Source organism: Microbacterium sp. NPDC055442 (assembly GCF_053644215.1).
In genome coordinates this window covers 225353-283023 of record NZ_JBSHLF010000002.1, presented here as the reverse complement: position 1 = coordinate 283023, position 57671 = coordinate 225353, and the positions used below count along the sequence as shown (strand labels likewise).

At 69.2% G+C, this 57671-nt stretch carries 50 protein-coding genes and 1 tRNA gene (2 of these 51 running past the window's edge); 46 read left to right on the top strand and 5 right to left on the bottom strand.

Annotation, left to right across the window (positions count from 1 at the left end):
- The 11 genes from aroB to ACWIBS_RS05740 form a co-directional block, all read left to right on the top strand.
- On the top strand, positions 1-968 hold the 3' portion of the coding sequence (gene aroB / locus ACWIBS_RS05790; RefSeq protein WP_376125913.1) for a 3-dehydroquinate synthase. Its footprint begins 109 nt before the window's first position; the window shows 968 of its 1077 coding nt (coding positions 110-1077); its start codon lies off the left edge, out of view; its stop codon occupies positions 966-968.
- A 39-nt stretch (positions 969-1007) separates the two neighbouring features.
- The gene (locus ACWIBS_RS05785) at positions 1008-1907 is read left to right on the top strand and encodes a VOC family protein (RefSeq protein WP_376125916.1); all 900 of its coding nucleotides are present in this window, start codon (positions 1008-1010) and stop codon (positions 1905-1907) included.
- A 32-nt stretch (positions 1908-1939) separates the two neighbouring features.
- Positions 1940-2314, top strand: coding sequence for a VOC family protein (locus ACWIBS_RS05780; protein WP_376125919.1), 375 nt, complete (start codon positions 1940-1942; stop codon positions 2312-2314).
- A gap of 64 nt (positions 2315-2378) precedes the next feature.
- A complete protein-coding gene (gene zapE, locus ACWIBS_RS05775; protein WP_376125922.1) occupies positions 2379-3017 on the top strand; it encodes an AFG1/ZapE family ATPase in 639 nt (212 codons plus the stop codon).
- Positions 3014-4531 carry an HNH endonuclease signature motif containing protein gene (locus ACWIBS_RS05770; protein ID WP_376125925.1) on the top strand — a complete coding sequence of 506 codons (1518 nt, stop codon included), beginning with the start codon at positions 3014-3016 and terminating at the stop codon, positions 4529-4531. The genes zapE and ACWIBS_RS05770 overlap by 4 nt, the downstream gene beginning before the upstream one ends.
- Before the next feature lie 252 nt (positions 4532-4783).
- The gene (gene aroQ / locus ACWIBS_RS05765) at positions 4784-5239 is read left to right on the top strand and encodes a type II 3-dehydroquinate dehydratase (RefSeq protein WP_376125928.1); all 456 of its coding nucleotides are present in this window, start codon (positions 4784-4786) and stop codon (positions 5237-5239) included.
- A 92-nt stretch (positions 5240-5331) separates the two neighbouring features.
- Positions 5332-7140: an oleate hydratase gene (locus tag ACWIBS_RS05760; RefSeq protein WP_376125931.1), complete on the top strand. Its 1809-nt coding sequence runs from the start codon at positions 5332-5334 to the stop codon at positions 7138-7140.
- A 71-nt stretch (positions 7141-7211) separates the two neighbouring features.
- Positions 7212-7772: an elongation factor P gene (efp, locus tag ACWIBS_RS05755; RefSeq protein ID WP_376125933.1), complete on the top strand. Its 561-nt coding sequence runs from the start codon at positions 7212-7214 to the stop codon at positions 7770-7772.
- A gap of 3 nt (positions 7773-7775) precedes the next feature.
- Positions 7776-8186 (top strand): transcription antitermination factor NusB, encoded by a 411-nt coding sequence (gene nusB, locus ACWIBS_RS05750; protein WP_376125935.1) that lies wholly within the window; start codon positions 7776-7778, stop codon positions 8184-8186.
- Between the two features lie 6 nt (positions 8187-8192).
- Complete coding sequence (locus tag ACWIBS_RS05745; RefSeq protein WP_376125938.1) at positions 8193-11435, top strand: DEAD/DEAH box helicase; 3243 nt, start codon at positions 8193-8195, stop codon at positions 11433-11435.
- A 48-nt stretch (positions 11436-11483) separates the two neighbouring features.
- Entirely contained in the window at positions 11484-13040 is a 1557-nt protein-coding gene (locus ACWIBS_RS05740; RefSeq protein WP_376125941.1) for a Rieske 2Fe-2S domain-containing protein, read from the top strand.
- On the opposite strand, the gene ACWIBS_RS05735 is transcribed toward ACWIBS_RS05740, so the two are convergent.
- A complete protein-coding gene (locus ACWIBS_RS05735; protein WP_376125944.1) occupies positions 13007-13690 on the bottom strand; it encodes a TMEM175 family protein in 684 nt (227 codons plus the stop codon). The two genes, ACWIBS_RS05740 and ACWIBS_RS05735, sit on opposite strands and share 34 nt — an antisense overlap.
- 96 nt (positions 13691-13786) lie before the next feature.
- Here ACWIBS_RS05735 and pyrR point away from each other — a divergent pair, with 96 nt between their 5' ends.
- The 33 genes from pyrR to pyk all read left to right on the top strand — a co-directional run bounded on the left by pyrR (position 13787) and on the right by pyk (position 51336).
- Positions 13787-14332, top strand: a complete 546-nt coding sequence (pyrR, locus tag ACWIBS_RS05730; RefSeq protein WP_376125947.1) for a bifunctional pyr operon transcriptional regulator/uracil phosphoribosyltransferase PyrR — start codon at positions 13787-13789, stop codon at positions 14330-14332.
- Positions 14329-15294, top strand: a complete 966-nt coding sequence (locus tag ACWIBS_RS05725; protein ID WP_376125950.1) for an aspartate carbamoyltransferase catalytic subunit — start codon at positions 14329-14331, stop codon at positions 15292-15294. Before pyrR ends, ACWIBS_RS05725 begins: the two co-directional genes overlap by 4 nt.
- On the top strand, positions 15291-16601 hold the full coding sequence (locus ACWIBS_RS05720) for a dihydroorotase (protein WP_376125953.1): 1311 nt from the start codon (positions 15291-15293) through the stop codon (positions 16599-16601). The genes ACWIBS_RS05725 and ACWIBS_RS05720 overlap by 4 nt, the downstream gene beginning before the upstream one ends.
- Positions 16598-17107, top strand: coding sequence for a PH-like domain-containing protein (locus ACWIBS_RS05715; RefSeq protein ID WP_376125956.1), 510 nt, complete (start codon positions 16598-16600; stop codon positions 17105-17107). Before ACWIBS_RS05720 ends, ACWIBS_RS05715 begins: the two co-directional genes overlap by 4 nt.
- A complete protein-coding gene (gene carA, locus ACWIBS_RS05710; RefSeq protein ID WP_376125958.1) occupies positions 17104-18342 on the top strand; it encodes a glutamine-hydrolyzing carbamoyl-phosphate synthase small subunit in 1239 nt (412 codons plus the stop codon). Before ACWIBS_RS05715 ends, carA begins: the two co-directional genes overlap by 4 nt.
- Entirely contained in the window at positions 18335-21622 is a 3288-nt protein-coding gene (gene carB / locus ACWIBS_RS05705) for a carbamoyl-phosphate synthase large subunit (RefSeq protein WP_376125961.1), read from the top strand. Before carA ends, carB begins: the two co-directional genes overlap by 8 nt.
- Positions 21619-22479, top strand: a complete 861-nt coding sequence (gene pyrF, locus ACWIBS_RS05700; RefSeq protein ID WP_376125964.1) for an orotidine-5'-phosphate decarboxylase — start codon at positions 21619-21621, stop codon at positions 22477-22479. Before carB ends, pyrF begins: the two co-directional genes overlap by 4 nt.
- Complete coding sequence (gmk, locus tag ACWIBS_RS05695; RefSeq protein ID WP_376125967.1) at positions 22472-23371, top strand: guanylate kinase; 900 nt, start codon at positions 22472-22474, stop codon at positions 23369-23371. Before pyrF ends, gmk begins: the two co-directional genes overlap by 8 nt.
- Positions 23372-23482: 111 nt before the next feature.
- Entirely contained in the window at positions 23483-24307 is an 825-nt protein-coding gene (locus ACWIBS_RS05690; RefSeq protein WP_376125969.1) for an ABC transporter ATP-binding protein, read from the top strand.
- Complete coding sequence (locus ACWIBS_RS05685; RefSeq protein WP_376125972.1) at positions 24304-25338, top strand: aliphatic sulfonate ABC transporter substrate-binding protein; 1035 nt, start codon at positions 24304-24306, stop codon at positions 25336-25338. The genes ACWIBS_RS05690 and ACWIBS_RS05685 overlap by 4 nt, the downstream gene beginning before the upstream one ends.
- Complete coding sequence (locus ACWIBS_RS05680) at positions 25335-26147, top strand: ABC transporter permease (protein WP_376125974.1); 813 nt, start codon at positions 25335-25337, stop codon at positions 26145-26147. The genes ACWIBS_RS05685 and ACWIBS_RS05680 overlap by 4 nt, the downstream gene beginning before the upstream one ends.
- A gap of 1 nt (position 26148) precedes the next feature.
- A complete protein-coding gene (gene acs / locus ACWIBS_RS05675; RefSeq protein ID WP_376125977.1) occupies positions 26149-28152 on the top strand; it encodes an acetate--CoA ligase in 2004 nt (667 codons plus the stop codon).
- Positions 28153-28183: 31 nt separating this feature from the next.
- Positions 28184-29521 (top strand): O-acetylhomoserine aminocarboxypropyltransferase/cysteine synthase family protein, encoded by a 1338-nt coding sequence (locus ACWIBS_RS05670; protein ID WP_376125980.1) that lies wholly within the window; start codon positions 28184-28186, stop codon positions 29519-29521.
- The gene (locus tag ACWIBS_RS05665) at positions 29518-30099 is read left to right on the top strand and encodes a CoA-binding protein (protein ID WP_376125983.1); all 582 of its coding nucleotides are present in this window, start codon (positions 29518-29520) and stop codon (positions 30097-30099) included. The genes ACWIBS_RS05670 and ACWIBS_RS05665 overlap by 4 nt, the downstream gene beginning before the upstream one ends.
- Before the next feature lie 96 nt (positions 30100-30195).
- Positions 30196-30453, top strand: a complete 258-nt coding sequence (gene rpoZ, locus ACWIBS_RS05660) for a DNA-directed RNA polymerase subunit omega (protein WP_376125986.1) — start codon at positions 30196-30198, stop codon at positions 30451-30453.
- Positions 30454-30555: 102 nt separating this feature from the next.
- Positions 30556-31749 (top strand): methionine adenosyltransferase, encoded by a 1194-nt coding sequence (gene metK / locus ACWIBS_RS05655; protein WP_376125989.1) that lies wholly within the window; start codon positions 30556-30558, stop codon positions 31747-31749.
- Position 31750: 1 nt separating this feature from the next.
- Positions 31751-33712, top strand: a complete 1962-nt coding sequence (locus ACWIBS_RS05650; protein ID WP_376125992.1) for a primosomal protein N' family DNA-binding protein — start codon at positions 31751-31753, stop codon at positions 33710-33712.
- Positions 33713-33719: 7 nt separating this feature from the next.
- Complete coding sequence (gene fmt / locus ACWIBS_RS05645) at positions 33720-34643, top strand: methionyl-tRNA formyltransferase (RefSeq protein ID WP_376125995.1); 924 nt, start codon at positions 33720-33722, stop codon at positions 34641-34643.
- Positions 34640-36010, top strand: a complete 1371-nt coding sequence (locus tag ACWIBS_RS05640; protein WP_376125998.1) for an RsmB/NOP family class I SAM-dependent RNA methyltransferase — start codon at positions 34640-34642, stop codon at positions 36008-36010. Before fmt ends, ACWIBS_RS05640 begins: the two co-directional genes overlap by 4 nt.
- A gap of 13 nt (positions 36011-36023) precedes the next feature.
- Positions 36024-36695, top strand: a complete 672-nt coding sequence (gene rpe, locus ACWIBS_RS05635) for a ribulose-phosphate 3-epimerase (RefSeq protein ID WP_376126000.1) — start codon at positions 36024-36026, stop codon at positions 36693-36695.
- Between the two features lie 16 nt (positions 36696-36711).
- On the top strand, positions 36712-36975 hold the full coding sequence (locus ACWIBS_RS05630; RefSeq protein ID WP_376126003.1) for a phosphoribosyl-ATP diphosphatase: 264 nt from the start codon (positions 36712-36714) through the stop codon (positions 36973-36975).
- 45 nt (positions 36976-37020) lie between these two features.
- The gene (hisG, locus tag ACWIBS_RS05625; RefSeq protein ID WP_376126006.1) at positions 37021-37863 is read left to right on the top strand and encodes an ATP phosphoribosyltransferase; all 843 of its coding nucleotides are present in this window, start codon (positions 37021-37023) and stop codon (positions 37861-37863) included.
- The gene (gene hisF, locus ACWIBS_RS05620) at positions 37863-38684 is read left to right on the top strand and encodes an imidazole glycerol phosphate synthase subunit HisF (protein WP_376126009.1); all 822 of its coding nucleotides are present in this window, start codon (positions 37863-37865) and stop codon (positions 38682-38684) included. The genes hisG and hisF overlap by 1 nt, the downstream gene beginning before the upstream one ends.
- Positions 38681-39046 (top strand): phosphoribosyl-AMP cyclohydrolase, encoded by a 366-nt coding sequence (hisI, locus tag ACWIBS_RS05615; RefSeq protein ID WP_376126012.1) that lies wholly within the window; start codon positions 38681-38683, stop codon positions 39044-39046. Before hisF ends, hisI begins: the two co-directional genes overlap by 4 nt.
- Positions 39043-39645 carry a Trp biosynthesis-associated membrane protein gene (locus tag ACWIBS_RS05610; protein ID WP_376126014.1) on the top strand — a complete coding sequence of 201 codons (603 nt, stop codon included), beginning with the start codon at positions 39043-39045 and terminating at the stop codon, positions 39643-39645. The genes hisI and ACWIBS_RS05610 overlap by 4 nt, the downstream gene beginning before the upstream one ends.
- Positions 39646-39687: 42 nt before the next feature.
- On the top strand, positions 39688-39918 hold the full coding sequence (locus tag ACWIBS_RS05605) for a DUF6704 family protein (RefSeq protein WP_376126017.1): 231 nt from the start codon (positions 39688-39690) through the stop codon (positions 39916-39918).
- A 1-nt stretch (position 39919) separates the two neighbouring features.
- Positions 39920-40696 carry an indole-3-glycerol phosphate synthase TrpC gene (gene trpC, locus ACWIBS_RS05600; RefSeq protein ID WP_376126020.1) on the top strand — a complete coding sequence of 259 codons (777 nt, stop codon included), beginning with the start codon at positions 39920-39922 and terminating at the stop codon, positions 40694-40696.
- Positions 40693-41949: a tryptophan synthase subunit beta gene (trpB, locus tag ACWIBS_RS05595; protein ID WP_376126023.1), complete on the top strand. Its 1257-nt coding sequence runs from the start codon at positions 40693-40695 to the stop codon at positions 41947-41949. The genes trpC and trpB overlap by 4 nt, the downstream gene beginning before the upstream one ends.
- Positions 41946-42752 carry a tryptophan synthase subunit alpha gene (trpA, locus tag ACWIBS_RS05590; protein WP_376126025.1) on the top strand — a complete coding sequence of 269 codons (807 nt, stop codon included), beginning with the start codon at positions 41946-41948 and terminating at the stop codon, positions 42750-42752. The genes trpB and trpA overlap by 4 nt, the downstream gene beginning before the upstream one ends.
- A gap of 10 nt (positions 42753-42762) precedes the next feature.
- Entirely contained in the window at positions 42763-43749 is a 987-nt protein-coding gene (gene lgt / locus ACWIBS_RS05585; protein ID WP_376126028.1) for a prolipoprotein diacylglyceryl transferase, read from the top strand.
- A gap of 65 nt (positions 43750-43814) precedes the next feature.
- On the top strand, positions 43815-48386 hold the full coding sequence (gltB, locus tag ACWIBS_RS05580; protein WP_376126031.1) for a glutamate synthase large subunit: 4572 nt from the start codon (positions 43815-43817) through the stop codon (positions 48384-48386).
- Positions 48379-49845 carry a glutamate synthase subunit beta gene (locus tag ACWIBS_RS05575; protein WP_376126034.1) on the top strand — a complete coding sequence of 489 codons (1467 nt, stop codon included), beginning with the start codon at positions 48379-48381 and terminating at the stop codon, positions 49843-49845. The genes gltB and ACWIBS_RS05575 overlap by 8 nt, the downstream gene beginning before the upstream one ends.
- A 48-nt stretch (positions 49846-49893) precedes the next feature.
- Positions 49894-51336, top strand: a complete 1443-nt coding sequence (gene pyk, locus ACWIBS_RS05570; protein WP_376126037.1) for a pyruvate kinase — start codon at positions 49894-49896, stop codon at positions 51334-51336.
- 82 nt (positions 51337-51418) lie between these two features.
- Here pyk and ACWIBS_RS05565 read toward each other — a convergent pair whose 3' ends face one another.
- The 3 genes from ACWIBS_RS05565 to ACWIBS_RS05555 form a co-directional block, all read right to left on the bottom strand.
- Complete coding sequence (locus tag ACWIBS_RS05565; RefSeq protein WP_376126039.1) at positions 51419-53593, bottom strand: YhgE/Pip family protein; 2175 nt, start codon at positions 53591-53593, stop codon at positions 51419-51421.
- Positions 53590-55752 (bottom strand): YhgE/Pip domain-containing protein, encoded by a 2163-nt coding sequence (locus ACWIBS_RS05560; protein WP_376126042.1) that lies wholly within the window; start codon positions 55750-55752, stop codon positions 53590-53592. The genes ACWIBS_RS05565 and ACWIBS_RS05560 overlap by 4 nt, the downstream gene beginning before the upstream one ends.
- A 317-nt stretch (positions 55753-56069) precedes the next feature.
- A tRNA-Leu gene (locus tag ACWIBS_RS05555) sits at positions 56070-56152 on the bottom strand.
- Between the two features lie 55 nt (positions 56153-56207).
- On the opposite strand from ACWIBS_RS05555, the gene ACWIBS_RS05550 reads away from it, so the two are divergent.
- Both ACWIBS_RS05550 and ACWIBS_RS05545 read left to right on the top strand, forming a co-directional pair.
- Entirely contained in the window at positions 56208-56828 is a 621-nt protein-coding gene (locus tag ACWIBS_RS05550) for an ANTAR domain-containing response regulator (protein WP_376126045.1), read from the top strand.
- A gap of 74 nt (positions 56829-56902) precedes the next feature.
- A complete protein-coding gene (locus ACWIBS_RS05545) occupies positions 56903-57589 on the top strand; it encodes a hypothetical protein (protein WP_376126048.1) in 687 nt (228 codons plus the stop codon).
- Here the strand turns inward: ACWIBS_RS05545 and ACWIBS_RS05540 are convergent.
- Positions 57580-57671 carry the 3' end of a hotdog fold thioesterase gene (locus tag ACWIBS_RS05540; RefSeq protein WP_376126051.1) on the bottom strand. Its footprint extends 346 nt past the window's final position, so 92 of the gene's 438 nt are visible here — the last part of the coding sequence; its start codon lies off the right edge, out of view; its stop codon occupies positions 57580-57582. The genes ACWIBS_RS05545 and ACWIBS_RS05540 overlap by 10 nt on opposite strands.

The following is a 57671-nucleotide window of genomic DNA, read 5'->3' as shown; positions in this document are numbered from 1 at the left end:
AGGTGCTCATCGTGCACCCGCCGACGCTCGCGGCGCAGGCCGAGGCACTGCGCGATTCGCTTCTCGGGGACCGCGAGGTGCTGCTCGCCGAGATCCCCGACGCCGAAGCCGGCAAGCGCATCGAGGTCGCCGCCTTCTGCTGGCAGGTCATGGGCAAGGCGGACTTCACGCGCACCGACGTCGTCGTGGGCTTCGGCGGAGGCGCCGTCACCGACCTCGCAGGCTTCGTCGCCGCCACGTGGCTGCGCGGCATCGAGGTCGTTCAGGTGCCGACCACGGTGCTCGGGATGGTCGACGCCGCGGTCGGCGGCAAGACCGGCGTCAACACCGCGGAGGGCAAGAACCTCGTCGGTGCGTTCTGGCCCCCGGCATCCGTCGTCTGCGATCTCGACCTGCTCGACTCGCTCTCGCGCAACGAGACCGTCGCGGGGTACGCCGAGGTCGTCAAGGCGGGGTTCATCTGGGCGCCCGAGATCCTCGACCTCATCGAAGCCGACCCCGACAAGGCCGTCGACCCGCACAGCGATGCGTTCCGCCGCGCGATCGAACTCGCAATCGACATGAAGGCCCGCGTCGTGAGCGAGGACTTCCGCGAGGCGGGACTGCGCGAGATCCTCAATTACGGGCACACGCTCGGCCACGCGATCGAGCATGCCGAGCGCTACCGGTGGCGGCACGGCGCCGCGATCTCGGTCGGCATGGTCTTCGCCGCCGAGCTGTCGCGTCTGGCGGGGCGGCTCTCCGATGACGCGGCGCAGCGGCACCGCAGCATCCTGGATCTTCTGGGGCTTCCGACGACCTACCGCGCGGGCGCATGGCCGCAGCTGAAGGCATCGATGCAGCGCGACAAGAAGAGCCGGGGCGGGATGCTGCGCTTCATCGTCCTCGACGAGATCGGGCGTCCGACGGTGCTGCAGGCGCCCGACGAATCGCTGCTGTTCGCCGCGTACCAGGAGGTCGCGGGCTGACCTCTTGCGCCGCGCTTCGCGGAGGCGAAGAGTGGCGACATGCAGAAGATCGTCCCCAACATCTGGTGCAATCGGACGGCCGCTGAGGCCGCGGAGTTCTACACGCGGATCTTTCCGAAGGCGACGAGCGAAGTGACGCTGCGCTATCCGGCGGAGGACCTGCCGGATTTCCAGAAGGACTTCGCCGGCGACGTCCTCACGATCGACGTCGTGATCGATGGCTATCACCTGTCACTCATCAATTCCGACGGCACCTTCCGCCCGAACGCCTCGCTGTCGTTCATGGTCAACTTCGATCCGCTCATGTTCCGCGGCGACGAAGCGGCTGCGCGTGGGGCGCTGGATGCCCTCTGGATCGAACTCTGCGTCGGCGGCCGCGTGCTCATGGAGCTGGGGGAGTACCCGTTCAGCGCGCGATACGGGTGGGTCGAAGACCGCTACGGAGTCACGTGGCAGCTCATGCTCACAGACCCCGAAGGCGATCCCCGGCCGTTCCTGATCCCGTCGCTGCTGTTCGGTGCGACGGCGCAGAACCGGGCGGCCGAAGCCGTCGAGGCGTACACCTCGATCTTCGGCGGACGGCTCGGGACGATCGTGCCGTACCCGGAGGAGACGGGCCCTGCTGCCGCGGGTGCCGTCATGTTCAGCGAGTTCCAGCTCGCGGGGGAGTGGTTCACCGCGATGGATTCCGGCGCGCCGCAGGATTCGTCGTTCACGCCGGGTGTCTCGCTCGAGGTCCGCTGCCGCGACCAGGCCGAGATCGACCGGCTGTGGGATGCCCTGAGCGCGGTACCCGAGGCCGAGGCGTGCGGCTGGCTCGTCGACCGGTTCGGTCTCAGCTGGCAGATCACGCCCGCCGACATGGGCGACCGGGCCCAGGAACCGGGCGTCTATCAGGGGATGCTCGACATGAAGAAGATCATCATCGCCGACCTGTGATCGTGTCGGCGGTCTGTGCGAGTGTGTGCGGCATGGCAACGCACACACATTCGATTCCGCTCACGATCGACTACGTCGAGATCACCGTCACCGATATGCGCGCCGCGCGGGATTTCTACGGTGCCGCGTTCGGGTGGACCTTCACCGACTACGGCGATCAGTATTCGGGCATCCGGACTCCGGCCGAGGCCGAGGGCGACGAGGCCGGCGGGCTCCTGCTCGGCGATGAGGTGCAGCGCGGAGGGCCGCTCGTCCTGCTCTACAGCGACGATCTCGACGCGACGCGCGACGCCGTCGTCGCGGCGGGCGGCACGATCGTGCAGGAACCGTACGCCTTCCCCGGCGGGCGGCGCTTTCATTTCCTCGATCCGAGCGGCAACGAGCTCGGCGTGTGGGGTCCGGCCTGAGCGCGGGCGGCTACTCCAGCAGGTGGCGGAGGTAGCGTACGGGTGATCCGAGGTATGACTTCCCGTGCCCGATCCCATCTGGCACCACATCTTCGAGCCGGGCATCGCCCTCATCAAAACGCACCTGGATGTGTGGAATCTCGCCGGTCCGCTCGACTACCGAACCGTCAACGAGCAGCACTCCCGGGGGTTCGCCGCCGGCACCTGGATGAGGACGCCGGCCGGCGTCGCGCCGTCCCCTCAGCAGATCGTCACGGTCGGTGACCGGGCCTTCAGCGTCGTGTCGGCACGGGACGGCGAGTTGGTGGCGACGTTCGACCAGCTCTGCTCGGCAGCGACGTCGACGATCGAGCATCTGCACTGGTCACGGACATTTCGGCGGTGGACGATCACGGGGATACCTCCGCTCGCAGACGCCGATCCCGAAGCTCAGCAGCGCTTCATCAGCCTCATCGACGTGCTGGTCGATGCCGACGTCCCCGTGGCGTTTTCATCGCCCGTCGATCTGCCCGGCTTCCTCACGAACGCAGCCGCACGGCCCGACGCCTTTTCGTATGGCGAGCCGCCTCCACCTCCTCGTGGCGGACCGCTGAGGGCGCCGCAACCTCACCGCAACCGTTACCGTTTCGTTACCTCCGCAGACTCGAAAACAGTCCATTCGAGCCTGTCGATGTCGGAGGCCCTTCGTATCTTTGTTCTATGACGTCGAACCCCGCACTCACCGGCCGTCTGGTCGCAGCGGTCGCGCGCGTCGCCGAACGAGTGAGCACCGGTGCTGAAAGTGCGAGTGACGGCGAGGTCGATGTGACCCCGGGCGTGGCGGCGCTCGACGACGACGCACTGCTGGCGGTGCTCGCCGATGTGAGCGAAGCACGCAATGCGCTCGATCTGGTCAGCGCGTCCGCGGCCGCCGAGATCGCACGGCGGTCCTCACGCGAGCTCGGACACGCGGGGCTCGCGCAGCGCAAGGGGCACCGCAATGTCACGTCACTCGTGCAGAACATCACGGGGCAATCCCGCACCGATGTCGGGCGCACGCTGAAGACGGGTGAGGATCTCCTCGTCACGGTCGCCGACGTCACCAGCGATGACGAGCCGCGTCCCGACCGACCCAGCGCGCCGAGCGCACCGCGGTGGCGGATGCTACTGCGCGAGGCGCTGACGGGCGGAAAAATCGGACAAGCCCAGTTCCAGGCGATCCTGATCGGCATCGGCGAGCCGCCCGTCGAGCGATATCCCGAGCTGGATCCCGAGTTCTTGCCCGAAGCCTGGGCCAACGCCGTGGAGCTGCTGCTGCATGAGGCGGCGACGCTGCCCGTCGAAGAGCTGCGCGCGACGGCACGCATCGCCCGCGATCGGCTCGACCCCGTCGGTGTGACGCTTCGGTTCGAAGAACGGTTCGCCGCTCGGTCGTTCCGGATGTGGATCGACGAGCAGGGCAGGCATCACGCGAGGATCGCGTTCGATGACGAGGCGGCCGCGTGGGTGCAGTCGATGCTCCATGCCGCGCTGCGTCCACGACGAGGGCCGAGGTTCGTCGGCTCGGATGCCGCCGAGCGGGCGAAGGAGGCCACGGCAGACGAGCGCACGAACGAGCAGCTGCAGTACGACACCGTCGTGGCGGTGCTCCGCTCGGGAGCGAACGCCGACCCCCGACAGGCATTCGGCGACAGGCAGCCCGGCGTCCGGGTCGTCGTCGAGGCCAGCGCCATCGAGAGCCCGTCCGAGCGAGGCGGGATGCGTGTCGCCGGCGTCGGACACGTCGAGCACTCGGGGGCGGCGCTTCCCGGGGGAGTGATCGAGAAGCTCCTGTGCGACGCCGGCGCGATCGCGGTCACGATCGACCCCTTCGGCAGACCCCTCGATGTGGGCCGCGAAGAACGGCTCTTCACGAGAAAGCAGAGGATCGCGATCGCGATCCGAGACGGCGGGTGCATCTGGCCCGGATGCACGGCGCCGATCGACTGGTCGGAGTTCCATCACACCGACCATTGGTACGAAGACCACGGCAGAACCGATATCGATGACGGAGTACCACTCTGCCGAAACTGCCACCTGCGTCTGCACAATCAAGGGTGGCGGATCATCCGAAAACGCGACCAGCACACTCAGCTGGACACGTACTGGCTCCAGTCGCCGCCCGACCCCGTCACCGGCGCCATCGACGAACCCATCCGCCTCGAGTCGCGCTCGCCTCGACGCTTCCAGGCTGCATGAGACCGACTCGGATGCCGCCGACCGACCACCGTCTCGCCTTCGCTGCGCCGTCGCGGCCGGTGCCACGCGCGCCGTGCCGCGCCGTGTGCCGCGCCGTGCCGTGCCGTGCCGTGTGCCGTGCCGTGCCGTGTGTCGTGCGCCTCGTCACCGGCACACCCGACCACGCGAGAGTCCGAGCGACCGCCGGCCGATCAGCGCCCGGGAGCGCCGCGAGCGGCCGGTCGCGCATCCATCGATCGGTAGGGTGATCGCGTGACCGAACGTCGACTGCTGCTCGTGAACGGGCCCAATCTCAACCTGCTCGGCACACGCGAACCCGACGTCTACGGCACGAGTACGCTCGCCGACGTCGAGCGCATCACGACGGATGCCGCGGCCGTACGCGGCTTCGACGTGCGAGCCGTGCAGAGCAACCACGAAGGCGTCCTGCTCGACGCGATCCACGACGCCCGTGAGGACTGCGCCGGCATCGTGATCAACCCCGGCGGCCTCACGCACACCTCCATCGTGCTGCGGGATGCCCTGTCGGGAGTCGCGCTCCCCGTTGCCGAGGTCCACATCTCGAACGTGCTCGAGCGCGAGCCGTTCCGGCACCGCTCCTACGTCGCCGATGTCGCCGCCGTGCACGTGATCGGCGAAGGCGTGCAGGGCTACGCGAAAGCCGTCGAACTGCTGATCGACCTCATCACGGGACAGACCGACGGGTGACATCCGGCACGAAACCGACGCCGTAACGGGTGTGATCTCGCCGGCCACGCGGTAGACACGAGAAGCGAGCAGGTTCGACGACGGGGGAGTGCATGTACTACAGCAGCGGCAACTACGAAGCCTTCGCGCGTCCGCGCAAACCCGAGGGAGTCGACGACAAGACCGCCTGGTTCGTCGGCGCGGGCCTCGCATCGATGGCGGGCGCCGCGTTCATGATCCGCGACGGCCAGATGGACGGCTCCAAGATCACGATCCTCGAAGAGCTCGACCTGCCCGGCGGAGCACTCGACGGCATCAAGAAGCCGAAGAAGGGCTTCGTCATCCGCGGCGGGCGCGAGATGGAAGACCACATGGAGTGCCTGTGGGATCTCTTCCGGTCGGTCCCGTCCATCGAGATCGACGGCGCGAGCGTGCTCGACGAGTTCTACTGGCTCAACAAGGACGACCCGAACTTCTCGCTCTGCCGCGTCACCGAGAAGCAGGGGCAGGACGCCCACACCGACAAGCTCTTCACCCTCAGCAAGAAGGCGCAGAACGAGATCGTCAAGGTCATCATGGCCACGCGCGAGCAGATGGAGGGCAAGCGCATCACCGACGTCTTCGGCGAGGAGTTCCTGCAGAGCAACTTCTGGCTGTACTGGCGCACGATGTTCGCGTTCGAGGAGTGGCATTCCGCCCTCGAGATGAAGCTCTACCTGCACCGCTTCATCCACCACATCGGCGGCCTGCCCGACCTCTCCGCCCTCAAGTTCACGAAATACAACCAGTACGAATCGCTCGTCCTGCCGCTCTACCGCTGGCTGCTCGATCAGGGCGTCACGTTCCGGTTCTCGACGACCGTCACCGACATCGACTTCGACATCACGGGCGACCGGAAGGTGGCGACCCGCATCCACTGGACCGATGCCGACGGCGACGGCGGCATCGACCTCGGTGAGAACGACCTGGTGCTCACGACGATCGGCTCGCTGACCGAGAACTCCGATGAGGGCGACCACCACACCCCCGCCACGCTCGACACCGGTCCTGCCCCCGCGTGGGACCTGTGGCGTCGGATCGCCGCGAAGGACCCGTCCTTCGGCCACCCCGACGTCTTCGCGGGCGACATCGCCGAGACGAAGTGGGAATCGGCGACCATCACGACGCTCGACGAGCGCATCCCCGCCTACATCGAGAAGATCGCCCAGCGCGACCCGTTCAGCGGCAGAGTCGTGACGGGCGGCATCGTGACGGCAAAGGACTCCTCGTGGCTGCTGAGCTGGACGGTCAACCGGCAGCCGCACTTCAAGAACCAGTCGCCCGATGAGATCGTCGTCTGGTTCTACGCCCTGTTCGCCGACGTGCCCGGTGACTACGTCACCAAGCCGATGCAGGAGTGCACGGGCGAGGAGATCACCCGGGAGTGGCTCTATCACCTGGGTGTGCCCACCGACGACATCCCCGAACTGGCAGCGACCGGCGCGAGCGCCGTGCCCGTCATGATGCCGTACGTCGACGCGTTCTTCATGCCGCGCCGAGCGGGCGATCGCCCCGACGTCGTGCCCGAGGGCGCCGTCAACTTCGCCTTCATCGGGCAGTTCGCCGAGACCACGCGAGACACGATCTTCACGACCGAGTACTCCGTGCGCACCGGAATGGAATCCGCCTACCAGCTGCTCGGCGTCGAGCGGGGAGTGCCCGAGGTCTTCAACTCGACCTACGACATCCGCTGGCTGATGAAGGCGACGACGCGACTCGCCGACGGCGAAGCCGTGCACATTCCAGGACCGAACTTCGTCGAAGGACGCATCCTCGACAAACTCGACACGTCGCAGCTGGGCGAGCTGCTGACCGACTTCGGCCTGGTCGCCCCGCACGGCGACACGCAGCCGCGGCCTCGTCTGGACGACGCCGTGGAGTGAACGGGATGCCGCTTCCCGGCATCCCGTAGACTCGAGCGTCGGCTTCCCACACGATCGGACTGAATCACCTCATGGCATCGACCGCAGACATCAAGAACGGCATCGTCCTGAACATCGACGGCCAGCTCTGGAGCGTCGTCGAGTTCCAGCACGTCAAGCCGGGCAAGGGCGGCGCGTTCGTGCGGACGAAGATGAAGAACGTCGTCACCGGAAAGACGATCGACAAGACCTACAACGCCGGCACCAAGATCGACATCGAGAACGTCGACCGCCGCGACTTCACCTACCTGTACAACGACGGCGAAGGCTTCGTCTTCATGGATGCCACCGACTACGACCAGCTGACCGTTCAGGCTGCGACCGTCGGAGACGCCAAGAACTTCCTGCTCGAGAACCAGCAGGTCACGATCGCGCTCAACAACGGCAACCCGCTGTACATCGACCTGCCGGCATCCGTCGTTCTCGAAGTCACCTACACCGAACCGGGCCTGCAGGGCGACCGCTCATCGGCGGGCACGAAGCCCGCGACCGTCGAGACCGGCTACGAGGTGCAGGTGCCGCTGTTCCTCGAGACAGGCACGAAGATCAAGGTCGACACGCGCACCGGCGAGTACCTCGGTCGCGAGAAGTAAGGCGTGAGCGCTCGTTCCAAAGCGCGCAAACGCGCGCTCGACATCCTTTTCCAGTCCGATGTCCGCGGTGACGAACTGCGGACCGTCCTCGCCGCGGAAGCGAAGCGCGCCGCAAGCGAACCCGCACGCGAAGCGTCGTGGCTGTATGCCCGCGACATCATCGACGGCGTGATCGACAATCGCGACGCGATCGACGAGCAGATCACGACCTTCGCGAAGGACTGGAGTCTCGCCCGCATGCCCGCCGTCGACCGCGCCGTGCTGCGCATCGGCGTGTGGGAGCTCCTCTACAACGATGACGTGCCGCCCGCTGTCGCAATCGACGAGGCGGTCGAACTCGCGAAGGAATTCTCGACCGACGAATCGGGATCGTTCGTGCACGGCGTTCTCGGCCGGATCGCCCGCGCCACCTGATCCCACGTGACCCCTCCGTTCATCGACGCCGTCCACATCCGGAGGCTCGCCGGGCCGGGCGCGTACGAACGGGGAGTCGCCTACTTCGCCGACGGCGCCGTGCAGCGCGTGACGTGGGACGCCGTCGGATCCCTCATCGAATCCGTCGTCGCCGGAAGCGGCGCGCAGCACTACCGCTGCCGCATCCGCGTCGATGCGGATCGGCCACATGCGCCCATCGTCGCGACGACGTGCTCGTGCCCCATGCAGATCGACTGCAAGCACACGGTCGCCACGATCCTCGCGAGCAACCGCTCGGCCGAGGTCGCATCGCGCAGCGAGTCGTCGTGGCGCACCGTCCTGGCGTCCGCCCCGCCCGCGAGCCCCCGCCCCGCGACACCGCTCGCGCTCGGCGTCGAGCTGCGCCAGCGCGTCCGTCGCGGCGCATCCTCGTGGGCGCCGGCCCGCGTCGCGACCGCGACCGCGCGAGGTCTGCACCACAGTGCGGCCGATGTGCTCGTGGGTCTGCGTCCGCTCGAGCGCAGCCCGCGAACGCGCGCCTGGATCAAGGGGACGGTGTCGTGGGACACGCTGCGCCGTCCGATCAGCGCGCACGACCCCGCACAGGCCCGCTGGTTCGCGGAGCTGCACAGCATCGGCCGCGACGTGCGGTCCTTCGGTGCGTTCTCGGACGTCTCGGAGTGGCTCACGCTCGACGACATCGAGTCGAGCCTGCTCTGGGCGCACCTCGCCTCGGGTGTCGAGCACGGCATCCCGCTCGTGCCGACCAAGACCGGTCAGAGCGTCGACCTCGCCCAGACCGCTTCCGTCGTCGTGCGCGCCGAGCGCGTCTCCGGTGCGCTCGAGATCCGGCCGCGGGTCACGATCGACGAGACCGAGGCGGATGCCGCGACCCTTCGGCCGGTCGGACGCTCGGGCCTGTACCGGTTCACGGTGCACGGCGATCGCATCGCACTCACCCTCGCCGCCCTCCCGCTGCCCGATCCGGTGCCCGCGCTCCTCGCCGCGCGGTCGGCGGTGTCGATCCCGGCGCACGAGGCGGACGAGTTCGTGAGCGAGCACCTGGGCAGGATCGCACGTCGCGTCGCCGTCGAGGCGCCCGGCATCCCGATCCCTGCGGCGGTGCGACCGACCCTCGAGGTCGCCGTGCGCTTCGCGCCGTCGGACCGCCTGGACTACGACCTGACGTGGCGGTACGGCCGCGACACGACGCTGCCGTGGGATCCCGACACGAGCGAGGAGCGAGACCCGGTCGCCGAGAGCAGCATCCGCGCGCGCGTCGAACAGCTCTGGCAAGACGCGTCTCCCGTCGAGTTCGCACCGTCCGCGTCGCTGGCGGGCGTCGTCGCGGCGGAGTTCTCGTCGAGGCTGCTGCCGCTGCTCGAGGCGGCGGACGACGTCGATGTCGTGATCTCCGGCGAGCGCCCGCGCTACCGCGAACTGTCCGGCGATCCGCGGATCGAGATCACGACCGTGGAGACGACGGAGACCGACTGGTTCGACCTCGGCATCGTCGTGACGATCGACGGGCGGCGCATCCCGTTCGGCACCCTGTTCACCGCGATGTCGCGCGGCCGCAAGAAGCTGCTGCTGAGCGACGGTGCGTACTTCTCGCTGTCGCATCCGGCGCTGGACCGTCTGCGCGAGCTGATCGACGAAGCGGGCACGCTCGACGAATGGCAGACGGGGCCACGGATCAGCCGCTACCAGACGGATCTGTGGTCGGAGTTCGAAGACCTCGCCGACGAGACCGTTCCCGCCACGAGCTGGCGCGCCGCCGCCGAGGGCCTGCGCGACGCCGACGGCGTGCCGTCGGCCGCCCTGCCGCGCGGGCTGAACGCCGAGCTGCGCCCGTATCAGCGCGCCGGCTACGACTGGCTCGCGTTCCTGTGGCAGCACCGGCTGGGCGGCATCCTCGCCGATGACATGGGGCTCGGCAAGACGCTGCAGATGCTGGCACTGCTGGCCCACGCGCGCGAATCCGGTGAGACGCGCCCCTTCCTCGTCGTCGCACCGACCTCGGTGCTGTCGACGTGGCGTGACGAAGCGGCTCGGTTCACCCCCGGCCTGCGCGTGCACATCGTCAGCGCGCGGGGGACCGAGGTGGCCGATGCCGCATCCGAGGCCGACGTCATCGTGACCTCGTACACCCTGCTGCGACTCGACGCCGCCGCCTTCACGAGTGTCGATTGGGCGGGAGTCGTGCTCGACGAGGCGCAGTTCGTGAAGAACAGCCAGACGAAGACGCACCGCGTCGCGAAAGAGCTGCGCGCCGACGTCACGTTCGCGATCACGGGCACACCTCTGGAGAACAGCCTCACCGAGCTGTGGGCGCTCCTGTCTCTGACCGCACCCGGCCTTTTCGCCTCGGCGCGCCGATTCCGCGACGAGTACATCGCGCCGATCGAGAAGGGCAAGGTCCCCGACACGCAGGAGGGCGGCCAGTACCGCGCCCGCCGCCTCGCACGGCTGCGACGGCGCATCCGACCCCTCGTGCTGCGCCGCACGAAGGACCTCGTGGCCCCGGAGCTTCCGCCCAAGCAGGAGCAGGAGCTGCGGATCGAGCTCAATGCGGCGCACCGGGCCCTGTACGACACCGTGCTGCAGCGCGAACGGCAGAAGGTGCTCGGACTGCTCGACGACCTCGATCGCAACCGGTTCATCGTGTTCCGCTCGCTCACACTGCTGCGCATGCTGAGCCTGGCTCCCGGGCTCGTCGATCCGGCGCACGCGCACGTCGCGCCGAGCAAGCTCACGGCATTGTTCGAACGCCTCGACGAAGCGGTGGCCGAAGGTCATCGCATCCTGGTCTTCAGTCAGTTCACGTCGTTCCTGCGCCTCGTGGCGCAGCGGCTCGAAGAGCGCGGCATCCGCTTCGCGTATCTCGACGGGTCGACGCACGATCGAGACGCCGCCGTCGCGGAGTTCCGCCAGGGTGGCGCTGCGGTGTTCCTGATCAGCCTCAAGGCGGGCGGGTTCGGGCTGACACTCACCGAGGCAGACGATGTCTTCCTGCTCGATCCGTGGTGGAACCCTGCCGCCGAAGCGCAGGCGGTCGACCGCGCGCACCGGATCGGGCAGGAGCGCAAGGTCATGGTCTACCGCCTCATCGCCAACGGCACGATCGAAGAGAAGGTCATGGCCTTGCAGCAACGCAAAGCGCGCCTGTTCCGCTCCGTCATGGACGACGACGCCCTGTTCGGCCAGACGCTCGATGCCGACGACATCCGAGCCCTCTTCGACGCGTGAGCCGGTCGGCCCTCGCCTAGACTCGAGGGGTCACACGGGAGGGAATTCATGCGCATCACGGGCCTCGGACACGCCGGAATGTATATCGAGACGGCGGGTGGCAGCATCCTCTGCGATCCGGTCATCGGCCCGAGCTTCTTCGGCTCATGGTTCCCGTTCCCCGACAACCGCGCACTCGACTGGGAGCGCTTCGGCGCCGCGGACTTCCTCTACATCTCGCACCGGCACCGCGACCACTTCGACCCCGCCCTGCTCGAGCGCTACGTGCCGAAGGACATCAGGGTGCTTCTGCCGGAGTACCCGACCGATGACCTCGAGGTCGATCTGAAGAAGCTCGGCTACGACAACATCGTCTACACGCAGGCGGGTGTGCCGCTCGAGTTCGGCGACCTGAAGATCATGGTGACACCCCTGCGCGCCCCGAGCGATGGACCCATCGGCGACTCGTCGCTCTCGGTCGACGACGGCACGGCCAGCATCCTCAATCAGAACGACTCGCACCCCCTCGATCTCGACACGCTGCTGACGTTCTCGAAGCCCGACGCGTACTTCACGCAGGTGTCCGGCGCGATCTGGTGGCCCATGGTCTACGACCTGCCGCAGGATGCCAAGCAGAACTTCGCGAAGCTCAAGCGCGACGCGCAGAACAAGCGCGCGATGTACTACATCGAGAAGGTCGACGCGGCACACGTGTTCCCGATGGCCGGACCGCCCATGTTCTTGCGCGAAGAGCTGTTCCGCTACAACGGCTACGGCACAGAAGACGACTCGATCTTCACCGATCAGCGTCAGTTCCTCGCGCACATGCGCGAGTTGCGGCCCGAGCAGAAGGGCTATGAGTTCGTGCCCGGCACGCAGGTCGACCTGAACCACGGCGAGCTCGTCGTGACGCAGACGCTCTACACGGCTGCCGAGATCGACCGGATCTTCGATGACAAGTGGGCCTACCTCGCCGAACAGCGCGATACGCGTCAGAGCGAAGTCGCGGCCGAAGAGGCGACGCGCGCGGCCGTACTTCCCCCCGCCGAGATGCTCGCCGCGATCAAGGAGTGGTGGGAGCCGCTGCTGCGCCGCGCGCGCACGATCCGCAACGGTGTCGGCGGCAACGTGCGCTTCCGCATCGGCGAACTCGACATGGTGGTGGACTTCCCGAAGGCGAAGGTGCGCGAGTACGACGGCGAAGACTGCGTCTACTGGTACACGATTCCCGCCGACCTCGTCTCGACCAACATCGCCGACCACGAGATCGACTGGTCGAACTCGATCTTCCTCTCGATGCAGTTCGAGGTCGGTCGCAGCGGCAAGTTCAACGAGTTCCTCACCACGTTCCTGAAGTGTCTTTCTCGCGACCGCATCGAGTACGTCGAGAACTGGTACGCCGAGCAGAGCGATCAGACCGAGGATGCGCAGCTCGGCGACTGGATCGTGCAGCGCCGCTGCCCGCATCTGCGCGCCGACCTCACCAAGACCGGCAAGATCGAGGACGGCGTCCTCACGTGCTCGCTGCACGACTGGAAATGGGACCTCGCCACCGGCAAGTGCCTCACGACGCAGGGCCACCCGATACGTGCTCACGAAGCCGAGGGCGCGCTCGCCGCAGGCTGACGACGGGATGCCACTCGTACGAGGCGTCCCGAGACCGGGGCCACAACGATGAGACCGAGCCACGAAAGCCGTGCCGCATCGGCACTCACAACGAGCGCGACAGGCACGGACGCCAGGAAGTAGAGCGGCACGACCAATGCGTCGAGCAACTGGATCCGATTCAGCCGCGATGGGATCGGGTTTCGCTCGAGACCGCGCGAACGCGCCACCTGGAACATCGCCACCTGCGCAAGCGCGACGGCAGCGACGTTGACGGCGTAGATCGCGGTGGGCAGCGGCAGATCCGTCGTCGCCGCATCGCTGATGCCCTCGGTTGTGAACGGCAGCAGGATGACCAGGCCCGCCGCCGCGAGGTTGACGGCCGTCGTCGGCCCGTCGAGTCCGGACAGACGCCGCACGAGCGTGACATTCACCCGCCAGAACACGACGATCACGACGAAGCTGATCACGAAACCGAGCAGCTGGTCGACGACGTCATCGGTGAAAAGTGTGCGCAGGCTCTGCCAGGCCTCGGGCGCCGGCGCATCGACGTTCGCGACGAGCAGCGTCGCAGCGAACCCGTAGATCGCGTCATAGAACGACAGCCCCCGGTCGAACTCGCTCTCGCCGCGTTCAGCGACGCCCGGACGATCCTGCGCATCGGTGCCCATGACCCCAGCGTGCCAGAGCCCTGTCATCCCGCTAGACTGGCGCGAGTACCCAGCAACCTTTAACACCGTCCTGTGAGGCGGAGAAGGGAGCGGCGGATGAGCACGCGAATCGTGCTGCCTCGTGTCGTCCTGCACAGCGCCGACATCGCCCGCGCTCTGACTCGGATCTCGCACGAGATCCTCGAGTCCAACAAGGGTCCCGAAGACCTCGTCGTCCTCGGCATCCCGACCCGCGGCGTCACGCTCGCCAACCGGATCGGCGGTCTGCTGTCGGAGTTCAGCGGCACGCCGATCCCGATCGGCGCACTCGATGTCACGATGTACCGCGACGACCTGCACCGCAACCCGACGCGCGCCCCCCAGCCGACGCAGATCCCGGCGGGCGGCATCGACGGCAAGGTCGTCGTGCTCGTGGACGACGTGCTGTTCTCGGGCCGCAGCATCCGCGCCGCGCTCGATGCGCTGCAGGACATCGGCCGCCCGTCCGCCGTACGCCTGGCCACCCTCATCGACCGCGGCCATCGCGAACTGCCCATCCGCCCGGACTTCGTCGGCAAGAACCTGCCGAGCGCGCGCGACGAGCGCGTCAACGTGCGCCTGGCCGAGACCGACGGCGTCGAAGAGGTGACGATCGAATCATGAGGCACCTCCTCGACACCAAGACCCTCTCGCGGGAGAGTGCGCTGCGCATCCTGGACGTCGCCGAAGACATGTCGGACACGCAGCTCCGCGAAGTCAAGAAGCTGCCGACCCTGCGGGGCAAGACGGTCGTCAACCTCTTCTTCGAAGACTCCACCCGCACCCGCATCTCGTTCGAAGCCGCTGCGAAGCGGCTGTCGGCCGATGTCATCAACTTCGCGGCGAAGGGCTCCAGCGTCTCGAAGGGCGAGTCCCTGCAGGACACCGCGCAGACTCTGCAGGCCATGGGCGCGGACGCCGTCGTCATCCGGCACGGGGCCTCGGGCGCGCCGCGGACGCTCGCGACGAGCGGATGGATCACCGCGGGGGTCGTCAATGCCGGCGACGGCACCCACGAGCACCCGACGCAGGCGCTCCTCGATGCGTTCACGATCCGCAAGCGTCACTTCGGCGACGACAGCCGGGGACGCGATCTCGAAGGACTGTCGGTCACGATCGTCGGCGATGTGCTGCACTCGCGCGTCGCGCGGTCGAACGTGTGGCTGCTCGACACCCTCGGCGCCGATGTGACCCTCGTCGCCCCGCCGACACTCGTGCCGCAGGATTCCTCGCAGTGGCCGGCGACGATCCTCTACGACCTCGACGAGGCGATCGCCGCGGCTCCCGACGCGCTCATGATGCTGCGCATCCAGCTGGAGCGGATGAACGCCGCCTATTTTCCGACTGAACGGGAGTATTCACGCCGTTGGGGTCTGGACGCCCGACGGTTGACGGCGCTTCCGGCCGGTAGCATTGTCCTGCACCCCGGACCCATGAACCGGGGGCTGGAGATCTCCGCCGAAGCCGCCGACTCGCCGCGCTCGACGGTGCTCGAGCAGGTCACGAACGGCGTATCGGTCCGCATGGCCGCGCTCTACCTGCTGCTGGCGGGCGAGCGACCCGAACGAGAGCAGAACACGCGATGACTGAGACGTTCCTCATCCGGGGGGCCCGACTCGAAGGCGGGGCCGCCGCCGACATCCTCGTCGAGGATGGCCTTCTCACACAGGTGGGCTCGGACGTCTCGCGCGCCGGGGCCACCGTCGTCGACGCCGACGGCCTCATCGCGCTGCCGGGCCTGGTCGACCTGCACACGCACTTGCGCGAGCCCGGGTACGAAGCCTCCGAGACGATCCTCACCGGGTCGCGCGCCGCCGCGGCCGGCGGCTTCACGGCTGTCTTCGCGATGCCCAACACTTCACCCGTCGCCGACACCGCCGGAGTCGTCGAGCAGGAGCTCGCCCTCGGCGAGGCGGCCGGGTTCGTGACGGTGCAGCCCATCGGGGCGGTCACCGTCGGGCAGAAGGGCGAGCGCCTCGCCGAGCTGGGGGCGATGGCCGACTCCCGCGCTCAGGTGCGCGTCTTCAGCGACGACGGCTTCTGCGTGTGGGATCCGCTGATCATGCGCCGCGCCCTCGAATACGTCAAGGCCTTCGACGGTGTCATCGCGCAGCACGCGCAGGACCCCCGGCTGACCGAGGGCGCTCAGATGAACGAGGGCGTCGTCTCGGCCGAACTGGGCCTGGCCGGCTGGCCCGCCGTCGCCGAGGAGTCGATCATCGCGCGCGACGTGCTCCTCGCCGAGCACGTCGGTTCGCGGCTGCACGTGTGCCACCTGTCGACGGCCGGCTCGGTCGACATCATCCGGTGGGCCAAGAAGCGCGGCATCGACGTGACGGCCGAAGTGACGCCGCACCACCTGCTGCTGACCGACGAACTCGTCCGCGACTACGACGCCCGGTTCAAGGTGAACCCCCCGCTGCGGCGCGAAGAAGACGTCCGCGCCGTGCGCGAAGGACTCGCCGACGGCACGATCGACATCGTCGCGACCGACCACGCACCGCACCCCGCCGAAGCGAAGGCGTGCGAGTGGCAGGCCGCGGCGAACGGCATGGTCGGGCTCGAGAGCGCGCTGCGGGTCGTGCAGCAGACGATGATCGACACGGGGATGCTGGTGTGGAGCGACGTCGCGCGCATCATGTCGCGCGAACCGGCCCGCATCGGCCGGCTCGCGGGCCACGGGACTCCGCTGGCCCCCGGGCACGCGGCATCCCTCACGCTCATCGATCCCGCGCCGGTCCGCACCTTCTCGAAGGATGACCTGCGCGGACGCAGCGTCAACTCCCCGTACCTCGGGCGCGAGCTGCCCGGTGAGGTGCGCTGGACGCTGTATCGCGGCACGCCGACCGTCGTCGACGGTGTCGTGCTCGACCGGCCGGGGGAGCGCGCATGACCCGTGAGGGCGCCGTCGCCGTCATGATCGGCGTGGCGGTGTTGATCCTCGCTCTCGCGGCCTTCGCGTGGTGGCGACGCACGCGCCGCGATTCCGGGCTGTCCGCCCCCGTGGCCGAAGCCCCCGCCGGCGCCGAGACGATGAGCGAGTTCCGCTCGCTGTACGTCGCGACGACGAAGCACGGCGAGCCGCTGGAGCGCCTCGCGATCCGCGGTCTGGCGTTCCGCTCGCGCGTCGATGTCACGGTGACGAGCGCCGGCATCGCCCTCGACCTGACCGGCAAGCCCCGCGTGTTCGTGCGCGCCGACCGCATCGATCTCGTGGCGCAGGCCACGGTGACGATCGACCGCGTCGTCGAGCGCGACGGACTCGTCCGCCTCACCTGGCGCCTCGATGACGGCACGGTCGTCGACTCCTACCTCCGACCTCAGGATGCCTCGGCCAGAGCCCTCGCCGATGCGATCTCGAGCATCCTCACCCCGACCCAGACGGGAACCGACGCATGACCTTCTTCTCCACCGAACCCGCAGTGCTCGTCCTGGAGGACGGCACGCGCTACGTCGGCCGCGCCTACGGTGCGGTCGGCACGACCCTCGGCGAAGTCGTCTTCGCCACCGGCATGACCGGATACCAGGAGACCCTCACCGACCCGTCGTACGCCGGTCAGATCGTGCTGCAGACCGCGCCGCACATCGGCAACACGGGCGTCAACGCGGAAGACGTCGAGTCGCACCGCATCTGGGTGTCCGGCTACATCGTCCGCGACCCCTCGCGTGTCGTGTCGAACTGGCGCGCCGACGGCTCGCTCGACGACGCCCTCGTCCGCGAAGGCGTCGTCGGGATCAGCGGCGTCGACACGCGCGCCGTGACACGGCACATCCGCGGAGCGGGCAGCATGCGCGGCGGCATCTTCTCGGGGGATGCCGCATCCCTCGAGCCCGACGAGCATCTCCGGCTCATCCGCGAAGCCCCGCGCATGGCCGGGCGCAACCTGTCGGCCGATGTCTCGATCGACGCCGTTCGCGTCGTCGAGGCGACGGGAGAGCGGATCGGCAATCTCGCCGTGCTCGACCTCGGCGTCAAGCAGGCGACGATCCACAACCTCGTCTCGCGCGGCTTCGACGTGCACATCCTTCCGCACGACGTGTCGATCGACGACATCCGCGCCGTCGACCCCGTCGCCGTCTTCTACTCCAACGGGCCGGGCGACCCCGCGGCATCCGACGCGCACGTCGACCTGCTGCGCTCGATCCTCGACGACCGCCTGCCCTTCTTCGGGATCTGCTTCGGCAATCAGCTGCTCGGGCGGGCGCTGGGTCTGGGCACGTACAAGCTGCCGTTCGGCCACCGCGGCATCAACCAGCCCGTGAAGGACAAACTGACCGGGCGCGTCGAGATCACCTCCCACAACCACGGCTTCGCCGTCGACGCTCCCGTCGAGGGCGAGTTCGACAGCCCCCACGGGTACGGCCGCATCGAGGTCAGTCACGTCGGACTCAACGACAACGTCGTCGAGGGACTGCGCGCCCTCGACATCCCGGCCTTCTCGGTGCAGTACCACCCCGAGGCCGCTGCCGGCCCGCACGACGCGAACTACCTGTTCGACCGCTTCCGTGACCTCGTCGTCGCGACCCTTCGACAAGCTCAGGGACCGCGGGAGCAGGAGCAAGGTCAGGGACCGCAGGAGCAGGGCCGGGGACCGCAGGAGCAGACTCAGGGATCGAAGGAGAACAATGCCTAAGCGCGACGACATCACGAGCGTCCTCGTCATCGGCTCCGGGCCGATCGTCATCGGGCAGGCGTGCGAGTTCGACTACTCGGGCACGCAGGCCTGTCGCGTGCTGCGCGAAGAGGGAGTGCGGGTCATCCTCGTCAACTCCAACCCCGCGACGATCATGACCGACCCGGACTTCGCCGACGCGACCTACATCGAGCCGATCACGTGGCAGGTCATCGAGACGATCATCGCGAAGGAGCGCCCCGACGCGATCCTTCCGACCCTCGGAGGTCAGACGGCGCTCAACGCGGCGATCGAGCTGCACAACCACGGCATCCTCGAGAAGTACGACATCGAGCTCATCGGCGCGAACTTCGAGGCGATCAACAAGGGCGAGGATCGCCAGATCTTCAAGCAGCTCGTGATCGACGCGGGCGCGGATGTCGCGGCATCGGTCATCTGCCATTCGATGGACGATCTGATCGCCGGCGCCGAGAAGCTCGGCTACCCGCTCGTCGTGCGTCCGTCGTTCACGATGGGCGGCCTGGGATCGGGCTTCGCCTATGACGAAGAGGACCTCCGCCGCATCGGCGGCGCGGGCCTGCACGACTCGCCCACCAACGAGGTGCTCCTGGAGGAGTCGATCCTCGGGTGGAAGGAGTACGAGCTCGAGCTCATGCGCGACACGTCCGACAACACCGTCGTGGTGTGCTCGATCGAGAACGTCGACCCCGTCGGGGTGCACACGGGCGACTCGATCACCGTCGCCCCCGCGCTCACGCTGACCGACCGCGAGTTCCAGAAGCTGCGCGACATCGGCATCGACATCATCCGCGCCGTGGGCGTGGACACCGGCGGCTGCAACATCCAGTTCGCCATCGACCCGCAGACCGGGCGGATCATCGTCATCGAGATGAACCCGCGCGTCTCGCGCTCGTCGGCGCTGGCATCGAAGGCGACGGGCTTTCCGATCGCGAAGATCGCCGCGAAGCTCGCGATCGGCTACCGGCTCGACGAGATCCCCAACGACATCACGAAGGTGACGCCGTCGAGCTTCGAACCGACCCTCGACTACGTCGTGGTGAAGGTGCCGCGGTTCAACTTCGAGAAGTTCCCCGCCGCCGATACGACCTTGACGACCACCATGAAGTCCGTCGGCGAGGCGATGGCGATCGGGCGCAACTACGCCACGGCGCTGCAGAAGGCGCTGCGCTCGCTCGAGAAGCGCGGATCGAGCTTCCACTGGGGCGACGAAGAGCGTTCCGTCGATGAGCTGCTCGAGATCTCGAAGACGCCGACGGACGGTCGGATCGTCGTGCTGCAGCAGGCGCTGCGCAAGGGCGCGACGATCGAGCAGGCCTTCGAGGCGACGAAGATCGATCCGTGGTTCCTGGATCAGATGGTGCTCATCAACGAGGTCGCCGAGTTCGTTCGGCAGGCCCCCGAGCTCGACGTCGCCACGCTGCGTCTGGCGAAGGAGCACGGATTCAGCGATGCCCAGCTCGCGCAGCTGCGCGGCGGGTCCGAAGCCGAGATCCGCGGCATCCGGCACGCGCTGGATGTGCGTCCGGTCTACAAGACGGTCGACACGTGCGCGGGGGAGTTCCCCGCGCTCACGCCCTATCACTACTCGAGCTATGAGGTCGAGACCGAAGTCACGCCGTCTGACCGGCAGAAGGTCGTCATCATCGGCTCGGGTCCCAACCGCATCGGCCAGGGCGTCGAATTCGACTACTCGTGCGTGCATGCGTCCTTCGCCCTCTCCGGCGCGGGATACGAGACCGTCATGGTCAACTGCAACCCCGAGACCGTGTCGACCGACTACGACACGTCCGACCGGCTCTACTTCGAGCCGCTGACGCTCGAGGACGTGCTCGAGGTGCTGCACGCCGAGGCGCAGTCGGGTGAGATCCTCGGCGTCATCTGCCAGCTCGGCGGCCAGACGCCGCTCGGACTGGCGAAGGGCATCGAGGAGGCCGGCTACACGATCCTCGGCACGAGCCCCACCGCGATCGACCTCGCCGAAGAGCGCGAGCTGTTCTCGCGCCTCCTCGACGACGCGGGACTTCTCGCGCCGCGCAGCGGCACGGCGATCGACGCCGACGGCGCCGTGCGCATCGCGGAGGAGATCGGGTACCCCGTGCTCGTGCGCCCGAGCTTCGTGCTCGGCGGACGCGGCATGGAGATCGTCTACGACACCGCCGCCCTGCGGGAGTACTTCGTCCGCACGGCGGGCGAGGTCATCGTCGAGGCGGGCAAGCCCCTCCTCGTCGACCGCTTCCTCGACGACGCGATCGAGATCGACGTCGACGCGCTCTACGACGGCACCGAGCTGTACATCGGCGGCGTCATGGAGCACCTCGAAGAGGCCGGCATCCACTCCGGCGACTCATCGTGCACGCTGCCGCCCATCTCGCTCGGTCGCACCGACGTCGACCGCGTGCGTGAGGCGACGCTCGCGATCGCTCAGGGCGTGGGCGTGCGCGGGCTGCTCAACGTGCAGTTCGCGATCTCGGCAGGCGTGCTCTACGTCATCGAGGCCAACCCGCGTGCGAGCCGCACCGTGCCCTTCGTCTCGAAAGCGCTCGGCATCCCGCTGGCCAAGGCCGCCTCGCGCGTCATGGCGGGCACCTCGATCGCCGATCTCAAGGCGGAGGGCCTGCTGCCCGAAGCCGACGGATCGCGCATCCCGCTGGACGCTCCGGTCTCGGTGAAGGAGGCCGTGCTGCCGTTCAAGCGCTTCCGCACGAAGGACGGCAAGACGGTCGACTCCGTGCTGGGGCCCGAGATGCGCTCGACGGGCGAGGTCATGGGCATCGATCGCGATTTCCCGACGGCGTTCGCGAAGTCACAGGCCGCGGCATACGGCGGCATGCCGCTCGAGGGCACCGTCTTCATCTCGGTCGCCGACAGCGACAAGCGCGCGGTCATCCTGCCCGCGCACCGGCTGCAGGAGCTCGGCTACACACTCGTCGCGACCGAGGGAACCGCCGAGATCCTCGCCCGCAACGGCATCGCCGTGACGGTCGTCGCGAAGTACAGCGAGACGCACGACGGTGGAGAGACCAACATCGTCGACCTCATCAACGACGGCACCATCGACATCATCGTCAACACGCCCTCGGGCGGAACGGCCCGCGCCGACGGGTACGAGATCCGCGCGGCGGCGGTCGCCGGAGACAAGGCGCTCTTCACGACGATGGCCGTTCTCGGCGCAGCCGTGAGCGGGATGTCGACGCTGCGCAAGGGCTTCGACGTGAAGAGCCTGCAGGAGTACGCCGCGGACCGGGCAGCGCGCACGTGACATCCTTCGGCGCGCGGCTTCGCGCAGCGCTCGACGCGTACGGACCGCTGTGCGTCGGCATCGACCCCCACGAGCACCTGCTCGCCGAATGGGGGATGGATGCCGGCGCGCGCGGCCTGCGTGACTTCGGGCTGCGTGTCGTCGAGGCCGCGGCAGGACGCGTCGGCGTCGTGAAGCCCCAGGTCGCCTTCTTCGAGCGCTGGGGATCGGCGGGGTTCGCCGCTCTCGAAGACGTGCTGGCCGCCGCGCGCGCGGCGGGGCTGATCGTGATCGCCGACGCCAAGCGCGGCGACATCGGCTCGACGATGGCCGGCTACGCCGCCGCGTGGCTCACGCCGGGTGCTCCGCTGGAAGCGGATGCTGTCACGGTGAGCCCGTATCTCGGACCCGAGTCGCTGCGCGAGACGCTCGCGACGGCGGTCCGTGCGGGCAAGGGCGTCTTCGTCCTCGCCGCGACGAGCAACCCCGAAGCGGCGGCGCTGCAGACCGCACGCACGGTCGACGTCGCGTCGGCCGACGACCAGACCGTCGCAGCGCGCGTCGCACGCGACATCGCGTGGGTCAACGGATCGGCGGCGTTCGCCGGCGACCTCGGACCGGCCGGTCTCGTCATCGGGGCGACCGTCGACCGGCTCGAGTTCGGACTGACCGACGACGCGCTCACCGCATGCCCCATCCTCGCCCCGGGCTTCGGTGCACAGGGTGCGCAGCCGGCCGAGCTGACGTCGCTTTTCGGGGCGGTCGCGCGCAACGTCGTCGCGTCCGAGAGCCGCAGCATCCTCTCGGCGGGTCCCGATGTTCTGACGGCGCGCATCACAGAGCGCGCGGCGTTGTACCGTAGTGGTTCCGATGGCTGATTCACGTACCCCTCCCGAGGTCGACCGCGTCGCGGCATCCCGCCGCGCGGTCGCTGCGCGCCGCGAACGCGCCGCTCTCAAGCACGACGTCACGATGCGCGTCATCACCCCGCAAGAGCTGCTGCGCCGCGCGCTCGCGAAGCCCGAGACACCGGCGGGCGCGATGCGCGTGACCGAGTTCCTCACGTGCATCCCGGCGATCGGCGAGGGCAAGCGGGACCGCATCCTCGCCGAGCTCGGCATCTCGCCCGTCAAGCGTCTCGGCGGGCTCGGCGCGCGTCAGCGCGCTGTCCTGCTGCGCTTCCTCGACGAGAGGCGGCCCGAGCGCGCCCCCCGCGCCGGCCGCAGCCGGCTGCTCGTGCTCGCGGGTCCCACGGCGGTCGGCAAGGGAACCGTCGCGGCGCACATCAAGGAGCACCACCCCGAGATCATGCTCTCGGTCTCGGCGACGACGCGCGCACCGCGGCCCGGCGAGATCGAGGGCGAGCACTACTTCTTCGTCGACGACGCCGAATTCGATCGCATGATCGCCGCGGGCGACCTGCTCGAGCACGCGACCGTGCACAACCGGCACCGCTACGGCACGCCGCGTGCACCGATCGACGCGGCGCTGGCCGAAGGCCGGACGGTGCTGCTCGAGATCGATCTGCAGGGCGCGCGCCAGGTGCGCGCCGCCGAGCCCGCGGCGACCCTCGTGTTCCTGTTGCCGCCGAGCTGGGACGAACTGGTCGACAGGCTCGTCGGTCGCGGCACGGAGGGTCCCGAGGAGCGCGCCAGGCGACTCAAGACCGCCCGTGTCGAACTGGCCTCGCAGGACGAGTTCGATTACCGCGTCGTGAACGACGACGTCGCCCGTGCCGCCCGCGAAGTCGCGGCGCTCGCCCGGGACTGACCGCGCTCGACGGATCGCCTGTCCGGGGGGAACGCCTGTTCCGGATGCCCCTTCGTTGCAGAACATTACGCTCGGCTTCGTTCCGGGGGCCGCCTCAGAAACGATGAGTGCATGTCCAGCACTCTGCTCGCGCCTCCCGCAGCGTCCGCCCCGGCGGTGGACCGCCCCCCGGCCGTCCGTCTCGAGGGTGTGGGGCGAGCCTTCGCAGGACGCGGCGGGCAGCGCACCGTACTGCGCGACGTCGATCTCGAACTCGTCGACGGCGAGATCCTCGCGATCGTCGGTCCCTCCGGCTGCGGCAAGTCGACGCTGCTGCGCCTCATCGGCGCCCTCGACGCGCCGACCGCGGGCGGGGTCGACGTCGGCGGCACGACCGCCGTCGCCTTCCAGGAGCCGCGACTGCTGCCGTGGCGCACCCTCGCGCAGAACGTCGCACTCGGCCTGCCGCGCGGCATCGACAAGCGCGCCGGACGCGACCGCGTCGCCGAGCTGCTGACCCTCGTCGGCCTCGAGCACGCGGCGCACCAGCGCCCGCGCGAGGTCTCGGGCGGCATGGCGCAGCGCGCGTCGCTCGCCCGCGCTCTGGCCCGGGGTCCCGAAGTGCTGCTGCTGGATGAGCCGTTCGGCGCTCTGGACGCACTGACCCGCCTGCGCATGCAGGACCTGCTGCTCGACGTGCACGCCGCCGTGCCCACGACCGTCGTGCTCGTGACCCACGACGTCGAAGAAGCCCTGTATCTCGCCGACCGCGTGCTGCTGCTGCGCGCCGTCGACCCGAGTGCCGACGCCCGCGACGCTTCGATCGCCCGCACGATCACGGTCCCCGGACTTCGACCGCGAGACCGCTCCGAGCGAGCACTGACCGACCTGCGCGCCGAGCTGCTCGAGGGCCTCGGCGTCGACACGCACCACACCCGCACTCAGGAGACCCGATGAACCGTCCGCTGCGCCGCATCCTTCCCGTCCTCGCCGTCACCGGCGTCATCATGCTCGGTGCGGCGGGATGCGTCGCCGGTGAGAACGCCTCGGCGGCACCCGCGCCGGCGGGGGAGGGCGAGTGGTCGACCGACACGCTCACGATCGACTTCGCGACATATAACCCCCTGAGTCTCGTCATCAGGGAGCAGGGGCTCATCGAAGAGGCGCTCGGCGATTCGGTCGCCGTCGAGTGGGTGCAGTCCGCCGGCTCGAACAAGGCGAACGAGCTGCTGCGCGCCGGGTCGATCGACGTCGGCTCGACGGCGGGCTCCGCCGCGCTCCTCGCGAAGGCGAACGGTTCGCCGATCCAGGTCATCGACATCTACTCGCAGCCGGAGTGGGCCGCGATCGTCGTGCCGGAAGGCAGCGACATCACGTCGGTCGCCGACCTGAAGGGGCAGTCCGTCGCCGCGACGATCGGCACCGACCCGTACTTCTTCCTGCTGCAGGCGCTCGAGACCGAGGGTCTCACGGTCGAGGACGTCGAGGTGCAGCACCTGCAGCACGCCGACGGCTGGGCCGCTCTCGATGCCGGATCGGTCGCCGCGTGGTCGGGCCTGGATCCGATCATGGCGGCCGCCGAAGTCGATGCGGGGGCGCAGCTGGTCTACCGCAACGTCGACTTCAACACCTACGGGTTCCTCAACGCGACCGAGGACTTCATCACGAACCACCCCGACCTCGCGCAGGTCGTCGTGAACGCCTACGAAGAGGCGCGCGTGTGGGCACTGGCCAATCCTGACGAGACGGCGGCTCTGCTCGCCGAGGTCGCGGGCATCGACCTCGCCGTCGCCGAGACCGTCATCCAGGAGCGCTCGAACCTCGACGTGAGCGGCATCCCGGGCGCTGCCCAGCTCGCGGTCCTCGAGAAGATCGCGCCCGTGCTGGTGGACTCCGACGCCGTCCAGGGCGGCGAGCAGGCCGTCTCCGACGCCCTCGCGACGATCATCAACGCGACATTCGCCGAAGAAGCAGTGAACGCGCGATGACCACGCTCACCGCGGCGGACACCGACACGGGCACGCCCGCGGCGCGCTCGCTGTGGGATCGCCGCGCCGTGCGCATCGCGGGTGGCTTCGTCGTTCCGATCGCCCTGCTGGCGCTGTGGCAGGCGGTCACCGTGACGGGCATGCTTCCGCCGCACCGGCTGCCGGCCCCCGCGACGGTCTTCCAGGCCGCCGTCGAGATGCTCGACAGCGGCGTGCTCTGGCTGCACATCGCCATCTCGGTGCAGCGCGTGCTGATCGGCTTCGCGATCGGGTCCGTCGTCGGGCTCGTCGCGGCGGCGTTCGTCGGCCTGACGCGGGCGGGCGACGTGCTGCTGAGTCCGACGCTCGCGGCCTTCCGCGCGATCCCCTCGCTCGCCCTCGTTCCGCTGCTGCTGCTGTGGATGGGGATCGGCGAAGACTCCAAGGTCGCCCTCATCGCGATCGGCGCGTTCTTCCCCGTCTTCACGACCGTCGGCTCGGCCCTGCGCCACGTCGACCCGCACCTGGTCGAGATGGGTCGCTCGTTCGGTCTGCGCGGGTGGGACCTGCTGCGCCTCGTGCAGTTGCCCGCCGTCGTGCCCTCGATCATCTCCGGACTACGACTGGCGATGGCGCAGGCATGGCTCTTCCTCGTCGCCGCGGAGCTGATCGCCGCGTCGATGGGCCTGGGGTTCCTGCTGACCGAATCGCAGAGCACGGGCCGCGTCGACCGCATCCTGCTCGCGATCGTGCTGCTGGCGCTGCTGGGCACCCTCACCAACGGCATCCTCAGCCTCGTCCAGAAGCACCTGCTGAAGAAATGGGCGTGAGATGACCGCCGAGACCCGCCTGGTCGAACGGCGCACCTATCCGCCCGACGGCGCGTTCCGCGCGCAGGCCAACGTGGGCGACGAGGCCTACGCCCGCGCCGCCGCCGACCCCACCGCCTTCTGGGAGGATGCCGCGCGCCGGCTGACGTGGGAGCAGCAGTGGCACACGGCCCTCGAGTGGGAGCCACCGGTGACCCGCGCCGACGGCACCCTCTCGGTCCCCGCCGCCCGCTGGTTCTCCGGCGGGCGGCTCAACGTCGCCTACAACTGCGTCGACCGGCACGTCGAGGCCGGTCGCGGCGAGCGCGTCGCCCTGCATTTCGAAGGCGAGCCGGGCGACCGCACGAGCGTCACGTACGCCGATCTGCAGCGACGGGTCTCCCGCGCGGCCAACGCACTGCGGGACCTGGGCATCGAGCCGGGGGACCGGGTCGTGGTGTATCTGCCCGTCCTGATCGAGACCGTCGTGATCGCTCTCGCGTGCGCGCGCATCGGCGCCGTGCATTCGCTCGTCTTCGGCGGTTTCTCGTCAGAGGCCGTGCGCTTCCGCCTGCAGGACACCCGCGCGGCGCTCCTGGTCACATCCGACGGCCAGTTCCGCCGCGGATCCGCCGTCGAGGTGAAGTCCGCCGCCGACGCGGCCGCCGACGGTCTCGACCACGTGCGGCACGTCCTCACGGTTCGCCGCACGGGGCAGGACGTGCCGTGGACGGCCGGCCGCGACGTGTGGTGGCACGACGTCGTCGACACCGCGAGCGACCGCCACGACGCGGTGGCGTTCGATGCGGAGCATCCGCTGTTCATCATCTACACCTCCGGCACGACGGGGCGACCCAAGGGCCTCGTGCACACGTCGGGCGGATATCTCGCGCACGCGAGCTGGGCCCACTGGGCGCACTTCGACGCCAAGCCCGACGACGTGCACTGGTGCACCGCGGATCTCGCATGGGTCACGGCGCACACCTACGAGCTGTACGGGCCGCTGTCGAACGGTCTGACGCAGGTCATCTACGAGGGCACACCGGATGCACCGCACCGCGAGCGGCATCTCGAGATCATCCAGCGCCACGGGGTCACGGTCTACTACACCGCGCCCACGCTCATCCGCACCTTCATGACGTGGTTCGGCGATGATCTGCCGGCGGGGCACGACCTGTCGTCGCTGCGCCTGCTCGGCACGGTCGGCGAAGCGATCAACCCCGAGGCCTGGGTGTGGTTCCGGCGCACGTTCGGCCGTGACGAGGTGCCCGTCGTCGACACGTGGTGGCAGTCCGAGACGGGTGCCGCGATGATCGCCCCGCTGCCCGGCGCGACGACGCTCAAGCCGGGCTCGGCGACGGTGCCGCTGCCGGGGATCGACGCGGCCGTCGTCGACGACGCGGGAGAGCCGGTGACGCCGGGCGCGTCGGGCACGCTCGTCGTGCGACGGCCGTGGCCCGGTATGGCGCGCACCGTGTGGGGCGATCCCGAGCGGTATCGCGACTCGTACTGGGCGCGCTTCGCGGGACACGGCGCGCACGGCGGCTACTACGTCGCCGGTGACGGCGCGACGGTCGACGACGACGGGCACGTCTGGATCCTCGGTCGCCTCGACGACGTCGTGAACGTGTCGGGACACCGTCTGTCCACGATCGAGATCGAGTCCGCCCTCGTCGCGCAGCGCGCGGTCGGCGAAGCGGGCGCGACGGCCGTCGACGATCCCGTCACCGGTCACGCCGTGGCCGCCTTCGTCGTGCCGTCCGGCAGTGGCGGTCTCGACGCCGCAGAGCTGCGCGACGGCGTCGCACGACGGATCGGACCGGTCGCGAAGCCACGCCACGTCTACGTCGTCGCCGAACTGCCCAAGACGCGCTCGGGCAAGATCCTGCGCCGCCTCCTCGCCCAGCTGTGGCAGGCTGAGCGAGACCGCCGGGCCGGGCGTGCCCCCGCCTCCCTCGGCGACACCACCTCGTTGCAGAACCCCTGGACCGTCGAGCAGATCGCCGACGTGCTCGCCTCTGCGTGACCGCCGTCGCGCCCGCACACCGAGAGAAGACATGACCGATGACCACCGCTTCGGCTTCCGCACGCGCGCCCTGCACGCCGGCGGCACCCCGGATGCCACGACCGGCGCGCGCGCCGTGCCGATCTACCAGACCACGTCGTTCGTGTTCGACGATGCGACGGATGCCGCGAACCTGTTCGCGCTGCAGAAGTACGGCAACATCTACTCCCGCATCGGCAACCCCACCGTCGCCGCTCTCGAAGAGCGGCTCGCTTCGCTCGAAGGGGGCATCGGCGCCGTCGCGACGGCATCGGGCATGAGCGCGGAGTTCATCACCTTCGCCGCCCTCGTCGGCGCGGGCGACCACGTCGTCGCCTCGGCGCAGCTGTACGGCGGCACTGTGACGCAGCTCGACGTGACGCTGCGCCGCTTCGGGGTCGAGACGACCTTCGTCGCCTCCGACGACCCCGCCGACTTCGCCGCCGCGATCCGGCCGGAGACGAAGGTGCTGTACGTCGAGATCATCGGCAACCCGTCGGGGGAGATCGCCGACATCGCCGGTCTCGCCGAGGTCGCGCACGCGGCATCCATCCCGCTCGTCGTCGACGCGACGCTCGCGACGCCGTATCTGGCGCGCCCGCTCGAGCACGGGGCGGACATCGTCATCCACTCGGTCACCAAGTTCCTGGGCGGTCACGGCACGACGCTCGGCGGCGTCGTGATCGAGAAGGGCACGTTCGACTGGGGCAACGGCAAGTTCCCGCAGATGACCGAGCCCGTGCCGTCTTACGGCGGCATCCGATGGTGGGACAACTTCGGCGAGTACGGCTTCCTCACGAAGCTGCGCACCGAGCAGCTGCGCGACATCGGCCCCGCCCTCAGTCCGCAGTCGGCGTTCCTGCTGCTGCAGGGCGTCGAGACGCTGCCGCAGCGCATGGACGCGCACCTCGCGAACGCCCGCGTCGTGGCGGAGTGGCTCGATTCCGACCCGCGCGTCGAATACGTCACGTGGGCGGGGCTTCCCGATCATCCTCATCACGATCGAGCGCGCACGTATCTGCCGCTGGGGCCGGGCTCGGTGTTCGCCTTCGGGGTGAAGCCCACGGGCGAGTTCCCGACGGACGAGGAGCGCCTGAGCGCCGCCCGCCGCACCGGCGAGCGCGTCATCGAGGCGCTGCAGCTCGCGTCGCACCTGGCCAATATCGGCGATGCCCGCACCCTGGTCATCCATCCGGCGTCGACGACCCACCAGCAGCTCGCACCCGCGCAGCTGGCCGACGCGGGCGTTCCCGCCGACCTCATCCGCATCTCGGTCGGCCTCGAGGACGCCGAAGACATCGTCTGGGACCTCGATCAGGCCCTCACCCGAGCGACAGGACTGCCGCGATGAGCTTCGGATCCGATCAGACCTGCGCACTGCCTGCCCCCGCCTGCGCGCTGCCCGGCGCGCTCGCCGAGACGACCCCGGCCGAGGCGACGGCCCCGCGCACGTGGCGGGCCCCGTCCGCGCCGGAGCGCTATGCGCTGCTGCGCGAGGCCCGCTCGATCGCGATCGTCGGGGCATCCGACAACCGCGCGCGGGCGAGCTACTTCGTCGCGTCGTACCTGCTGGGCGGCTCCGACCTCGACGTGTACTTCGTCAATCCGCGCGCGACGGAGATCCTCGGCCGGCCCGTCTACGCCTCGCTCGCCGACCTGCCCGTCGCGCCCGACATCGTCGACGTGTTCCGCAGACACGACGACCTGCCGGACGTCGCACGCGAATCGGTCGCCGTCGGCGCGAAGACGCTGTGGCTGCAGCTGGGGTCGTGGAACGAAGAGGCCGCCGCGATCGCCGCCGAGGCCGGCCTCAGCGTCGTGATGGACCGCTGCGTCAAGATCGAGCACGCGCGCTTCCATGGCGGACTGCGTCTGGCGGGCTTCGACACGGGCGTCATCTCGTCGAAACGCCAGGTGACGGCGCGCTGACCCGCACGTCGGATAGAATGGACGGATGCGTCCGCGCTCGGCGCGCGCCTTCAGACATCCACCGCTGACATCCACCCGCTTCGAAAGGATTCCGCCATGGCCGGAACGAAGAACCAGGGGATCATCGATCCCCCCATCGATTCCCTGCTCGGCAAGGTCGACTCGAAGTACCAGCTCGTGATCTACGCATCCAAGCGCGCGCGTCAGATCAACGACTACTACTCCGACCTGCACGAGGGCAACCTGTTCGACAACGTGGGGCCGCTCGTCGACTCCAACGTCGAGGACAAGCCGCTCACGATCGCCCTGCACGAGATCCACGAGGACAAGCTCCGCCTGCGCCACGAAGAGTAAATCGCTCTTGCGCCGTCTGTGTGACGGCCCGATGCCCCCGATGATGCGATGTCCGCACCCGGGGGCATACTGGTTTCCGCCCCGCCCCGATCTGGAGGATCGATGACCGAGTTGCGCCTGTTCACGTCCGAGTCCGTGACCGAGGGCCACCCCGACAAGATCTGCGACCAGATCTCCGACAGCATCCTCGACGCGATCCTCACCGACGATCCGCACGGCCGCGTCGCCGTCGAGACGCTCGTCACGACGGGTCTCGTGCACGTCGCGGGCGAAGTGTCCACGTCGGCGTACGTCGAGATCCCGGCGATCGTGCGCGACGTCGTCAACCGCATCGGCTACACCTCGAGCGAGACGGGCTTCGACGGAGATTCGTGCGGCGTCAGCGTGTCGATCGGCGCGCAGTCCTCCGACATCGCGGCCGGCGTCGACAAGGCGTTCGAACGGCGCGAGGGCGGGTCGGAAGACCCGCACGACCTGCAGGGCGCGGGCGACCAGGGCATCATGTTCGGCTACGCGACGAACGAGACGCCCGAGTTCATGCCCATGGCGGCGTGGACGGCGCACCGCATGGCCGAGCGCCTCGCCGAAGTGCGGCGTTCGGGCGAGCTGCCGTTCCTGCGCCCCGACGGCAAGACCCAGGTCACGCTCGGCTACGAGGGCAGCACCCCGCGCACGGTGCAGTCGGTCGTCCTGTCGACGCAGCACAATCCCGACATCTCGCAGAAGGCGCTGCGCGCCGCCGTGCGAGCCGAGGTCATCGATCCCGTGCTCGAGGCGACGGGGCTCGACATCTCCGACGTCAAGTTCTACATCAACCCCGCGGGCCCGTTCGTGATCGGCGGTCCGAAGGGCGACGCGGGTCTCACGGGCCGCAAGATCATCATCGACACCTACGGGGGAGCATCACGCCACGGCGGCGGCGCCTTCAGCGGCAAGGACCCGTCCAAGGTCGACCGCTCGGCGGCCTACGCCATGCGCTGGGTCGCCAAGAACGCCGTCGCGGCAGGCCTGGCCGAGCGTCTCGAGGTGCAGATCGCCTACGCGATCGGCAAGGCCAAGCCCGTCGGACTCTATGTCGAGTCGTTCGGCACCGCTCAGGTGTCGGATGAGACCATCACCCGCGCCATCCTCGACGTGTTCGACCTGCGCCCGCGGGCGATCGTCGAGCAGCTCGACCTGCTGCGTCCGATCTACGCGCAGACCGCCTCCTACGGGCACTTCGGGCGCGAACTGCCCGATTTCACGTGGGAGCGCACCGACCGCGTCGACGATCTCCGGCGCGCCGCCGGGCTCTGACGTGACGCGGCGCATCGCGCGGGTGCTGCTGGATTCGCCGCTGCCGCAGCTGGACAGGCTCTTCGACTACGAGATCCCGCGCGAGCTCACCGCTGACGCCGTCGCCGGTGTGCGCGTGCGGGTGCCGCTGCGCACGGCCGGTCGCCTGGTCGACGGCTACCTCGTCGAGGTGACGGAATCCGACGACCCCGAGCGCCCGCTCTCCGAACTCGACGCCGTCGTGTCCGGTGTGCCGGTGCTGCCGACGCGGCTCTATGAGCTCGCCCGCCGCGCCGCCGACCGCGCGGCGGGATCGGCGAGCGACATCCTGCGTCTGGCGATTCCCAAGCGCATGGTGCGCGCCGAGAAGGCGTGGCTCGCCGGCGAGCACCCCGCGCCGCCCGAGGTCACCGCCGGCGGGCTCCCGGCGCTGGAGGCCTACCCCGGACTCGCCGACGCGCTCGATGCGGGGGAGCGCCTCGCCCTCGACGCGCCGCCACACCCCGCCCAGCTCGCGGACGGCACCACCGTGGGGTCGTGGGCCGTGCTGCTGGCATCCACCGCGGCGCACACGCTCGCGACCGGTCGCAGCGCCGTGCTCGTCGTGCCCGACCACCGCGATCAGGACCAGCTCGCCGCCGCCCTCGCCGACCTCGTCGCGCCCGACGCCGTCGTCGCCGTCGACGCGCGGCAATCCTCGCCCGCGAGGTATGCGGCGTTCCTGCGCACGCTGACCGAAGTCCCGTGCATCGTGCTCGGCAATCGCTCGGCCGTCTACGCCCCCGTGCACGACATCGGCCTCATCGCGATCTGGGACGACGGCGACCCGCTGCTCGGCGAGCCGCTCAGTCCCGGCGTCAGCGCGCGCGACGCGGCCCTGGTCCGCCAAGAGCTCGAAGGTCCCGCGCTCCTGTTCGCGGGCCACACCCGCACGACCGACGTCGAGCGGCTCGTGTCACTGGGCTGGGTGCGCGAGATCGCACCCGCCCGCAAGAGCAGTCCGCGCGTCGTGCTCAGTGCGACGCGCGAGGGCGAGTCGCGCGGTGCGCGCGTTCCCTCGTCGGCCTTCGCCGCGGCACGCGAGGCGCTCGAGGACGGACCCGTGCTCGTTCAGGTCGCCCGCCCCGGCTATGCGCCCGTGCTCGTGTGCGCGGGGTGTCGCCACGCCGCGCGGTGCGCGCACTGCGGCGGACCTCTGCACGCGAAGTCCCACGGCGCCGTTCCCGTGTGCGGCTGGTGCGGTCGTCGGGCGCAGGCGTGGACATGCCCCGACTGCGCCGGCACGACCGTGCGGATGGTCTCGTCGGGCAGCGAGCGCACGGCCGACGAACTGGGTCGTGCGTTCCCCGGCGTGCGCGTCATCGTCGCCGACGGGGAGCACCCCGTGCTGCGCGTCGACGCGCGCCCCGCCCTCGTCATCGCGACGCGCGGGGCCGAGCCGATCGCCGACGGCGGATACCGCTCGGTCATCCTGCTCGACGGCGATCGCATGCTGCAGGCCGAGGCCCTGCGGATCGGCGAGTCGTGCCTGCGCTGGTGGTCCAACGCCGCCGCGCTCGCTGTGCCGAAGGCGCCGGTTCACCTCGTCGGCGTCGCCGGACCCGTCGCACGAGCCCTCGCGACGTGGTCCCAACCGGCGTACGCGCGCGCCGAGCTCGCCGACCGGGCAGCGTTGCGGATGCCGCCGACCGTCCGCGTCGCGGCGCTCGAGGGCCCCCGGGCGGCCGTCGAGACGGCCATCTCGTCTGTGCGGGTCGCCGTGCCGACGCTCGACGAGACGTCGGTGCTCGGCCCCGTCCCGCGTGACGAGGGCGTGCGGGCTCTCGTGCGCTTCGACTACAGCAGCGGCGCGCGCGTCACCGAGGCCCTGCGCGCGGCCGTCGTCGCGAACGCCCTGAGCGCCCGCAAGGCCGCGAAGGGACGCAACCCCGCTGCCCGCAATACACTCAGAGTTCGGGTCGACGTGCCCGATCTCGATCTGTGAGGAGACCATGCGCCTCGTCTTCGCCGGCACGCCCGCACCCGCCGTGCCGTCCCTGCGCGCCCTCGCGGCATCCGATCACGACATCGCCCTCGTCGTCAGCCGCACCGACGCGCCGCTCGGACGCAAGCGCACGCTCACCCCGTCGCCCGTCACGGCGGTCGCCGGGGAGCTCGGTCTCGAGGTGCTGCGCACCGACCGGCTCGACGACGCGGCGACCGAGCGGATCGCGGCGCTCGAGCCCGACCTCGGCGTCATCGTCGCCTACGGCGGCCTCGTGCGCGAGCCGCTGCTGTCGACGCCTCGGTACGGGTGGATCAATCTGCACTTCTCGCTCCTGCCGCGCTGGCGCGGCGCCGCACCCGTGCAGCGCGCCCTCATCGCGGGCGACGATCGCACGGGGGCGAGCGTGTTCCAGCTCGTCGCCGCGCTCGACGCGGGCGATGTCTTCGCCGAGCGGATGCACCCCATCGGCCCCGACGCGACGGCGGGGTCGCTCCTCGACGAGCTCGCGCACGACGGCGCCGACCTGCTGCGTGACGTCGTCGACGCGATCGAGGCCGGAACCGCCGTCGCGACGCGGCAGACCGGCGATTCCACCTACGCGCCGAAGCTCACCGACGACGACGGCAGAATCCGCTGGGATGAGACGCGCGACGCCGTCGTGAACCGCATCCGCGGCGTGACCCCCGAGCCCGGCGCGCACACGACGATCGGCGGTGCACGACTGAAGATCCTCGCCGCCGCCCCCGCGCCCGACGACGCGCCCGAGCTCGCTCCCGGCGTCTTCGGCGCGCACGGCAAGGACGTCGTCGTGGGCACGGGCTCGCAGCCCGTCCGGCTCGAGACGATCCAGCCGGCGGGCAAGGGCGCGATGCGCGCGGCCGACTGGTGGCGGGGCCTGCGCGGCGAGCAGCCGGTGGCCGGCTCATGAGTCGCGTGCAGAGCGCGCGACGCGTCGCCTTCGAGACCATCCGCGCCGTCCACGAATCCGACGCCTACGCCAACCTGCTCCTGCCGAAATCGATCGATCGCGCCGGACTGTCGACCGCCGACGCGGGGCTCGCGACCGAATTGACCTACGGCACGCTGCGCCGCGAGGGCACCTACGATGCCGTCATCGCGCTCGCCGCCGACCGGCCCGTACACGAGATCGACCCCACTGTCCTCGACGCCCTGCGGCTCGGGGTGCACCAGCTGCTGTCGACCCGCGTCGCCTCGCACGCAGCCGTCAACGAATCGGTCGAGCTCGCACGCGGCGCGGCGGGACGCGGTGCCGCGGGATTCACGAACGCTGTCCTGCGTCGCGTGTCCCGCGACACGCCGGGCGACTGGATGATGCGGGTCGCCGATTCCGCGCGGTCCGACGACGAACGCCTGGGCCTGCTGTTCTCGCACCCCGTCTGGGTCGTGCGCGCCCTGCGCCGCGCTCTGGCGGCAGAAGGGCGCGCCGCCGAGCTCGAGGCGCTGCTGACGGCCGACAACGTCTCGCCCCACGTCACGATGACGGCCCTGCCCGGTCTCGCCGAGGTTCCCGACGACGCGCGTCGCACACCGTACTCGCCGTACGGTTTCCGGCTGCCCGGCGGCGATCCCGAGGGCATGATCCGCGCGGCCGAGGGCCGCATCCGCGTGCAGGACGAAGGGTCCCAGCTCGCGGCCCTCGCGCTGACCCACGCGTCCCCGATCGCGCCGGGGGAGCGGTGGCTCGACCTCTGCGCGGGCCCCGGCGGCAAGACGGCGCTGCTGGCGGCCGAGGCGCTCGCGCACGGCGCACGGCTCGAGGCCAACGAGATCGCGCCCGCGCGGGCGGGTCTGGTCCGTCAGGCCGTCGCCGGTGTCCCCCTCGAGGTGCCGGTGTCGGAGCAGGACGGCCGCGTCCGCGCCGCCGATACGCCCGACACGTATGACCGCATCCTCGTCGACGCGCCCTGCACGGGCCTCGGCGCGCTGCGTCGGCGCCCGGAAGCACGGTGGCGCAAGGCGCCGTCCGACGTGCCGGATCTGTCCGAGCTGCAGCGCGGACTCCTCTCCGCCGCGATCGGTGCCCTCGCTCCCGGAGGAGTCGTCGCATACGTGACATGCTCGCCGCACCTCGCCGAGACGGCCGGCGTCGTCGGCGAGGTCAGACGCGAGTGGGGCGACGCCGTCGAAGAGATCTCGGCGCGTGACGCTGTGACCGCGGCATCCGTCGGAGATCCGGGCCTGCTCCCGCAGGCCGACGGAAGCCTGCGCGCGCAACTGTGGCCCCATCGGCACAACACCGACGCGATGTCGATCTCGCTGCTGCGACGGGTCTGACCATAATGGAGCCGTGCCCGACATCCGTGTGAACCCCAGCATCCTCGCCGCCGACTTCGTCAACATGCAGTCCGAGCTGGCGCGCATCCACGCGGCCGACTTCGTGCACGTCGACGTCATGGACAACCACTTCGTGCCGAATCTGACGTTCGGTCCGCAGATGGTCGAACGCATCCAGGCGACGAGCCCCGTGCCGCTGGACGTGCACCTCATGATCACCGACCCCGAACGATGGGCTCCGGAATACGCCGAGCTCGGCGCCGCGTCGGTCACGTTCCATCTCGAGGCCGCCGCTGATCCGGTCGCGCTCGCACGACGCCTGCGCGACATCGGCGCGCGAGCGGGTGTCGCCGTCAAGCCCGCGACCCCCGTCGAGGGGCTCTTCGACCTGCTCGACGAGTTCGACCAGATCCTCGTCATGACCGTCGAGCCGGGCTTCGGCGGCCAGTCGTTCATGCCCGAGACGATGCCCAAACTGCGCAGCCTCGCCGACGAAGCGCACCGCCGCGGATCGAACGTGTGGCTGCAGGTCGACGGCGGCATCGGCGACGCGACGATCGCGCAGGCCGCCGAAGCGGGGGCCGACACGTTCGTCGCCGGATCCGCCGTGTTCGGCGCGTCGGATCCGGATGCCGCGATCGTGGGCCTGCGTGCGGCCGCGGCGGCGGCGACCCACCGCCACTGACCGGTACCCTGGCATAGTGAAGACGTTCGACGCCCTGTTCGCTGAGCTCGAGGCGAAGGCCGCCGAGCGACCCGAGGGATCGGGCACGGTCGCGCAGCTCGACGCGGGTGTGCACGCGATCGGCAAGAAGATCGTCGAAGAGGCCGCCGAAGTGTGGATGGCCGCCGAGTACGAATCGGCCGACGCCGCCGCCGAGGAGATCTCGCAGCTGCTCTACCACCTGCAGGTGCTCATGCTCGCGAAGGGACTGACGCTCGAGGACGTCTACCGACATCTGTGAGCCTGCGCCCATCCGTCATCTGCGACATGAGAAAGCTCCTCTGAAATGCTGCGAATCGCCGTGCCGAACAAGGGCTCGCTCGCCGAGACCGCGACCGAGATGCTCAACGAGGCCGGGTACACCGGCCGCCGCGACCCGAAAGACCTGCACGTCATCGACCCCGCTAACGAGGTCGAGTTCTTCTATCTGCGCCCCAAGGACATCGCCACCTACGTCGGCTCGGGCGCCCTCGATGTCGGCGTCACGGGTCGCGACCTGCTGCTCGATGCCCGCATGCCGGGCGTTCTCGAGGTCGAAGCCCTCGGCTTCGGAGGCTCCACCTTCCGTTTCGCCGGCCCGCCCGGACGCTACTCGAGCGTGCAGGACCTCGAAGGCGCGCGCGTCGCGACGGCCTACCCCGGCCTCGTCGACGGCTTCCTCGACGAGCACGGCATCGCCGTGGACCTCGTGCCGCTGGACGGCGCGGTCGAGTCCGCCGTCGCGCTGGGCGTCGCCGACGCCGTCGCCGACGTCGTCTCGACCGGCACGACGCTGCGTCAAGCCGGACTGGAGATCTTCGGGCCCGTCATCCTCGAGTCCGAGGCGGTCCTCATCACCTCGCCCGTCGAGGCGTCCGGCACGCAGACCCTGCTGCGACGTCTGCGCGGCGTCATGGTCGCCCGCCGTTTCGTCATGGTCGACTACGACCTGCCGGCCCACCTCGTCGATGAAGCCGTCAAGGTCGCCGGCGGTGTCGAGTCGCCCACGATCTCACCGCTGCGCGACCCCGAGTGGGTCGCCGTGCGCGTCATGGTCGCGCGACACGGCGTCAACCAGGTGATGGATGCTCTGTATGCGATCGGCGCGCGGGCGATCCTCGTGACCGCGATCCACAACGCGAGGCTGTGATGAGCGTCGTCTGCCGCGTCATCCCGTGCCTCGACGTGGCCGCGGGACGCGTCGTGAAGGGCGTCAACTTCCAGAACCTGCGCGACATGGGCGATCCCGTCGAGCTCGCGCGCGAGTACTACCGTCAGGGCGCTGACGAGTTGACGTTCCTCGACGTCACGGCGACGATCGACGAGCGCGCGACGACCTACGACGTCGTCCGCCGGACGGCCGAAGAGGTGTTCATCCCGCTCACGGTCGGCGGGGGAGTGCGGCAGGCCGACGACGTCGCACGGCTCCTCGCCGTCGGCGCCGACAAGATCGGCGTCAACTCCGCCGCGATCGCCCGCCCCGACCTCGTCGGCGAGATCGCCGACCGGTTCGGCGCGCAGGTGCTCGTGCTCTCGCTCGACGTCGCACGCGCGACCGGTGAACTGGCCGATCTCGTGCCCTCCGGCTTCGTCGTGACGACGCACGGCGGCCGCACCGCGACGACGCTGGACGCGCTCGCGTGGGCGCGCGAGGCGATCGAGCGCGGCGCGGGGGAGCTGCTGGTCAACTCGATCGACGCCGACGGCACGCGCGAAGGATTCGATCTCGAACTGGTCGGGCTCATGCGCGAAGCGTCGAGCGTGCCCATCATCGCCTCGGGCGGTGCGGGCCGTGCGGCCGACTTCGCTCCCGCCGTCGCTGCGGGTGCCGACGCCGTGCTGGCGGCATCCGTCTTCCACTCCGGCCAGCTCACGGTCGGCGATGTGAAGGCCGCCATGACGGCCGAGGGCATTCCGGTGCGCGAAGTGGCCGCAGGCGACGTGCTGAGCGAGCGGAGCGAGTCGAAGTGACCGACGAGCGCGACCCCCGGCTGGACCGTGTCACCTTCACCGATGACGGCCTCGTCGCCGCGATCGTGCAGCAGTGGGACACGCGCGAGGTGCTCATGCTCGGCTGGATGGATGCCGAGGCCCTGCGGCGCACCCTCACCGAGGGCCGGGTCACGTTCTGGTCCCGCTCGCGCCGCGAATACTGGCGCAAGGGCGACACGTCGGGCCACATCCAGCTCGTCAAGGGCGCGCGCCTGGACTGCGACGGCGACGCGATCCTGCTCACCGTCGAGCAGGTCGGCGCGGCCTGCCACACGGGCACGCGCACGTGCTTCGACGCCGACGACCTGACGCCTGTCGTCGCGGACGGTCTGCCGGAATGATCCGCCGCGCGCGCCTCATCGCGATCCTCCTGACGCTCCTGCCCGGAGCGATCGGAGTCATCGCCGCCACCCAGACCTGGCTCACCGTCGTGCTCGCCGACGGCGCGCACCACACCCTGCCGGTACCGGGTGCGTCGGCGATCCCCGTTCTCGCCCCGCTCAGCCTCGCCGTCCTCGCGCTCGGCGGAGCGCTGTCGGTGGTCGGCCTCGTGCTGCGGTACATCTTCGGCGCGCTGACGCTCGTGCTCGCCGGCGTCCTCACGATGCTGACCGGCGCCGTCGTGATGGGCCCGCAGACGTCGCACGTCGCCGCGACCGTGACCGAGGCGACCGGCATCACGGGCGAGAAGGCGGTGGCCGGCCTCGTCGAGACGGTCGAGATCTCGGTGTGGCCGGCTGTGACGCTCGTCTGCTGGATCGTGCTGCTCATCGCCGGAGCCTTCACGATCGCGACGGCGCACCGCTGGAAGGGCGCTGGGCGCCGCTACACGACGGCCGACACTCCCGGGCGCACGACACCGGCGAGCACGGGCTCGCGGCCGCACGACGCGATCGACGACTGGGATGACCTCTCGCGTGGCGAGGATCCGACGACCTGACCGATAGACTGACCACGACCGCGCCTACTTCAGAGGAGATCCATGAGCACCAACATCGGCGACCCCGGCCACGGACACTCGCCCGCCGCCTGGACGGCCGTCGTGATCATGCTCGTGGCTGTCGCGCTCGGCGTCGTCTTCTACTGGCTGGACATGGCCCCGCTCGTGTGGGCGTCAGGCGTTCTGCTGGTCATCGGTCTCATCGTCGGATGGGTCATGGCCAAGGCGGGCTGGGGCGTCAAGGGCCCCAAGTACCAGCCGAAAGCCCACTGACGTGCTCGCCGACCTCACGGCCGGCGCGGTTCAGGACGCAGAGGATCGCGCCGTCGCGCGTCCTCTCTCGGTCGTCGAGATAGACGCCCTCGCCCAGCCGCCCGCCCGTGATGCCCTCGCCGCGCTCGCACCGGCCGACCGCGTCAAGATCATCGCCGAGGTCAAGCGGGCCAGCCCCTCGCGCGGTGACCTCGCGACGATCCCCGACCCCGCCCTGCAGGCTCTGCGCTACCAGGAGGGCGGTGCATCCGCCGTCTCGGTGCTGACCGAAGGCCGCCGCTTCAAAGGGAGCCTCGCCGACCTCGAGGCCGTCAAGGCCGCCGTGCAGGTGCCCGTGCTGCGCAAGGACTTCATCGCCACCGAGTACCAGGTGCTCGAAGCGCGCGCGTCGGGCGCCGACCTCGTCCTGCTCATCGTCGCCGCTCTCGCGCAGCCCGTTCTCACGCGCCTGCACGCCCTCGTGCTCGAGCTCGGTATGACGCCGCTCGTCGAGACCCACAGCGCGAGCGAGGTCGACACGGCCGCCGATCTCGGCGCACGCCTCATCGGCGTCAACGCACGGGACCTGTCGACCTTCGACCTGGACCGCGACCTCTTCGGCCGTCTCGTCGACCGGATCCCGACCGACGCCGTCCGGATCGCCGAATCCGCCGTTCTGTCTCCCGCCGACGTGACGCATTACCGCTCCGCGGGTGCCGACGTCGTCCTCGTGGGCGAGGCCCTCGTGACGAACGATCCCGTGGCGACGCTGCGGGCCTTCGTCGAGGCCGGATCATGAGCCTGCGGGCGGCATCCGGACCGTTCTTCGGCGACTTCGGCGGTCGCTTCATGCCGGAGTCGCTCATCGCGGCCATCGACGAGCTCACCGCAGAATACGAATCCGCGAAGGCCGATCCGGCGTTCCAGGCCGAGTTCGTCCGCCTCCTGCACACGTACGCCGGTCGTCCCTCGGCACTGACCGAGGTTCCCCGCTTCGCCGAGCACGCCGGGGGAGCCCGGGTCTTCCTCAAGCGCGAAGACCTCAACCACACCGGCTCGCACAAGATCAACAACGTGCTCGGCCAGGCTCTCCTGACGAAGCGCCTCGGCAAGACCCGCGTCATCGCCGAGACCGGCGCGGGACAGCACGGCGTCGCGACCGCGACGGCGGCGGCCCTGTTCGGCTTCGACTGCACGATCTACATGGGCGAGGTCGACACCGAGCGCCAGGCGCTCAATGTCGCGCGCATGCGGCTGCTCGGCGCCGAGGTGATCCCCGTCACGACCGGGTCGCGCACCCTCAAGGACGCCATCAACGACGCGTACCGCGACTGGGTCGCCACGGTCGAGAACACGAACTACGTCTTCGGCACGGCCGCGGGCCCGCACCCGTTCCCCGCCATGGTGCGCGACTTCCAGAAGGTCATCTCCGAAGAGGCGCGCCAGCAACTCCTCGATGAGACCGGCCGGCTCCCCGACGCGGTCCTCGCGTGCGTCGGCGGCGGCTCCAACGCGATCGGCATGTTCGACGCGTTCCTCGACGACGACGACGTGCGGCTGTACGGGGTCGAAGCGGCCGGCGACGGCGTCGACACCGACCGGCACGCGGCATCCATCGAGCGCGGGCGCCCCGGCGTGCTGCACGGGGCGAAGACCTACGTGCTGCAGGACGAGGACGGCCAGACGGTCGAGTCGCACTCCATCTCTGCGGGGCTGGACTACCCGGGCGTCGGCCCCGAGCACGCGTGGCTCGCCGACATCGGCCGCGCGCAGTACATCCCCGCGACCGATGACGAGGCGATGCAGGCGCTGCGGCTGCTGTCGCGCACCGAGGGCATCATCCCCGCGATCGAGTCGGCGCACGCCCTGGCCGGTGCCCTGCGCATCGGACGCGAGCTCGGTCCCGACGCGATCCTCGCCGTCAACCTGTCCGGTCGCGGCGACAAGGACATGGACACCGCCGCACGCTACTTCGAGCTGTACGACGAGGAGTCGCCCGTCGACGCAGCTGTGCCCGATGAATCGGCCAAGGGCGACGGGGTGAAGCTGTGACCGCGTCCCGGGTCGCCGCGGCGATCGACAAAGCGCACGCACAGGGCCGCGGAGCCTTCATCGGCTATCTGCCGCTCGGTTTTCCCGATCTGCAGACGAGCATCGAGGCTGCCGTCACGCTCGCCGAGAACGGCGCCGACGTCATCGAACTCGGTCCCCCCTACTCCGACCCCGTCATGGACGGCACCGTCATCCAGGAGGCGACCCAGACGGCTCTGGCCGCCGGGTTCCGCCTGCGCGACACGTTCACCGCCATCCGCGAGATCACGGCGCGCGTCGATGTGCCCGTGCTCGTCATGACGTACTGGAACCCCGTCATGCAGTACGGCGTGGACCGCTACGCCGACGATCTCGCCGCCGCCGGCGGCGCGGGACTCATCACCCCGGACATCACGCCCGAGGCGGCGTCCGAGTGGATCGCCGCGAGCGAGCGCACGGGGCTGGACCGCATCTTCCTCGCCGCGCCCACCTCGACCGATGAGCGCCTCGACCTCATCATCGAGAAGTCCACGGGCTTCATCTACACGGTGTCGACGATGGGCATCACGGGGGAGCGCGCGCAACTGGATGCCGCGGCTCGAACACTCGTCGAGCGTCTCCGGGCCCGCGGGGCCGGTCACGCGTGCGTCGGGATCGGCATCTCGACGGCCGATCAGGTCGCCGGCGTCGTCGAGTACGCCGACGGCGCGATCGTCGGAACCGCCCTCGTGCGTGCCCTGCGCGATCGCGGACTCGAGGGTCTCGCGACCGAGACACGCGCGCTCACGGCCGGCACGGTCACGAACACCGTCTCCGACAACTAAACTCGCACTCATGCTTTCCTCCGCCGCGGGCGTCGTCGCCAGCATCCCGAGCCCCGACATCAGCTCGTTCTCGATCGGTCCGCTGACGATCCACATCTACGCCCTGTGCATCATCACGGGCATCATCGTCGCGGTGTTCATGACGAACCACCGACTCACCAAGCGCGGCGCCGAGCCCTGGGTCGTGATCGACATCAGCCTCCTCGCCGTCCCGCTGGCGATCATCGTCGCGCGGTTCTACCACGTCTTCACCCACGCGAGCTTCTACTTCGCCGACGGACGCGAGTGGTGGAACCCGTTCGTGAAGGACGCCATCTGGAACGTGTGGGACGGCGGCATCGCCATCTACGGCGCCCTCATCGGCGGCGCGATCGGAGCCTGGCTCGGCTGCCGTTGGACGGGCATCCGCTTCTGGACGTTCGCCGACGCCCTCGCGCCGGGTCTTCTGCTCGCGCAGGCGATCGGGCGGTTCGGCAACTGGTTCAACCAGGAGCTCTTCGGCACTCCGACCGATCTGCCGTGGGGCCTCGAGATCGACTACCCGAACCCCGCGTGGCCCATCGGGCTGCCCGAGGACACGCTGTTCCACCCGACCTTCCTCTACGAAGTCATCTGGAACGTGCTCGGCGTGATCGTGCTGCTGTGGGCGGGTCGCAAGCTGCGTCTGCAATGGGGCCGCCTGTTCGCGCTCTATCTCATCTGGTACAGCGCGGGCCGCATCGTGTGGGAGTCGATCCGCATCGACCCGAGCGACGTCATCTTCGGTCTGCGCACGAACGTGTGGGCAGCGATCGTGGGCGTCGTCGTGGGCCTCGTCATCCTGTTCGTTCAGGCTCGGCGCCACACCGCCGACGAACCCTCCCCGTATCGACCGGGGCGCGAGTGGAAGCGCGACGGGGCTGTACAATCGCAGACACCCGACTACGTCGACGTCAGCGAACCGCCGACCGACACGGTCGAAGAGACCACCGCCACAAGCACAGTCGCCACGAAGTAGCATCCCGCGCACTTCGTCCACCGGGCCGACGACGTCCCCCTCTCCACTCAGTGAGGACGGTTCCTATGGGCGTGAGCCCGTTTTCTGGCGAGCCGAGCGGATTTCCCCCCGCTCAGGGCATGTACAACCCCGCCTTCGAGAAGGATGCGTGCGGTCTCGCGATGGTCGCGACGCTGCGCGGCACCCCCGGCCACGACATCGTCGACCACGCGCTGACGGCGCTGCGCAATCTCGAGCACCGCGGCGCGATCGGCTCTGACGCCGGCACGGGCGACGGAGCAGGCATCCTGACGCAGATCCCCGACGCGTTCCTGCGCGCCGTCGTCGACTTCGACCTGCCGCCGGTCGGCGAGTACGCCGTCGGCATGGCCTTCCTGCCGCGCGATGACGCCGAGCGCGCCGCCGTCAAGGACGGGATCGCACGCATCGCCGCCGACGAGGATCTCGTCGTGCTGGGATGGCGGCACGTGCCCACGCGCGAAGAGCACCTCGGCAAGCTCGCACTCGCCGCGCGCCCCGACTTCGAGCAGCTGTTCCTGTCCCGCCCCGCCATCGGCGGCGCTCCGGCCATGTCCGGCCTGTCGCTCGACCGTCTGGTCTTCCGTCTTCGCAAACGCGCCCAACATGAGTTGGGCGCGTATTTTGTTTCCCTGTCGTGCCGCACACTCGGCTACAAGGGCATGGTCACGACGCTGCAGCTCGAGCCGTTCTTCCCCGATCTGTCCGACGAGAGGTTCGCGTGCGAACTGGCCGTCGTGCACTCGCGCTACTCGACCAACACGTTCCCGTCCTGGCCGCTCGCGCAGCCGCTGCGCATGCTCGCGCACAACGGCGAGATCAACACCGTGCGCGGCAACCGCAACTGGATGCGCGCGCGTCAGTCGCAGCTGGAATCGGAGCTGCTGGGCGACATGGCGCCGCTGCTTCCCATCTGCACGCCCGGTGCGAGCGACTCGGCCTCGTTCGACGAAGTGCTCGAGCTCCTCACTCTGACGGGTCGCAGCCTGCCGCACGCCGTCATGATGATGATGCCCGAGGCGTACGAGAAGCAGGCCGACCTGGCCCCCGATCTGCGCGCCTTCTACGACTACCACGCGCTGCAGATGGAGCCGTGGGACGGCCCCGCGGCCCTCATCTTCACCGACGGCACGCTCGTGGGTGCGACGCTCGATCGCAACGGCCTGCGCCCCGGCCGCTGGACGGAGACGACCGACGGACTCGTCGTGATCGGCAGCGAGACCGGCGTGCTCGAGTTCGAGCCCGAGCGCATCAAGCGCCGCGGCCGCCTGCGGCCGGGCCGCATGTTCATCGTCGACACGGCCGAGGGCCGCATCATCGAAGACGACGAGATCAAGACGCGTCTCGCCCGGCTCGAACCGTGGGAGCTGTGGCTTCGGCAGCGTCTGCAGCTCGAGGAGCTGCCCGATCGCGAGCACATCGTGCACCCGATCGCCTCGATCACGCGTCGTCAGCGCACCTTCGGATACACCGAAGAAGAAGTGCGGGTGCTGCTGACCCCCATGGGGCAGACCGGCGCCGAGCCGCTCGGTGCGATGGGCAGCGACACGCCGGTCGCCGTGCTCAGCGAACGCCCGCGCCTGCTCTTCGACTACTTCACGCAGCAGTTCGCCCAGGTCACCAATCCGCCGCTCGACTCGATCCGCGAAGAGATCGTCACGAGCCTGCGCGCGGGGATCGGTCCCGAGCGCAACCTCCTCGCGTGGGGCCCCGACCACACGCGGCAGATCACCCTCGATTTCCCCGTGCTCGACAACGACGAGCTCGCGAAGATCCAGAACATCCACCGCACGATGCCCGGCCGTCGCGCTGTGACGCTGCGGGGGCTGTATCACTTCGACGCCGGTCCGGGCGTGCTCAAGGAGCGTCTCGATGCCCTGTGCACAGAGGCGGATGCCGCGATCGCCGAGGGCGCCGAGTTCCTCATCCTGTCCGACCGCGACTCGAACAAGGACCTCGTGCCGATCCCGTCGCTGCTCATGCTGTCGGCGGTCCACCACCACCTCATCCGCACCGAGACGCGGATGAAGGTGGGACTCGTCGTCGAGGCGGGCGATGTGCGCGAAGTGCATCACGTCGCGACGCTGCTGGGCTACGGTGCATCCGCCGTCAACCCGTATCTCGCGATGGAGACCGTCGAGCATCTCGTGCGGACGGGCTTCATCACCGGGATCTCGCCCGAGCAGGCCGTGCGCAACGTGATCTACGCGCTCGGCAAGGGCGTGCTGAAGATCATGTCGAAGATGGGCATCTCGACCGTCGCGTCGTATTCCGGAGCGCAGGCGTTCGAAGCCGTCGGTCTCGGGCAGGAGCTCATCGACGCGTACTTCACGGGCACCGAGAGCAAGCTCGGCGGCATCGGGATCGATGAGATCGCGGCCGAGAACCAGGCGCGTCATGATTTCGCCTACCCCGAGGATGCCGCGGCTCGAGCGCACGAGCGGCTCTGGACCGGCGGCGAGTACCAGTGGCGCCGCGACGGGTCGCCGCACCTGTTCGATCCGGACACGGTCTTCCGGCTGCAGCACTCGACGCGCACGCGACGGTACGACATCTTCCGCGAATACACGAAGCTCGTCGATGACCAGGCGCACGAACTGAAGACGCTGCGCGGGCTGTTCCGTCTCAAGACCGGGGAGCGCCCGCCCGTGCCGCTGGACGAGGTGGAGTCGGTGGCATCCATCGTCGCGCGCTTCTCGACGGGAGCCATGAGCTACGGCTCGATCTCGCAGGAGGCCCACGAGACCCTCGCGATCGCGATGAACAGCATCGGCGGCAAATCGAACACGGGGGAGGGTGGCGAGGACGTCGATCGCCTTCTGGATCCCGCGCGCCGCAGCGCGATCAAGCAGGTCGCTTCGGGGCGCTTCGGCGTCACGAGCCTCTACCTGACCGAGGCGGACGACATCCAGATCAAGCTCGCGCAGGGCGCCAAGCCCGGCGAGGGCGGACAGCTGCCGCCGACGAAGGTGTATCCGTGGGTCGCGCGCACACGCCACGCGACGGCCGGCGTGGGGCTCATCTCACCGCCGCCGCACCACGACATCTACTCGATCGAAGACCTCAAGCAGCTCATCTTCGACGTCAAGCGCGCCAACCCGACGGCGCGCGTGCACGTCAAGCTCGTGAGCCAGTCCGGCATCGGCGCGGTCGCAGCCGGCACGGCGAAGGCCCTCGCGGATGTCATCCTCGTCTCGGGGCACGACGGCGGCACGGGTGCGAGTCCGCTGAACTCCCTCAAGCACGCCGGCACTCCGTGGGAGCTGGGTCTGGCCGAGACGCAGCAGACGCTCATGCTCAACGGCATGCGCGACCGCGTCGTCGTGCAGGTCGACGGTCAGCTCAAGACGGGTCGCGACGTCGTCATCGGAGCCCTGCTGGGCGCGGAGGAGTTCGGCTTCGCCACGGCGCCGCTCGTCGTGTCGGGGTGCGTCATGATGCGCGTCTGCCACCTCGACACGTGTCCGGTCGGCGTCGCGACGCAGAACCCGACGCTGCGCGCGCGCTTCACGGGCAAGCCGGAGTTCGTCGTGAACTTCATGGAGTTCATCGCCGAAGAGGTGCGGGAGCTGCTCGCCGAGCTCGGCGTGCGCTCGCTCGACGAGATCGTCGGCCGCACCGAGCTGCTCGATGTCGACGATGCCGTGCGGCACTGGAAGACGGAGGGATTGGATCTGGCGCCGGTCCTGGCAGGTCCGGTGTTCGCCGAGGACGAGCCGCGACGGCATGCGCGCGATCAGGAGCATGGGCTCGACGCGCACTTCGATGTGCCGCTCATCGAACGCGCGCAGCAGGTCATCGCCGACGGCGGGCACATCGTGCTCGACCTTCCGATCCGCAACACCGAGCGCGCCGTCGGGACGCTTCTGGGCCATCACGTGACCCGCGCGCACGGTGAGCACGGTCTGCGCACGGGATCGATCGAGATCAATCTGACGGGTTCGGCCGGTCAGTCCCTGGGGGCGTTCCTGCCCGCCGGGATCACGCTGCGGCTCGAGGGCGACTCGAACGACTATGTCGGCAAAGGCCTCTCCGGCGGACAGATCATCGTGCGGCCTCCCCGGGCGGCCACGTTCGAGGCGGCGCAGAACGTCATCGCCGGCAATGTGATCGGCTACGGGGCGACGCAGGGCACGATGTTCCTCAGCGGCGTCGTGGGGGAGCGGTTCTTCGTGCGCAACTCGGGCGCGACCGCCGTCGTGGAGGGCGTGGGTGATCACGCGCTGGAATACATGACGGGCGGCCTCGCCGTCATCCTCGGCACGACCGGACGAAATCTGGGCGCCGGGATGTCGGGAGGAACCGCATACGTGCACCGGCTCGATCCGGCCCTGGTCAACCGCGAGGCGCTCGCGAACGGCGAGCTCGAACTCGGCCCGCTCGGCTCGGGTGACGCGGCGATGCTTCGCGACCTGCTCGAACAGCACGTCGCGCAGACGGGCTCGGTGCGCGCGGCATCCCTGCTCGAGGACTTCGAGACCGAGGTCCGCAACTTCGTCCGCGTCCTGCCGCGGGACTACGCCGCTGTCCTGGATGCGCGACGGGTCGCCGTCGCCGAGGGACTCGATCCCGACGGCGACATCGTATGGAACCGCATCCTGGAGGTGACGGGTGGCTGACCCGAAGGGCTTTCTGAAGATCACGGAGCGGGAGCTGCCGGCACGCCGCCCCGTTCCCGTTCGGATCATGGACTGGAAAGAGGTCTATGAGCCCGGCGACAGCGCCGTCCTGCGCCGTCAAGCGGGCCGGTGCATGGACTGCGGAGTGCCGTTCTGCCACCGCGGATGCCCCCTGGGCAACCTCATCCCGGAGTGGAACGACCTCACGTGGCGTGGCGAAGGCCGGGCGGCGAGCGAGCGGCTGCACGCGACCAACAACTTCCCCGAGTTCACGGGGCGGCTGTGCCCGGCCCCGTGCGAGAGCTCGTGCGTGCTGGGGATCAACCAGCCCGCCGTGACGATCAAGCAGATCGAGGTGTCGATCGCCGACGAGGCGTTCGGCAAGGGATGGATCGAACCCGAGCCGCCGGGACGGCTCACGGGCAGGACCGTGGCCGTCGTCGGCTCGGGACCTGCCGGGCTCGCCGCTGCCCAGCAGCTGACGCGCGCGGGTCACACCGTCGCGGTCTTCGAACGCGACGACCGCATCGGCGGGCTGCTGCGGTATGGCATCCCCGACTTCAAGATGGAGAAGAAGCACCTCGAGGCGCGCCTGCGTCAGATGCAGGACGAGGGCACGCGCTTCCGCGCCGGCGTCGAGATCGGCGTGGACCTGTCGTGGGACGACCTGCGGACGCGTTACGACGCCGTCGTCGTCGCGACGGGCGCGACGGTCGCACGTGAGCTGCCCCTTCCGGGGCGCGAGCTCGACGGCGTGCACGTCGCGATGGAGTACCTCGTGGAGTCCAACCGCGCGGGCGCGGGCGATGTCGTGCCGAACCAGATCACGGCGGCGGGAAAGCACGTCGTCGTGATCGGCGGCGGTGACACGGGAGCGGACTGCATCGGCACGGCGCACCGCCAGGGCGCCCTCAGCGTCACGAACCTGGCGATCGGCCGGCGCCCGCCAGGGGAGCGGCCCGGTCATCAGCCGTGGCCCACGGCTCCGGTCCTGTTCGAGGTGCAGTCGGCGCACGAGGAGGGCGGTGAGCGCTCGTACCTCGCCTCGACCGTCGAGTTCGTCGGCAACGGCGCGGGCGAGGTCCGCGCGCTGCGTGTCGCCGAGACCGAGTTCATCGACGGGCGTCGCGTGCCCAAAGCCGGCACGGAGCGGGAGATCCCCGCCGACCTCGTGCTCATCGCGATGGGGTTCACCGGTCCCGAACGTGCGCTCCTCGAGGATCAGCTCGGCACGCGCTTCACCGAACGCGGCATCCCCTCTCGCGACTCCGACTTCCAGACGAGCGCCCCCGGGGTGTTCGTCGCGGGAGATGCCGGCCGCGGGCAGTCGCTCATCGTGTGGGCGATCGCCGAGGGACGCTCGGTCGCCGCGGCGGTGGATGCGTTCCTGATGGGCGGCACGCAGCTGCCGGCGCCCGTGCGACCCGACGATGTCGCCATCGGCCTGCCGCCCGCGTAGGCTGGCGGAAGCTTCCCCCCACTTCGCACACCACGGAAGAAAGCACGGATGAGACGCGCAAAAATCGTCGCCACCCTGGGTCCCGCAACTTCGTCGTATGAGATGGTCCGCGCGATCATCGATGCCGGCGTCGACGTCGCTCGGCTGAACCTGAGCCACGGCGACTACTCGATCCACGAGAGCAACTTCGCCAACGTGCGGAAGGCCGCCGAAGACGCCCAGCGCGCCGTCGCGATCCTCGTCGACCTGCAGGGGCCCAAGATCCGGCTCGGCAAGTTCGAGAACGGGCCGCACGAGCTCGCCGTCGGCGACATCTTCAAGATCACCACCGAGGACATCCTCGGCACGAAGGAGATCGTGTCGACGACGTTCAAGGGGCTGCCCCAAGACGTCGCGCCGGGGGACTTCCTGCTGATCGACGACGGCAAGGTGCGCGTCGAAGTGATCGAGACCGACGGCACGGTCGTCACGACCAAAGTCATCGTCGCCGGTCCCGTCTCGAACAACAAGGGCATCAACCTGCCCGGCGTCGCGGTCAACGTGCCGGCGCTGTCGGAGAAGGACGAAGCCGATCTGCGCTGGGGCCTGCAGGCCGGAGCGGACTTCATCGCCTTGTCGTTCGTACGCTCGGCGAAAGACGTGCAGCGCGTGCACGTCATCATGGCCGAAGAAGGACGCCACGTTCCCGTCATCGCGAAGATCGAGAAGCCGCAGGCGGTCGAGAACCTCGAGGAGATCATCGACGCGTTCGACGGCATCATGGTCGCCCGCGGCGACCTCGGCGTCGAGCTTCCGCTCGAGGCCGTGCCGATCGTGCAGAAGCGCGCCGTCGAGCTGTGCCGTCGCATGGCCAAGCCGGTCATCGTCGCGACGCAGATGCTCGAGTCGATGATCGACAACCCCGTTCCCACGCGCGCCGAGACGAGTGACGTCGCCAACGCCGTGCTCGACGGCGCCGACGCCGTCATGCTGTCGGGCGAGACGAGCGTCGGACGCTATCCCGTCGTCGTCGTCGAGACGATGGCCCGCATCATCGCGTCCACCGAGGAGCACGGCCTGGAGCGCATCCAGCCGTTCACGACGAAGCCCCGCACGCAGGGCGGGGCGATCACGCTCGCCGCGCTCGAGGTCGCCGACTTCGTCGAGGCGAAGTACCTCTGCATCTTCACCGAGTCCGGCGACACGGCGCGGCGCATGTCACGTCTTCGCCCCGGCATCCCGATGCTCGGATTCACGCCCGAACCCGGCATCCGCCGCCGCATGGCGATCACGTGGGGCGTTCAGTCCACGCTCGTCGAGCATGTGCCGCACACCGACCGGATGTTCATCCAGGTCGACGACTACCTGCTCGCCAACGACCTCGCCGCCGTCGGCGACAAGGTCGTCGTGATCTCGGGATCGCCTCCCGGGATCATCGGGTCGACGAACGACATCCGCATCCACAAGGTGGGCGACGCCGTGCACGGCAAGGCACCCATCTACCGCGAGTAGCGGCAGGCGAACGACGAAGGCGGTCACCCGGGGGGGGGTGACCGCCTTCGTCGTCGGTCGCGTCGAGACGCGCACGCGCGACCTACATGAGCTTGGTGGACTGCAGCATGCCTTCCATCTTCTCGTTGAGGCCGATCAACGGCTTGCGCAGCACGAGTCCCAGCAGGAGCATCGGGACCATGAACGCGAGCAGCCAGCCCAGCGAGATCCACAAGTCCGCCTGGTAGATCCCCGCCAACGCGGCCCGGAACGCATCGATGGCGTGCGTGGCGGGCAGGAACGGGCTGACGTTCTGGAACCACTCGGGCAGCAGCGACAGCGGATACGCACCGCCCGCGCCGGCCACCTGGATGACGAGCAGGAACACCGCGAGCGCCTTGCCGGCGTCGCTGAACGATACGACCAGCGTGTAGATGAGGAACGTGAACACGAGCGAGGTCGTCCACCCCACGAGCATGAACAGGAACGGATGCACCGGATCGAGCCCGACGAGCAGGATGTTGCCGAGGAACACCAACGTGCTCTGCGCCAGACCCAGCAGCGCGAAGATCGCGTAGCGTCCGAGGAACTGCTGGTGGAGCTTGAGCTGCGGCCCACCTTCGGACGCACGCGTGGGCGGAGCCACACGCAGTGTCACCGCCATGAGCAGAGCCCCCACCCACAGCGACAGGACGGTATAGAGGGGCGCCATCCCCGCACCGAAGCTCACCACGGGGTAGACCGCGATCCGGTCCAGGCCGATGGGTTGCGCGATCGCCCGGGCGAGAACCGAGGGGTTCGTGCCGATGATCTTGCCGATCATGCTGAAGTCGCCGGAGTCGATGGCACTGGACAGCGCATCCTGCACGCGGTCCACCGAGTCGGCGGCCGTGGCCAGCGCGTCCGCGAGCGCCCGGTTGTCCTGCGCGGCGGTCACGAGGAGAGATGCCGCCCCCTCCGCCACACGCGTGACCTCGGACACGTCCCCGCCGATGGCGTCCAACCCGGCACCGACGACGGCGAGTTCTGCCCCCATCTGGTCGAAAGTGGGCTTCAGGTCGTTCGCGTACACGCTGTTCGCGCTGTCCAGTGCCGACTGTGCCGCGGCGATCCGGCTGTCGAATTGACCGCGGAACCGCTGGGCGTCGGCGTTGCCCGATGCGATTCCGTCAGCGGTCTCCTGCAGGCGCGCTTGGAGTGCCTGCTCCTGCGCGATCGCGGCGTCGAGGCTGTCGATGATCGCCGCGAACGCCGGTGCGTCCTCTTCGGGAATGTTCGGCTGGACATCGTCGACGAGCCGTTCCCGCAACGCCTCATGCTTGCTGATGAGGTCGGCGAGCTGGGCGGACATCTCGTCGATCATGGCGATGGTCGCACCGGCATCCGCATCCACTGCCGAGAAGATCCTGTCGACCTGGCCTTCGAAGCGGCCGAGCTGCGCACTGCTGGCCTCGAACGCCGTCGTCAGTGCCTGCGTGGCCTGCGCGATCGCGCCGCCCGCCTCCTGCGCAGCGGCGAGGCCTTCCTTCACCTTGCCCGTCGCCGCCGAGAACTCGGATTCGACCGTACCCAGCAGGCTCGTCGTGCTCTCCACGAGCGGCACGCTCGACTCGAGCAGAGCGGTGAACATACTCGCCGTCCCGGACGCGGCGCGCAGCTGCACGCCGACCTGACCGACGTGCGCCTCGATGCGGGCGAACGCGGCCTGCGATTCTGAGTCGCTCAATGACTTCGACAGCGACGAGACCAGGCTGAGCGCGATGTTGCTGAGCTCCTGGGTGAACTCCGCGTTGATCTTCGCGGAGAGGTCATCGGCCCCCTCGCTCGTGATGAGAGGCGCGAGCGGATTCGATTTGTCGTTCGTGTAGTAGTCGATCTGCGTGCGCTGAGACCCCGCGGTGTAGAACGTCAGCATGCGTTCGCTGAAGTCCTTCGGCAGCACCATCGCGGCATAGTATTCGCCGGATGTGGTGCCGGCGATGGCATCCTCTTCCGACGTGATGATCCAATCGAGCTGGTCGTTCGCGCGCAGGGCCGACTCGACGATGCTGCCGATGTTGACGTGCATCGGGATGAGCGCACTGGTGTACCCATCGTCGACGCTCGCGACGGCGACCTTCAGGTTCTTCGTGTTGTCGAACGGCTCCCAGCTGCCGATGACGTTGAACCAGGTGAACGCCGACGGGATCACGATCAGGCCGCACAGCACGATCACCGACATCACGTTGCTGGTGGCGCGGCGCAGATCGGCGCGGAACAGCTCCCAGATACCGCTCACTTGCGCGCCTCCACTTCGGCGAGTTCTCGACGTATCTCCGCGTCAGGCATCTCACTCACCTCGGTCGAGAGCCGCAGGCTGTAGCGGATGTACTCGAGCGTGATGAGGGCCGCGAACACGATCACGAGCCAGAGGATCCACAGACCCACGAACTCGGTCTTGTCGTCCGGGAAGATCATGGCCAGACCGGCGAGGAAGAAGATGCCGAACAAGCCGATCGCGATGATCGCGGTGCGCACCTTCCGATAGGAGCGCGCGAAGGGGAGTGCGCGTTTGGCCAGCCGCTGCGTGTACCTCTCACGGTTCGCCAGCGCACGCAGCAGGTGGTTCAGGCGGAAGCCGGGGCCCGAGGGTGCGCCGGCCTCCGATGTGAACAGCTCCGTCGCGCCGACCTGCTGTGTGAACAGTCGTGTCAGGTTGGACACGCCTCGACGCAGCACGAGCCCCAGGAAGAACGCCAGGGCGACGAAGAGCAGCAGCGTTCCCATGTAGCGCCAGTACGCGAGCCCCGCGAAGCCGCTGATCACCTCGCGCATGGCGTCGATGCCGTAGGTGAACGGGAAGAAGGGGTACAGCGACTGGAAGAACTCCGGCATGAGCTGGATGGGATAGATCCCCGAAGCCCCGGGAATCTGCATGATCACCAGGATCACGACCAGGCCCTTGCCGATGTAGCCGAACGTGACCGAGAGGGCATAGATGATGCTCAGATAGCTCAGTCCGATCAGGATCGGCGTGATGACGAAGACGAACGGGTTGACGTGCTGCACGCCGATGATGAGGTTGCCGATGCTGAGCGTGATGGCCTGCATCACGGCGATCGAAGCGAACAGCATCCAGCGACCGAGGTAGCCCTGCCGCTCCGTCAGACCGGGCACCTCTTCGTCGTCGACCTCGAGCTTGAGGATGACGACCAGCACGAACGCGCCGATCCACAGTGAGAGGTTGATGAACAGGGCAGCCATCAGCGACCCGTAGGTCTTGGTCGGGAAGATGGTGTGCTGATCCACGACCACCGGCGTCGACATGAACTGCGCGATCTGCTCGGGATCCAGCGACGTGAGGGTCTGCAGCTCCTGCCACGCGGCCGCACCGCCCACGGCGCGCAGGTCCGTCACGGCGGCACCCATGTCCCCTTCGAGCGTGGCCAGGTCCGCGTCGAGGCTCGCGAGCGCTGCCGAGGTCTGAGCGAGCTGGTCGTCGAGGCCCGACAGGAGGCCGGACGCTTCTCCCAGGAGCGTGCGCTGCGCGTCGACACCCGCCGAGAGGGAGTCCGTCGCGGCCGTGACCCTGCCGATCGCGGCGATGGCCGCTGCCGCGCCCTGCGCGACCTCGGCGGATCCGATGACGTGGCCGGTCGTGGCTTCACCGGCGAGGCGCAGAAGATCGGACTGCGCCTTGTCGGAAAGAGCACGGACGTCGCTCAGTGAGCCTTGGACGCCGCCGAGCGCACCGTCGATGTCCGAGAGAGTGACGACGCCCCTCTGCAGCCCTTCGCGGGTTGACTGGAGCCCCGTCTGCAGCTCCCCGACGTGGTCACGGGTCTGCGCGACGATCTGCGCAGCCGCTTCCAGATCGTCGATGATCTTGGCCTCGGCATCCAGCAGGTCCTGCTCGGCGACCCCGCCGCCGGTCTTGATCGCCGTCGCGACGGCGCTGGCGACCTGCTTGGTGAAGGCGTCCGTCATCTGCGTCTGGACGGTCGTGGCGCCCGTGTCGGTGATCTCGGGTGCGACCCCGTTCAGCTTCTCATTGACGTAGTAGAGCAGCTTGGGCTGGGTGAAGTCGCCCGTGGTGAGGCTGAGCAGGTCTGCCGTGAATGTCGCCGGCACGACGAAGGCGGCATAGCTCTCACCGCTCTTGATCGATGCCATGGCCTCGTCCTCGGACAGGAAGTGCCAACCCAGATCGTCGTTGTCTTTGAGCTGCGCCACCAACTGGTCGCCGACATTCAGGTCGCCGGTGAGCGAGGTCGAACCGCCCTCGTCGAGATTGACGACGGCGATGCTGAGGTTCTTCGTGTTGTCGAAGGGATCCCAGAACGCGACGATGTTGAACCACGCGTAGAGGCACGGCGTGATGAGCGCTCCGCCGATGATGACCCACGCCAGGGGCACCCGCCCGAAACGCTTGAGATCGCGAAGGAAAACACGCCACACGTTGCGCATACTTCGGTCGCCTCCCGTGAATACCCAACTGTTCGCACTCAGTCGCAAAGGCTGAGGATCGGCGCACGAAATCGGCTCTCTGTCCGCCGCGCCCACCATATCCATTGGGTCGATTCGATCAGGCCCGTGTTTCGGGCTCGAACGCCGGTCCCGACGCAGATTCCGCGCAAACACTGGGATCGAAGCCGGGTTAGCCCGGGGTGACGCCCGGGGTGAACTTTCCCCGGCGGCCCGTGGTCGACCCGTTCGTCCGCGGATGCGGACCGACGCCGTCGACGTCTTCACGGACCTCGCGAAGACGAGTGAAGTACCGGTGGTGGGAGTCGAACCCACACGCCCTCGCGGGCAACCGATTTTGAGTCGGTCGCGTCTGCCATTCCGCCACACCGGCGCACGCGCGATCTGCCGGCGCGCTGCCGCGAACGACGATACCGTAGGATTCAATGGTGACTGAGCTCGACCAGCCCGTTGGGGCACCCGCATCCGCACCTCGTCGTGTCGTCGTGGCAGAGGATGAATCGCTCATCCGCCTCGACATCGTCGAGATCCTCCGCGACAACGGCTTCGACGTCGTCGGCGAGGCGGGCGACGGCGAGACCGCCGTTCAGCTCGCCACCGAGCTGCGCCCGGATCTGGTGATCATGGATGTGAAGATGCCGCAGCTCGACGGCATCTCGGCCGCCGAGAAGCTCAGCAAGAACCACATCGCGCCCGTCGTGCTCCTGACGGCCTTCAGCCAGAAGGAGCTCGTCGAGCGCGCGAGCGAGGCCGGCGCCCTCGCGTACGTCGTGAAGCCGTTCACGCCGAACGACCTGCTGCCGGCCATCGAGATCGCCCTCGCCCGCTACGAGCAGATCATCACGCTCGAAGCCGAGGTCGCCGACATGGTCGAGCGCTTCGAGACCCGCAAGCTCGTCGACCGGGCGAAGGGCCTGCTCAACGAGAAGATGGGTCTGTCCGAGCCCGAGGCCTTCCGCTGGATCCAGAAAGCCTCGATGGATCGCCGCCTCACGATGCAGGACGTCGCGAAGGCCATCATCGAGCAGCTCGCGCCCAAGAAGGACTGACGCCGCATTCTGCCTGACGTCGCGGCGCGCGTCGAGCCGTCGCATCCGCTCGCGGAAGTCGGCAGAGTCGACGGATGGATACCGCACTGTTCACCGGATTCGCCGCCGGCTACGTGCTGCTGCTCGCCTGGGGCATCGCCCTCGGGGTGCGGCACGGCTGGCTGACACCGGCGAACCTGCCGCTTCTCGTCCTGGGCGGCCTCGTCTACGACAACACCGTGATCGCCGCCGGGGCCGCGATCGGCGAGGGCGCGCTTCTCGAGGGGCTCAGCGCCGGACGGTTCTGGGTGCACGCGTTCGTGACGCCCCTGCTCGTCGTCTGGTCATGGCACGCCGTGCGGCGCGCCGGTCAGCCGTGGGCGCGCACGCGCATCGCGGCCGTCGTGGCGGTCGTCATCACCGCGGCGCTGATCGTGTTCGAGATCGTCACGGTGCTCGCGGGTCTGACCCTGGAACCCGGAACCGAGTACGGGGTGCTCAGCTATTCCGACGCGGATGCCGCCGGCCCGCCGATCATGGTGCTCTTCGTCGCCGCGGCGCTCATCCTGGCGGGGTTCTTCGTCTGGCGCCGTCAAGGGTGGATCTGGCTCCTGGTCGGCGCCGTCATCATGACGGTGGGAAGCGCCGTCCCGATCCCGCTCGACAGCGGGGCCGTCACGAACGCGTTCGAACTCGCGCTGCTCGTCTCGATCCTCGCGACGAAGGCCCGCCAGGACCGGTTCGAGGCGAAGCAGAAGCGGGATGCCGCGGCTCAGGCCTGAGGTCGCTCGGTGATCATGTTGGTGATGCGCACGGTCGAGCATCGCCGGCCCTGATCGTCGGTGACGACGATCTCATGGACGG

Coding starts and splice junctions, on each gene's coding strand:
- ACWIBS_RS05785 (WP_376125916.1), top strand. CDS start 1,008: ATGCAGAAGATCGTCCCCAACATCTGGTGCAATCGGACGGCCGCTGAG.
- ACWIBS_RS05780 (WP_376125919.1), top strand. CDS start 1,940: ATGGCAACGCACACACATTCGATTCCGCTCACGATCGACTACGTCGAG.
- ACWIBS_RS05770 (WP_376125925.1), top strand. CDS start 3,014: ATGACGTCGAACCCCGCACTCACCGGCCGTCTGGTCGCAGCGGTCGCG.
- ACWIBS_RS05760 (WP_376125931.1), top strand. CDS start 5,332: ATGTACTACAGCAGCGGCAACTACGAAGCCTTCGCGCGTCCGCGCAAA.
- efp (WP_376125933.1), top strand. CDS start 7,212: ATGGCATCGACCGCAGACATCAAGAACGGCATCGTCCTGAACATCGAC.
- ACWIBS_RS05740 (WP_376125941.1), top strand. CDS start 11,484: ATGCGCATCACGGGCCTCGGACACGCCGGAATGTATATCGAGACGGCG.
- ACWIBS_RS05735 (WP_376125944.1), bottom strand. CDS start 13,690: ATGGGCACCGATGCGCAGGATCGTCCGGGCGTCGCTGAACGCGGCGAG.
- pyrR (WP_376125947.1), top strand. CDS start 13,787: ATGAGCACGCGAATCGTGCTGCCTCGTGTCGTCCTGCACAGCGCCGAC.
- ACWIBS_RS05725 (WP_376125950.1), top strand. CDS start 14,329: ATGAGGCACCTCCTCGACACCAAGACCCTCTCGCGGGAGAGTGCGCTG.
- ACWIBS_RS05720 (WP_376125953.1), top strand. CDS start 15,291: ATGACTGAGACGTTCCTCATCCGGGGGGCCCGACTCGAAGGCGGGGCC.
- ACWIBS_RS05715 (WP_376125956.1), top strand. CDS start 16,598: ATGACCCGTGAGGGCGCCGTCGCCGTCATGATCGGCGTGGCGGTGTTG.
- carA (WP_376125958.1), top strand. CDS start 17,104: ATGACCTTCTTCTCCACCGAACCCGCAGTGCTCGTCCTGGAGGACGGC.
- carB (WP_376125961.1), top strand. CDS start 18,335: ATGCCTAAGCGCGACGACATCACGAGCGTCCTCGTCATCGGCTCCGGG.
- gmk (WP_376125967.1), top strand. CDS start 22,472: ATGGCTGATTCACGTACCCCTCCCGAGGTCGACCGCGTCGCGGCATCC.
- ACWIBS_RS05690 (WP_376125969.1), top strand. CDS start 23,483: ATGTCCAGCACTCTGCTCGCGCCTCCCGCAGCGTCCGCCCCGGCGGTG.
- ACWIBS_RS05685 (WP_376125972.1), top strand. CDS start 24,304: ATGAACCGTCCGCTGCGCCGCATCCTTCCCGTCCTCGCCGTCACCGGC.
- ACWIBS_RS05680 (WP_376125974.1), top strand. CDS start 25,335: ATGACCACGCTCACCGCGGCGGACACCGACACGGGCACGCCCGCGGCG.
- acs (WP_376125977.1), top strand. CDS start 26,149: ATGACCGCCGAGACCCGCCTGGTCGAACGGCGCACCTATCCGCCCGAC.
- ACWIBS_RS05670 (WP_376125980.1), top strand. CDS start 28,184: ATGACCGATGACCACCGCTTCGGCTTCCGCACGCGCGCCCTGCACGCC.
- ACWIBS_RS05665 (WP_376125983.1), top strand. CDS start 29,518: ATGAGCTTCGGATCCGATCAGACCTGCGCACTGCCTGCCCCCGCCTGC.
- rpoZ (WP_376125986.1), top strand. CDS start 30,196: ATGGCCGGAACGAAGAACCAGGGGATCATCGATCCCCCCATCGATTCC.
- metK (WP_376125989.1), top strand. CDS start 30,556: ATGACCGAGTTGCGCCTGTTCACGTCCGAGTCCGTGACCGAGGGCCAC.
- fmt (WP_376125995.1), top strand. CDS start 33,720: ATGCGCCTCGTCTTCGCCGGCACGCCCGCACCCGCCGTGCCGTCCCTG.
- ACWIBS_RS05640 (WP_376125998.1), top strand. CDS start 34,640: ATGAGTCGCGTGCAGAGCGCGCGACGCGTCGCCTTCGAGACCATCCGC.
- hisG (WP_376126006.1), top strand. CDS start 37,021: ATGCTGCGAATCGCCGTGCCGAACAAGGGCTCGCTCGCCGAGACCGCG.
- hisF (WP_376126009.1), top strand. CDS start 37,863: ATGAGCGTCGTCTGCCGCGTCATCCCGTGCCTCGACGTGGCCGCGGGA.
- ACWIBS_RS05610 (WP_376126014.1), top strand. CDS start 39,043: ATGATCCGCCGCGCGCGCCTCATCGCGATCCTCCTGACGCTCCTGCCC.
- ACWIBS_RS05605 (WP_376126017.1), top strand. CDS start 39,688: ATGAGCACCAACATCGGCGACCCCGGCCACGGACACTCGCCCGCCGCC.
- trpB (WP_376126023.1), top strand. CDS start 40,693: ATGAGCCTGCGGGCGGCATCCGGACCGTTCTTCGGCGACTTCGGCGGT.
- lgt (WP_376126028.1), top strand. CDS start 42,763: ATGCTTTCCTCCGCCGCGGGCGTCGTCGCCAGCATCCCGAGCCCCGAC.
- gltB (WP_376126031.1), top strand. CDS start 43,815: ATGGGCGTGAGCCCGTTTTCTGGCGAGCCGAGCGGATTTCCCCCCGCT.
- pyk (WP_376126037.1), top strand. CDS start 49,894: ATGAGACGCGCAAAAATCGTCGCCACCCTGGGTCCCGCAACTTCGTCG.
- ACWIBS_RS05545 (WP_376126048.1), top strand. CDS start 56,903: ATGGATACCGCACTGTTCACCGGATTCGCCGCCGGCTACGTGCTGCTG.